The following is a 57671-nucleotide window of genomic DNA, read 5'->3' as shown; positions in this document are numbered from 1 at the left end:
GTGCAGCAAAACGATGGTTCGAGCGAGGTCTTTAAGGGCCATTTGCTCCCACCCATGGTTTGCAAAAGGCCAGGTAGGGATAAGGATGTCCAGGGTTTTGTAGCCCCATGGAGGTTCAAGTCCTCTCGCCCGCACCATTTGAAACGAACGCCCTCTTCGGAGGGCGTTTTACTTTCCGTCACCTCCACTCAGCAGAAAGGGTCAACGAGAAGGATGGGCTATGTCTGCCGATAGCTTCGACGACTTCCCCTATGAGACCGACACCCACGCCTCCGATGCAGAGGCGCGGCGGCACTACTGGGCTGTGGCCATCGGGCTGCAGGCGGTGGACGGGCTGGAAGTATCTCCCTACCTGCACGACCTGGCCCGCAGCTACGAACAGGGCCAGTACACCTTGCAGGAGACAGGCGAGCTCATCCGCGCCTATCACACGGGGGAAGCGGACGGGCGACAGGCCACGGCCGAGGCCGATCTGGTCAGCCAGCGCATCGCCGAGATGCTGGAGGCCGGCAGCTTCGTCTTCGCCCCCGACATGCTCTCCCTTATCCACCGCGCGCTGTTCCAAGATCTCGATGCCGAGACCTATCGACCGGGCCAGTTCAAAACCGAGCGACTCGTAAAGCAGGAGGATATTCTCAACGGCGACAGCGTGCTGTACGCCGACCCGGCCATGATCCAGACGTCGCTGGACTACCTGTTCCGCGAGGAAGGCCGCCAGACTTACGGAACGACGCTCTCCGAGGCCGATGTCGCGCGGCTCGCGCAGTTCATCGCGTTTCTCTGGCAGGTGCACCCCTTCGTCGAGGGCAACACCCGCACCGTGGCTGTGTTCTCGGAACTGTACCTCGGCTCGCTCGGCTTCACCGTGGGCAACGAGCCCTTCCAAAAGCACGCGCGTTACTACCGCGACGCCCTGGTGCGGGCCAACTACCGCAACAACGAGGCCGGTATCTTGCCCGAGCGGAAACCGCTGGAGGCATTTTACGAGAATCTGCTGCTAGGCGCCGAGCACGCCCTTAATCGCGAGGCCCTTCTCTGCCCCGAGCTCTTCGACAATCCCCAGCTTCTCAAGCACATCGACCCCTCAAGGGCGCTGAGAAGATAGCCACAGTCCCGCAAGGTGTTTCTGACCTGCGCGTAACAAACGCGACGGGCGGCCTGCGCCGCGGGGAAACGGACGCACAATGGAACCGATGCGCAGCCCGCGCCGGCTCTTCGGCGCGACTCTGCGCACGACGCGCAATCTTTCGCCGTTGGGAGGTTCCTTATGAGCGGGAAGTCCAAGACCTTGCCCACCATCGTCGCCGCAAGCGCCGGCATTGCCGCCGGTGCCGCCGTGGCCTTCGCGGGATTCCTGCTGAAGCGCCGCGCGGTGCGCACTACGTGCAAGCCGTTCTACGCCGAGGCCACGCGCCGCTTCAAGATTCCCGGCATCAGCGAGGGCTTCGTGCCCCAGGACCTGTTCTACCTGTCCGACGAGCAAACCTGGCTCTTCAGCGGTTACCTGGCGAACCGCCGACCCTCCCCCATCTACCAGGTGGGCGCCGACGGTACGGCGCGCCGCCACGAGGTGCGCCTGCCCGAGGGCTCGCTGTACCGCGGTCACGGCGCCGCCGTGACAGCTGCCGGGCCCTTCGTGTTCCTCACCGTGCGCGACGGGTTCATCGCGCTGGATCGCGCCGAGCTAGCCAAGGCGGCCGACGGCGACGTGCTGCAGGCAACCGGGCACCGCGCCGTGCCGCTTATGCCCGCCTTCATGACCGTGCAGAAGGACATGCTCTACATCGGCGAGTTCTCCCATCGGCTGTTCTACCCCACACCGAAGAGCCACTGGCTGCGCTGCCCCTCCGGCGAGACGAACCCGGCTCTCCTGCTTGCCTACTCCCCGCACGACGGCGGCCCCTTCGGCTTCGGCGAGCATCCCTCGGCGGTGTACTCCATTCCCGGCAACGTGCAGGGCATGTGCGTCACGCCCGAGGGGAACATCGTCCTCAGCCTGGCGTGGGGGTTCGGCGACGCCGAGGTGCGCATCTACGACCCGGCCCAGGCCAAGCGCGGCGGCAGCTATCTCGTGGAGGGGCACAAGGCGCCGCTGTACTTCCTGGACGAGGCCACGCGGGTGGAGACGCTTACCGTGCCGCCCATGGCCGAGGGCATCGACGACGTGAACGGCGAGGTGTACCTGGCCAACGAGGCGGCGAGCAACCTCTACCTGCTCGGCAAGTTCTATGGCGGCCAGTACGTGTACTCGTTCCCGACGAGGGAATAGCTGCGCCGTCCCGCCACCCTTTGCTTTCGGCAGGCCCGGCGAGAGTCAATGTTTCCGCGGGAAAACGGCTTGCGTGAGAAGTGATGACAGCTTGCGAGCACGAGCGGCCGCGCGGAAGACGCCTCCTATACTAAAGTCGATATTTTTGCTCAGAAATAATCGATGGAGCCGAGGATCGGAGACCGTCATGAACGCTTCAACGAAACGAACTGTCCGCGTTGTCGCCCTGTGGATACTGGCGCTGTGCCTCGTTATCCCCCTCGGGGCGTGCGCCTACCAGCAGGGAAGCAGCGCCATCCAGGCCCTGGCCTCGACGGCTTCCGACACGAACGCGGAAGCTGCCGAGACCAGCGATGCCGCAGCGGAAGACAACGCCGCCCCCGCGGCCGATACATCTGATGAAAGCTCAGCGGCCGAGAACACTGAAGGCTCCACCAGCACCGACGCAACAGCGGCCGAGGGGACACCAGCAGAAGGCAACGCCTCTCCCGACGCCCATGAAAGCAACGAGAAGGCTGCTGAGGGGGCACCGACCACGGCGACGATCATGTACTACGAAAACGTCAATTACGACGACGGCGATACCGAGCCCGACGAGAACGGCCGGGTGTTGCTGGGTTCCTACGAGCTCACCGACGTACACGTCGGGCAAACGATCAACGCATGGGATTACGTAGTCGACATCCCCGGGCATTTCTTCTGGGACGGCTGGCCGCAGAATCTCACGTTGACTGAGAACCCTTCCGATAACGTCATCAACCTCTTCTACTTCAAGCTGTGGAACAACGAGTACACCGTGAACTACTACCTCATGGAAAACGCCGACCTGACCGCCGACAACTGGAAGGACGCGCTGGCGCCCGATGACGTGAAGTTCGTCAAAATGGGGTCGGAAACCTTCACCAACCAGCGCTTCGACCAACTCGTCAAGGGCGACGCCTACGAGTACAAGATCGACGGCACCTATGTGGTGGACACCTATCCTTCCGAGATACATGTGGGCGTAAATCCCGACGACAACGTCATCAATGTGCTCTATGTGCCCGATTCCGCGAATCTGCCCGACGATATTGAGATTCCCAGCGGCACGACGCAGCCGGGCGATGGGACGCAGCCGGGCGATGGGGCGCAGCCCGACGATAGCGAAAACGGCGACGATTCCGCCGACCAACCCGCCGATGACTCCGACGCCGACAAGCCAGCGGACGATTCCAGCGCCAGCAAGCCCGCCGATACGCCGAGCGCTGATGGAAGCACCGCACCGAGCATGCCGAGCGACACCACTTTCGATAAGGACGAGATCGAAGACGCCCTGCCTGACGATGTGAAGGACGAGATCGTGAAGGACTTCATCGAATCGGGCGACGCTCAAGACAAGACGGAAATCACCGACGAAATGATCGAGAACCCCGTGAGCAAGTCCGACGCCGACTACGTGAAGAATGTCTACGAGACCGGCTTGAAGGAGGGCGAACGGCTGGCCCAAACGGGAGATCTCGTCCCCTTTGCCATCATCGCAAGCATCGCCCTGGGAGCAGCGGCAGCCGGCGCCATCGCCTTCGCCATGAACCGCCGCGCCCGGCGCTGAGCCCGCCACGCTGCCCGAAACAGGAAATTACCGCGCAACGGGCCCCTCCCCCTTTTTGCGAAACTTGCGAAACTCTGCGAAAGATGCGAAAGGCTTGGGGGCTACACTAGAAGTGTTCGCGTGTCTGGTTACTCCCCCTTTGAGGTGAGGTGCCAGCCGTTGCAGTAGGGGCAGCGGTAGACGTGCAGGGGCGGGGCGCCGTGTTCGGCGCACTCGGCGGCGGTGAGTTCGGCCTCGTAGCGGCTGGCATAGCGGTTCTTGCGCTCGCAGGCCTTGTGGCGAAGGGCCGCGGCGCGCTCCTCGTCATGGCGCTGGCTGCGCGCGTTCTCGCTGGCGAACAGGTCGTCCATGCCGCCGAGAGATGCGGCGAACTCTGCTTTCTGCTTCTGCCACGCCGACCGCTTCTTGCTGCCCACGGACGCCTCCTTTTCCGCAACACCTTCTCACGGCACGGGCACTGCAAACCATGCTATAACCCAACCTAGAACTAGCACAATCGTAGAATATCCTGCCATGCTTATCGCAATGCTAACAGATCATATTTTCCTGTCGATCTGACAGTCGTCTACCGTACCATAAGAGCCAGAAAGAAGAGCATGATCGCAGCCCTCTATCATGAAGGAGAGAACTCATGGAGCGCGCCTTTTCCCTTTCCGTCTCCGTCCCAACACCATTCCGAATCCCGCATAGGGTACTGGCCCTTATCGGCGTCATCACATTCATTCTTGCCTGCTGCTTGGCCGGCTGTACCTCGAATGCCGCCGATAGCGACAGCTCTGCCACCGACGGCAACGCCACCGGCGAAAAGACCCTCCGCGTGGCCATGGAACTGGCCTACCCGCCCTTCGAAACGAAGGACGACGCCGGCAACCCCGAGGGGCTGGCCGTCGACTTCATCCGCGACTTCGGAGCTGCCTACGGCTACGACGTGCAGATAGAGAACACCGCTTGGGACGGGCTTATCCCGTCGCTGCAGTCGGACAAGGCCGATCTCGTCATCAGCTCCATGACCATCACCGACGAGCGCAAGCAGTCCGTGGACTTCTCCGACGCCTACGCCATGGCCCAGCTGGCCATTCTGGCGAACGCGGATTCCGGCGTGGCCTCCATCGACGACTTGAACCAGCCGGGCAAGAAGGTGGCCGTGAAGACCGGCTCCACCGGGGACGTGTACGCCACGAAGAACCTGACCAACGCTGAAATCGCGCGCCTGGCCGACGAGAGCGCGTGCGTGACTGAAGTAGTGCAGGGCAAGGCCGACGGCTTCCTCTACGACCAGCTGACCATCTACCGCAACCACCAGGCGAACCCGGATACCACCGAGGCCGTGTTCATCCCCTTTCAGGATGCCGAGGAATGGGGCATCGCTGTGAAGAAGGGCAACACCGAGCTCTTGGACCAGCTGAACGCCTTCATCGCGCAGTCGAAAACCGACGGCGAGTTCGATCGCCTCACCGAGAAGTACCTCGCGGACGAAAAGAAGGCCTTCGACCAGTACGGTTTCAAATGGTTCTTCGATTTCGAGTAATTTCCAGTACTCTGTAGAAAGCACGCGCAGAAAACCTGAGCGCTCAGCGCAGGCGCTCATCCCGATTCCCGAAGCTTGCGAAGGAGGCGATTAGGGCCGATGCCCGAAACCGCAACAACTGCAACCCCCGATCGCCCGCAGCGTCGGCGCGCAGCGAGCCCCTTCATGGCCCCGACCGGTGCGCCCGTGCGCCCGGCGAAGGCGGCTCTGAACTACCTGGCGGTGTGCGTGGCGGTGATCGCCGTGGTGTGGGCATCGCTGGCCGCAGCGGGCATCTCGCTGAACTTCGATTTCGTGGCTCAGTACCGCGTGCGCATCTGGGACGGCTTCTGCATGACCGTGGGCATTTCAGCGGCATCCCTCGTGCTGAGCCTTGTGCTCGGCGTGCTCGTGGCCGCGGGCCAAGGCGCGCGCTTCCTGCCACTGCGCTACCTGTGCGACTTCTACGTGAAAATCATCCGCGGCACGCCGCTCATCGTGCAGGTGTACTTCTTCTACTACATCATCGGCACAGCCTGGGGCATTGACAACCGCGTGCTCGCCGGCATCATCATCCTGTCGCTGTTCTCCGGCGCCTACATCGCCGAAATCGTGCGCGGCAGCCTGCTGTCGCTGGACGCGGGGCAGATGGAAGCGGCCCGGGCCGTCGGCTTCACCCGCGCCCAAACCTTGCGCTACGTGGTGGCGCCGCAGCTGGTGGCGCGCACGCTGCCGGCACTTACGGGGCAGGTGGCCTCCATTATCAAAGATTCGTCGCTGCTGTCGGTCATCGCCGTCATCGAGCTCACCCAAACCATACGCGAGATCACCGCCACGAACTACAACTTCTTCGGCGGCTTTCTACTGCTCGGCGCGCTGTATTTGGTGCTCACGCTGCCCATCATGGCCGTGAGTCGCCACTTCGAGAAGAGGCTCGACTATGCGCATTAGAACCGACACCGCCGCTCGCCTCTTATCCCATAGATGCTTTCTCGGCACAGCCGCGCACCGCATGTTGAGTGAGAGCACGCGCCCCCTCCCCTTCCCGGAGGTCGACTATGCGCATTAGCTTGGACCACCTGTGCAAATCTTTCGACGGCGTGGAAGTCCTGCGCGACATCACCTTCGACGAAGAGGTGTCGGCGCTCGCCATCATCGGCCCCTCCGGCGGTGGGAAGTCCACCCTGCTGCGCATCATCGGCGGCCTGGAGACACCCACGTCCGGCGCCATGGCGGTGGATGGCTCCCCCGTCTCCCTCGACGAGACTTCCCTGCGTGCCTACCGCGCCACCTTGGGCTTCGTCTTCCAAGACGGTGGCCTGTTCCACCACATGACCGCTTTGGAGAACGTGGCGCTCCCCTTGCAGGTGGTTCATGGCGCGAGCTCCGATGAGGCTGATGACCGCGCTCGCGAACTGCTCGCGCGCCTCGGTTTGGAAGACTCGCTAGCAAAGCGCCCGGCCCAGCTGTCCGGCGGCCAAAAGCAGCGCGTCGCCATCGCCCGCGCCCTCGCAGCCCGTCCGCGCCTCCTTCTGCTGGACGAGCCCACAAGCGCCCTAGACCCAGAGTTCACCACCGAAGTGCTCGACGTCGTGCGCGACCTCGCCGAAGTCGGCACGCGCTTCATCATCGTCACCCACGAGATGGGCTTCGCCCGCCACGCCTGCGACCACGTCGCTTTCCTCTACGGCGGCCGGCTTCTGGAATACGGCGCCGCCGCCCGCCTCTTCGACCACCCCGAAACCCCCGAACTCACCCGCTTCCTCAGCCGCCTTTTGGAATGGAGCATGTGAGGAGGGGGGTTACGCCCTCCACAGCTCGTTGTCGCGCACGGCGTTCATGAACCAGGCTCCGTGTTTAGCCACGTCGCCCACCCATGAGAGAACGCCGGCGCTCCAGCGAGCGAGGGCAACGAACTCGACGGTGTTGTCCAGAATCGTCGCCTCGTCGCATAGGTCGAGAGCGCGCGACAGGTTCCCCAGGGACGCTCGGTAGCGACGTAGCACCGCCCCCTCGTCGATATCATGACCGCCTACGGCCACCCGATGGGCAATGCGGTCGAGGGCCACTGCGGCCGTATCGACGCCGATGTAGTACAGCACCACCCGGTATCCAGCCTCCCGCGCCCGGCTCATATTGCGAAGCACCGCGTGACCCGTCAGCGTCGTTTCCTGGTTGAAGCTGCGCCGGCGAGAAAGGCACTCTTCTATGAGGAGGACCGCCTCACGCCCGGCACGCAGCTGATCGGCGCTGGAGGCCGGATCACCGCCCTGGGCCACGACGATCTCGTCGGAGTTCACACGCGCCATGGTGCGCGGCATGTCCTCCGTGCGCCAAAGACCCGTGCGATAGAACGTCGATTTCCCCGCCCCGTTCACGCCGGCGAAGACCACGTACACGGGCTGCATCAGAACACGCCCTCCTTCACCAGCTCCCGCTGGCGCTGCTGCAGAAAGAAGTCGAACACGGCCATATAGAAGGAAGCCTCTTCCTGGCACCGCGCCGCCTTCATCATCTCAGTTGGGGGGAGGCGCCCAAACGCGTGCCGACATGCGTCGTACAGATCGTGCGCGCAAGCAACGGCTTCTGCGCGAGCCGCGGCCGCCGATCCCTGCGAGTGCTCCCCAAGTGCGTCGGCCACACCCACGCGCGGCCTCCCCGCGCGAGGGGAGGCCATCAGCCTTTGCAGCACGTCCTCTTCCCGAATCATCCACTCGCGGCCGTTCTTCGCTGCAGGAAGACGTCCCTCCTTGATAAGCGCTCGCACCCGGGACGGACTCACCCCTAGCTGTCGAGCACTTTCCCCAACTGACAACATGGCATCCTCCTTCAAACTAATCATTGCGTTAACGCAATGATATCACAAGGAGAAACCATTCTTTTACTCAGGCATCACGGGCACCCGCCGCAGAGGCTGCGCGCCTCCACCTTGCAGGAAACGGCCTACTCCAGGCCCATCTCCTTCTTCAGGCGGGCCAGATCGTCGTCGACGGCGGCTTCGGCGCCAGCGGCAGCGTACTTCTTCGCCAAGTCCTCGGTGGGGTCGGCCGGCTGCTCGGACAGCTCGGCCACGGCATTGGCGCGGTCGAGCATCTCGTCGGCCTTGGCCTCCATGCGGTCAAAGGCACTGCGGGCACCCTCGGCACGGTCGCCGGCAGAGGTCATCTCATTCACCTTGGACTGGGTCTTCGCCACGGCGGCCTTCGCCTTAATAGTGGCCTTCCGCGCGTTCAGCTCCTCGATGTCGGCCACCAGCTTGTCGTGCATCTGGCGCATCTTGTCGGCGTTGGCCTTCGCGCTCTCGTAGGCCACGGTCAGCCCCTCGGCGCGCCCGGCCAGCTCTTGCTTCTTCGCAAGGAACACGCGAGCATCGGCCTCATTGCCAGCGGCGAGCGCCTTGCGGGCCAGTTCCTCGTACTTCTCCGTTTCCTCGCGGTTCTCATCGAGGAGCTTCTTGCAGCGCTTCTCCTCGGCCATAACGCCGGCGGTGGCCTCGCGCACCTCGGCGAGCGACTCGGTCATCTCGCGCAGGTACTGGTCGACCATCTTCTCGGGGTCTTCGGCCTTGTCCAAAAGCTCGTTGATATTCGCCTTCACGATGGAGGTGAAGCGATCGAGGATTCCCATGTCAGTCTCCTATCTGGCCCGAAGGCCGGGTTGAATACCGCAGCGTCGCCTAAGGCCGCGGCTTCATCGGCTGCACCGGCGGCGCGTCCGAAGCGCCTGCCTGCGCGTACTTCTTTTCCAAATCCGCCAGCTCGGCGTCGGCGAGCGACTCCAGCGGCGTGTTCAGAATCTCCTGCATGCGCTCTGCCTCGCGCTGCTGCGCCAGACGGCGGTTGCGCACGATGAGGAACACGACGACGGCCACTATTATCACTGCCGCGCATACCGCGATGATCGGCAGCGGCGAAGGCGTCACCGTCATGACACGGTCGGCCGTGTCGGCAAAGGCGTCGGAGAAGATCTCCTCTTCCGTGAGGCTCATGTCGTCGTAGTTCTGGCTGAGGTAGGCTTTGAAGATGTTGATGGCCTCGTCGTCGAGCACCGAGCCAGTCATCGCGCCGGCCCAGTAGGCGGCGTTGAACCGCCCGTTGCCGTCGTCGCAGAACACGAGCACGAAATGGGCTTGGTCGGTGAACAGCTCGTCGTACTTCTCCTGGGCGATGGACTGCAGCTCCTGGTAGGAGCGCACCGATCCGTTCGGCAGGATGTACACGTAGGGCTGCACGCCCGTTTCCTCGTAGAAGTGGCGCAAGCCGCGTTCGAGCTCGGCCGGGTCGTGGATCCAGTCGCCGTCCTCGTCGGTGAAGTAGCCGGTCTCGTTCACGGATCCAGCAGGAAGGGCCGTGCGCTCCACCGTGGATGCGGGCACATTCGCGCCCGTGCAGCTGCCGCCGCCGAGAGCCACCACCAGCAGCAGCACGAGCAGCACGGCCGCAACGATGACGAACACGGTGCCGCATCCGCTGTTGGAGGACTTGCCCTGAGAGGAGCCGGGTTGCGGGCCATTGCCGCCGGGGCCGTCGCCCGATCCGGGCTGCTGCGGGCCGCTCGGCTGCGGGGACATTTGCGGCGGCACCGAGCCGCCACCGCCACCGCCGCTGCGGCTCGAACCCATCAGGCCGCCGAGGAACCCGCCCCAGAAGCTGCCACCCCCGAAGCCTCCCCCATAGTAGCCGCCGCCGTGATAGCCCCCGCCGAAACCAGAGCCACCATGCCCGGCCGAGCGGCCGCCCGACCCCGAGCCGCCAGAGAATCCGCCGCCGAAGCCGCCGCCGCTACTTCCAAAGCCTCCGCCAAAGCCGCCGCCTCCCGAGAAGCCGCCGCCTCCGCCCGATCGTCCCATGGCCGCAAGCCTATTTCACGATGAGCACGGGCACGTTGGTCTTGTGCAGAACCGAGTAGCACACGCTGCCGAGCATGCCGCGCACGGCGCCAAGGCCGCGGTGGCCCATAACGATGCAGTCGTAGCCGCCCTCGTCGGCGTAAGCGGTGATGGAATCGTGCGGCGAGCCGTTCACCACGGCGATGCCAATGCCCTCGGCGTCGCCCACCAGAGGCGCGATGTTATCGGCAATGGCGTCCATATCGGCCTTGATGGCCTCGTTCTCCACTTCGGAGATCACGTCCATGTCCATGGTGTCGCCCATGACGCCGGACATGCGCGAGGCAATTTTGAACGTCTCGGCGTTGAAGTCGTGCCAGTCGACCACCGACAGCACGGTGATCTGGGCACCGGGCACGCCGGCCGCCAGATCGAGCGCCGCGCCCAGCGCGTTTTTCGCCGGCTCGGACTTGTCGTAGGGGACGAGAATCTTCTTGTACATGGGGGGCCTCCTTACCCTCGCGGCACCACAAGCGACAACGCCCGCGAACTGCAAGCCTATCAGCCGAATGCAGCTTGCGTACTCGAGCATCGCCGGATAATGCTTACCCTGCGGCTCATCCTAATGAGCCACTGCCATTTTACCACGGGCCTTTTCCGTTCCCCCGCCGCCGCCCACCTGTAGACGCGACGTTACGCATCCCTACCGCGGTTCCAACTGCACTCGCCAACTTCAACGGCTATCGGTTAATGCTTTAGCAGCAAAGGACGAAACGGAGGAAGTTGAGTTAATTTCGACTCTCATTTTTAACTCAATTCTCTCTCGCACCTTCCGATTCGGTTAAATTCTGCTAGTATTTCAACTCAATACAGACCGTATCTTCAGAAGAAGGCGCTATGACATATCTCGACCTCCGCAAGGCCTTTCACGACCCCGCGCAAGATGCGGATCAGCTATACGATCGCCGATTCAACGATGAGCGCACCTGGCATCTCAAAACGTCTATCGCCGGTAGTCCCGCCTTTGTCTACATGGCTCCGGAAATCTACGAAGCCCTGCTCGAAGCTGCTCAAATCGACAAAGATATCCTTCGCCTGGAAGCCGCGCTTCCCCAGCGAGCCCTCGATAGCTACCGTGACAGCTGCCTTATCGACGAAATCGTGCTGACCAATGAAATAGAAGGTGTGCACTCAACGCGGCGCGAAATAGGCGAGGTGCTCGAGCGCCTGAAGCAAAATGATCGCCGTGGGCGTTTTTTCGGTATTGTTCAAAAGTATGCTCTCCTCCAGACGCGACCGGACATCGCCCTTCGAACCTGCGCCGATGTGCGTGATGTCTACGACGACCTTGTGCTGGCAGAGGTTCGCATCTCGGATCCCCACAACGTCCCCGATGGCACCTACTTTCGCACTAAAATGATGCATGTGATCAACGAGGCAGGCATCCCCATCCACGACGGAATCGAACCCGAGGCAAGGATCATAGAGGAGATGGATCAGGCTCTTGACGTCCTCAACGACGAGTCACGAGAGCCTCTTCTCCGCATTGCTCTTTTCCACTTCCTTTTTGGTTACATACACCCTTTCTACGATGGCAATGGAAGAACAAATCGCTTCATTAGCAGCTATCTCATCTCCCGCCAATACGAGCCTATCGTGGGATTGGGCATCTCCTACGCCGTAAAGCAGGAGATTGAAAAATACTATAAGGCCTTTTCTCGGTGCGAGCACCCCCTCAATAGAGGCGATATCACGCCTTTTGTCATCGCTTTCTCAGAGATATGCGTGAATGCGATGTGCAATCTTCGCGATGCTCTCACAGAAAAGAAAAGCCAGATGGATATGTATCTCCATCGCTCGGCCGTGCTTGTCCCAGAACCGCTGCGCACCCTTGTCGAATCGCTTATCACCGCCACGCTGTTCACCTTTGACGGCGTAACCGCAAAAGAGCTTTGTGAGGCTGAGCGTCTCTCCCGGCAGACGCTTTATAAGCGTCTGTCCGAGCTGAGAAAACTCGGCCTCTTGCAAGAGGAGAAGATAGGGCGAAAGGTATTCTACAAACTCAACGAGGAGGCCTTCCTTCTGAGAGGATGCTGAAGCGCTCTATCGAGTTAACGCTTTAACAGCAAAGAGTGAAACGGGAGTAATTGAGTTAAATTCGACCCCTGTTTTTAACTCAATGCTCTCTCATTCTTCCGATTCAGTTAAAAAGCGGTGGCTCACGTACTGCCTCGAACCGCGCAACATCACCTACCGCGGCTCCTCGTTGTTCAGAAGGCGATGGCGAGAGACCAGGATATGGAACACCGTGTAGGCGCCCAGCACGAAGGCGCCCACATAGCCGAGCACGCCGAGCAGGGGCACGCCGAGCAGCTGCGGCTGCATGGCCGTGGTGCACAGGATAGACGAGCCCAGAAACAGCCCCGCCGACAGCGTCGCCAGGGAGATGCGCCCCACGGAGGCGTAGGCGGTAGCCAGAATGCGCGAGGACACTTCGATGTCGCCGTTCACCTTGATCTGCCCGCGATCGAGCATCTCCAACGTGTTCGACAGCTGAGTCGGCAACTTCGCCAAGGCCTCGGCCGAGGCGGCGCTCGTCGTGGCAAGATCGATCAGCTGCGTCGCCAGAAACTTCGGGTCGGCCTGCTGGGCGATGACGTGCTTCGACACAATCTCGATGACGCTGATATCGGGCGCCACCTGGGCAATGACCCCCTCGATGGTCACAAACCCGCGAGCGAGCATGGTCACCGACGAGGTCATCATCATGTTCTGGCCGCGCAGCACCTCGATGACCTCGGTGAGCACCGTGCCCACGTTGATCTCCTTCATCTCGGCAGTGCTGTACTCGGCGAGCAGCCGCGAGAGCGCCTCCAGCAGCGCCCCATGGTCCACCGGCCCCAGCACATGCACAAGGCCCATCACCGCTTCCTTCAGCAGATAGGCGTTGTCGGTGGCCACCGCCGTGAACACCTTCCCGACGAGCATTCGCTCCGACACCGTCAGCGTGCCCACCATGCCCAGATCGATCCACACCACGTTCCCATCGCGTATGAGAATGTTGCCCGGATGTGGGTCGGCGTGGAAGAACCCGTCGTCGAGCACCTGGGTCACGTAGCTTTGGCACACGCGGCGCGCGAGCGCGTTCACGTCGATACCCTGCTGGCGCAGCTCTTCGGTGTGGGAGATTTCGGTTCCCTGGACGAACTCCATGACGAGCACCGACTCGCAGGAATATTGCGGATAGGCCACCGGGGACGTGACCCCTTCCTCGTCGGCCAGCTCGTCGTGGAAGCGCATGAGGTTGTGCAGCTCGGAGGTGAAATTCACCTCGCTGGCCGTCGTACGCTCGATTTCCTCGACGAAGCCCTCGAGCGACAGCAAGATGCTGCGATGGGAATTGGAAGCGAACTCGCCCAAGGCCAGCAGGTGCTTCATGAGCATGATGTCCTCGGCCATAGACTCAGCCACGCCCGGGCGGCGCACCTTCACGGCCACCGTCGTGCCGTCGAGCAGCGTCGCCTTGTGCACCTGAGCGATGGAGGCCGCGCCCAAAGGCACCGGGTCGATGGAGGCGAACACCTCGTGCCACGACTTCCCGTACGCGCGGTCAATCTGCTCGATCACCACGTCGAAGGGCATCGGGTTTGCATCGTCGCGCAGTTTCTCGAAGGCATCGCAGTAAGCCTTGGGCAGAAGGTCGGAGCGGTTCGAGGCCAGCTGGCCGATCTTCACGTAGGTGGGGCCAAGGGCCTGCAGCACCTCCACCGCCTGGGCGGGAGTCAGCCCATGCAGCACCTTGTACTGGCGCATGATGCGCACGATTTCGTTCATGCGCGCATGAGAGGTCTTGTCCTTGAGGGAAATCTCGGCGACTTTCATGAACTCTTCGAACGTGGCCATGGGCGTTCCTCCTTTCTGGAAAGCCCATGGTACCGTGCGAAACGAAGAGCGATCTCCTCATCAATTCACCTGGCATCAAGCTGTTGTTTCAACCGCTTTGCCTGCAATAGAGAAGCAGGTAGAAAACCGTCACGCGCCTAATACCGCCAAAGGAACGACGAACACGCCGTCTTCCCGATAGTAGCTATAGTCGCCAACCGCAGTAAGCACCATGAGGAACGACGGCGATCCCGTGGTCGAAACATCTATCTTGTTGCGCAGACTCAAGAGGCTCTTCGCCCCTTCGTCGACAAGCGATTCTCCACCCAGCTTCACTTCCACCAATCCATAGGCTCCGTTATGCAAATGGATGACTGCATCTGCCTCTAAGCCAGAACGATCTCGATAGTGATACACCTCGCCTCCTAGCGCATCGGCATATACGCGCAGATCACGTAAGCACATCGTCTCGAACAAAAGGCCAAATGTGTTCAGATCGGCCATAAGGTCTCCCGGACCAAGCGCCAAAGCAGCTGCGGCAATAGAGGGATCAACGAAGTGTCTCGTAGGAGCAGTCCGGACAGCTGTTTTCGAACGCAAATTAGGATTCCAAGCAAGGAGATCCTCTAGAACAAGAATTTGTTCCAGCGCACGAATGTAGTCGCGCACCGTACTTTCACTTGCCTGCACTCCCTGCGCATTTACATCGGCCAGCATTTCGGTAACTTTCCCTTGCGATGCTGAAAAGCGCGCGTAAGAACGCAGCAATGCACGAGCCACACGAGGATTGCGCTCTTTTTCGTCCACGCGGGACACGTCTGAGTTTATCACGCCGTCCAGGTAATCGGGCGCTTGCAGCAGCGCCGATTCATCGTCCAGACCCACGGCGCGAGGCCATCCCCCTCGGCAAAGTAAAAAGGCCATGTGTTCCAAGCTGCACTCAGATCGCGCAATGGGAACCTGCTCTCCAGCGAACAAAGCGCTCAGAGATACCGCACCTGTTGAATCTCCCGACTCGTAAAGACTCATGGGACGCATTTTCATACGAGCGATGCGCCCAGTACCGGTATGGCTCATTTTCTTAGGATCAGGGGGAACCGCCGAACCCGTCAGAATGAACTGTCCGAACTCTTCTCTATGGTCAACTTTGAACCGAACTGCGTCCCACAGTTGCGGAGCAAGCTGCCACTCGTCGATGAGACGCGGCGTGGCGCCCCTCAGCAATTCAAGAGGAGCGATCTCCGCAAGGCGAATGTTCTGCGCCTTGGTGCTCGGGTCCTGCAGGTATATCGCACTCTCAGCAAGCCTCTCGCATGTAGTGGTCTTGCCGCACCACTTAGCCCCCTCGACCAGAACGGCGCCTTTCGCTCTTACACGTTTTTTAAGCAATGGGTCGTATATTCTAGGTAGATACTCACGCATTCTTGACCCCAATTCACTCCTTATCGAAGGATAACTTGAACAGGTATTTTATCAGTTTTGGTAAGTTTACGTTACTACTTTTGGTAAATTCCTGTTACTAGTTTTGGTAAATTCCTGTTACTAGTTTTGGCAATCGGTCAAGCAGGTCAAGCACAAGGTCCCGGCGAAGGAATTTCGGGGGTGCGCGCGGTACCAAACCCTGTCGTTTTGCCCAAACTCTGGCGCGTTATTTCCGCGGTCGGGCCATCCTGCAAGGCCAATCGAACAAAATTGTCACTGTGGCAATTAAGTAAAATGGTTGGTCGATGAGGTGCGTGCATAGGTTTTATGGCAAAATAAGCTGCTGTGCTACTGAACGCTGCACCGAAAGCGCAGCGCAACCACGCAAGAAGAACGCAGCTTAAACACGCAAGAACAAGGAGAAGCACATGGGACTCCTCTCAAAATTCGAAGGCAAGATGGAAGACACCGTGGAAGGCGCCGCCGATCGCATGGGCGCAGCGCCCCTGTCTCCCGTGCAGATTGCCAAGAAGGCCGAGAAGCAGATGCGCCGCGAGAAGATGGTCGGCGCAGGCAAGCAGTACGCTCCCACGCTTTATACCGTGCTCGTCAACGCCGACGATGACCGCCGCCTTCTGGGCTACTACCCCACCCTGGCTGGCGAAACCGAAACCTACCTTTCCGCCAAAGCCGCCGAGCAGGGCCTCGTCATGGACGGGCAGCCCCTCGTGCGCTTCATCGTCGACGACGATTTGCGCCACGGCAAGTTCGACGTCATTGCCGAAATGGTGGCCTCCCCCTTGGTTGAGCAGCTGCGCCAAGAAGAGTACGCCCGCTACGGCATCCGCCCCGGCGGCGGTCCGGCCCGCGCGGCCGCCCCGCAAGCTGGCTACGGCTACCAGCAGCCGGCACCCACCCCGGCGCCGGCCCCCGCACCCGCCGGCGGCTACGACTACCAAGCCGCGCCCGTCGACGAGTACGTGGAAGACGACTACTACGAGGACGACGAGCCCCGCCAAGCTTATATCTATGACATCACCAACGACCGCGCCTTCACGCTGCCCGGCCAGGCCGAGACCATCGGGCGCGAGTCGAAGAACGACATCGTCATCCCCGACATCAACGTCTCCCGTGTGCACGCGGAAATCCGCCAGGACGAGTCCGGCGCCTGGATTCTCACCGACCTCGGTTCCACCAACGGCACCTTCGTCAACGGCCGCCAGATCAAATCCACCGCGCTGCATGACGCCGACCGCATCATCGTAGGTACCACCAACCTCGAGTTTCAGCTCATCTAGCCCGCCCGCACCTCAGCGAGCCAAAGGAGGCTATCGGTGATCGATCTCGTTCTGCTCATCGCGCGCCTGTTGTTCGTGGCGCTGCTCTATCTGTTTCTGTTCGCCATCATGCGCACCGGCATCGGCATGGTCAAAGGCTCCCGCAAGAAGGAGCGCGGCTGGACGGTGTCGGTGGAGCGCGGCCCCAAAGAGCTGCGCGGCGTCTCCATCGCCGTGCACGGGCCTGTCATCGTGGGCCGCTCGCCGGGCGCCGACATCGTCATCGGCGCCGGCTACGTGTCCGGCCGCCACGCCCGTTTCCAGCTGATGGGCCAGAACCTCTTCGTGGAAGATCTGGGCTCGAAGAACGGCACGGCCGTGAACGGGCGCCCCGTCCATGATCCGGTGGCCCTGCGCAACAAGGATCTCGTCACCATCGGCGACGTCGACATCCGCGTGAGGAACCAATAATGGCCCGGGCAAAGCGCAAGAAGAGCGGCGCAACTTTCGGCAGTCGCACCGACGTCGGCTGCGTGCGCGAGCACAACGAGGACTCGCTGGCCGTTGCCCCGCCACTGTACGTGGTGTGCGACGGCATGGGCGGCCACGCCGCGGGGGAAGTGGCCTCGGAAATCGCCGTGGACGTCATCTGCGACCGCGCGCCGGCGCACCCCGATGCCTCGGCTTTGGGACAGGCCGTGGAAGAGGCGAACCTCGCCATCATCCGCGCCGCCCGCGAGGGCGTCGGCCGCGCCGGCATGGGCTGCACCTGCACCGCCGCTATGCTGGAGAAGGACAAGCTCGTCATCGCCCAGGTGGGCGACTCGCGCGCCTACCTTTTGCATAAGGGGCAGATGCAGCAGCTCACCCGCGACCACTCGCTTGTGGCCGACCTTATTGAGGCCGGGCAAATTACTGAGGCCGAGGCCCGCGTTCATCCCCAGCGCTCGGTCATCACCCGCGCCTTGGGCAGCGACCCGCGCACCCAGCCGGACTTGTTCGAGCTGACCGCGGAAGCCGGCGACCGTCTGCTTCTGTGCTCCGACGGGCTTTCCACGATGTTGGAAGATGACCAGATTGCCAAGATCCTCGCCAGCCACAGCGAGCCCCAGCGCTGCGCGGCCCAGCTGGTGAACGAGGCCGTGGGCCGGGGCGGCTACGACAACGTCACTGTCATCGTCGTGGACGTGACGGGCCTGGCCGAGCAGCACCGCCGCAAGCTGACGCGCAAGAGCCGCGCGACGGCTATCATGCTGGCGCTTTTGCTGGTGGCCATCATCGCCGGTTGCGCCTATGGGTTCAACTACCTGGCGTCCAACGCCGCCTATTTGGTGGCCCAGGATGGGAAGGTCGCCGTGTACCAGGGCGTTCCCGGCGACATTTTCGGATTCTCGTTCAATCACCTCGACCGCGTGACCGACGTGGCTCTGGACGACTTGCAGCCGGGCACTGCCAACCGCCTGCGCGAGGAGGGCATCAAGGTGGATTCCCTGGAAGCCGCCAACAGCCTCGTCGCGGAATACGAGAAGGAGATCGCCGACCGGAAGGCCGCCGAAGAGGAAGCGGCCCGGGCAGCAGCCGAGGCCAACCAGCCTGAGGAACCCGCGAAGGGTACGGAAGGTGCTGGCGGCGGCGCGGCCGGTGGCGAGCAGGGTGGCACGGACTCGCAAGACACTGAACCCCCGGCCGGTGCCGGCTCCGGCACGACCGGCAAGGGCACGGGCAACCCCGACGCTGGCGCAAGCGGCAGCACGGCCGGGAGCACCTCGGGAGGAACCAACCGATGACCCGGCGCAACATAGAGCTGATGCTTCTGCTCATCGCCTCGCCCATCGTCATCGTGCTTTTTGCCATGATGGTGGTCACCGGCGGGCAGGAGCTCTCCTTCAACACCCTGGGCGTGCCCCTCGGCATCTTCGCCGCATTCCTTGTGGCCCACATTGCCGTGCGCTTGCTCGCCCCGGCGGCCGACCCGGCCATCCTGCCTATCTCGTTCGCGCTGTCGGGCGTCGGCATCGCCTTCGTCACCCGTATTGTGCCTGATTTGGCCGTGAATCAGCTGCTGTGGCTGTTCATCGGCATCGCGGCCATGATCGCCACGCTCGCCGTCGTGCGCAACCTGGACAAGCTCGCCAATTACAAGTACACGCTCATGATCGTGGGCATTCTGCTGCTGCTTTCCCCCATGTTGCCGGTCATCGGCTACGAATCCGGCGGCGGCCAGCTGTGGCTGCGCTTCGGCAGCTTCAGCTTCCAGCCCGGCGAGCTGGCGAAGATTCTCATCGTGTTCTTCATCGCCGCCTACCTGGCCGCCAACCGCGAGATGCTCTCGGTGTTCACGTGGAAGGTGGGGCCGCTGTGGCTGCCGAGCCTCGCCACCCTTCTGCCCCTCATCGTCATGTGGGCGCTCGCCTTCATCGTCGTCGTGCTGGAGAAAGACCTCGGCCTCGCCTTGGTGCTGTTTTCCGTGTTCGTCATCATGCTGTATGTGGCCACGGGGAAGAAGCTCTACCTGGTGGTGTCCATTGGGCTTGCGGCCATTGCGGCCGTGGCCCTTTACGGCATGATGGGCCACGTGCAGACCCGCGTCGCCATTTGGCAGGACCCCTTCGCCGAGGCCCAGGGCGGCGGCTTCCAGCTGGTGCAGAGCTTGTATTCCATCGCCGACGGCGACCTGTTCGGCACCGGTATCGGCCGGGGCATGGGCGGTCAGCCCGTAGCCGAGGGCGGCATCCCCGTCGCCGAGAGCGACTTCATCTTCCCGGTCATCGCCGAGGAGACGGGCCTGCTCGGCGCGGCCGGTGTGCTGCTGCTGTATTTGTGCTTCGCCATCCGCGGCATCGTCACAGCGGCCCGGGCGAAATCCGACGTCAGCTCGTTCACCGCCGTGGGCCTCACCTCCATCATCGTGCTGCAGGCCTTCATCATCGTCGGCGGCGTCACGCGCCTCATCCCGCTGACCGGCATCACGCTGCCCTTCATCAGCCAGGGCGGCTCGTCGCTCATCGCCAGCTTCATCATCGTCGGCTGCCTGCTGCGCTGCGGAGACGAGGGCACCGGCGTGAATTCCGAAATGCGCCAGACCGGGGCCATCGGCGCCCACGGATCGGACGCAGTGCTGGGACGCGTGGCCTTGGGCAAGCGGCTCACCGGCACCATGATCGTTTTCTCGGTGCTCTTCGCGGTACTGGTGGCGAACCTCACCTACCTCATGGTCATCAAGGCGCCGGAGTACCAGAGCATGCCGTCGAACAACCACACCATCGCCAAGGAAGCGCGCATGGAACGGGGCACCATCTCTACCGCCGACGGCACGGTGCTCGCTACCTCGGTACGCCAGGAGGACGGCTCCTATAAGCGCGAGTATCCGGCTGGCGAGCTGGCGGCGCACATCGTGGGCTACACTTCCCAGCGCTTCGGCACCGCCGGCATCGAGGCCGCCTACAACGACACCCTGCGCGGCGAGCAGAACTTCGCTAGCTTCACCGACGTAGTGAACTCGCTCGCGGGCATCCAGACCAAGGGCAACGACGTCGTGCTTTCCATCGATTCCCGCATTCAGCAGGCGGCCCAGGACGCCCTGGCCGGGCAGGTGGGCGCCGTGGTGGCCTTGAACCCCGAGACCGGCGCCGTGTACGCCCTGGCCTCCTCCCCCACCTTCGACGCCGCCAATTACGAGGAGCTGCTCACGGCGGCTGCGGACGGCGGCAGCGACTCCTCCGAGCTGTTCAACCGCGCCACCCAGGCGCTGTACGCGCCAGGCTCCACCTTCAAGATGGTGACCCTGGCCGCCGCGCTGCAGAACCACATCGCCACGGCGGACACGGTGTACGACTCCCCCGGCGAGATGGACATCGGCAACGCGCCGGTGACCAACGTGAAGAAACGCTCCTACGGCAAGATCACCCTGGAGCAGGCCCTGTGGTACTCGTCGAACACGGTGTTCGGCCAGGTGGGCGTGCAGCTCGGCAGCGATTTGCTCGTGCAGATGGCCACAAGCTTCGGGTTCAACGAGGCTATCCCCTTCGACCTTCCCCTGGCCACGTCCCTCATGCCCGACCCCGAGGAAATGACCACCTGGGAGACGGCCTGGGCCGCCTGCGGCGAGCCGGTGGGCGAGCATGAGAGCCCCGCCGGCCCCCAGGCCACTGTGCTGCAAATGGCGCTGGTGGGTTCCGCCATCGCCAACGAGGGCGCCATCATGCAGCCCTACCTGGTCGACGGCATCTACAACGCCAACGGCGAGCGCAGCTTCTCGCCCATTCCCGTGAAGCTGAAGCAGGCCATGGACGCCGACACCGCCGCCGCTGAGATCGACATCATGAAGGGCGTCGTCACCGAAGGCACCGGCGGCAAGGCGGCACTGGACGACGTGGCCGTGGCCGGCAAGACCGGCACCCACGAGCGCGGCGATGGCAGCGACGACAGCTGGTTCGTGGGAATGGCCCCCGCTGCCGACCCCAAGGTCGTGGTGGCCGTCGTCATCGAGAAGGGCGAATCGGGGGCTGGCGCCAGTGCCGCCCACGACGTTCTGGAAACGGCTCTCGAAGTGACGGGGGCGCTGTAGTACAATGGCAAGACTCACCAGAGTTCGCATACTTAAACCGCAAACGCACTCGTACATGGAACTTTAAGGAGTATCAAGGTGACCGGACAGGGAACAATGACGGGCAAGGTCTTTGGCGGCCGTTACGAGATAAAGGACCGCATCGGCATCGGCGGCATGGCCGAGGTGTACCGCGCCCAGGACAGCACGCTGGGCCGCGTCGTCGCCGTGAAGGTGATGCTGCCGCAATTCGCCGCCGACCCCTCTTTCACCCAGCGCTTCCGCCAGGAGGCCGCCGCTGCCGCGAATCTGCAGAGCCCCTACATCGTGAACGTGTACGACTGGGGCCAGGACGACGAGACCTACTACATCGTCATGGAATTCGTGCGCGGGTCCGACCTGAAGACCGCCATTCAGCAGCGCGGCGCCATCAACCAGCGCAAGGCCGCTGAAATCGGCTCCCAGGTGTGCCAGGCCCTCACCGTGGCCCACAACCAGGACATCATCCACCGCGACATCAAGCCGCAGAACATCATGGTGCAGCCCGACGGCAACGTGAAGGTGATGGATTTCGGCATCGCCCGAGCGAAGAACTCCGTGAACGACAAAACCTCCGCTGTGCTGGGCACCGCCCATTACATCTCGCCGGAGCAGGCCCAGGGCAAGGACCTCACCGCCGCCAGCGACATTTACTCGCTGGGCATCGTGCTGTACGAGGCCACCACGGGCAAGCTGCCCTTCGACGGTCCAGACGCCGTATCAGTGGCCATGCAGCAGGTGAAGGACGAACCGGCGGCCCCCTCTTCCATCAACCCGAACATCGATCCCGACCTTGAGGACATCATCATGGTGGCCCTTTCGAAGGATCCGGCGCGTCGCTTCGCCACGGCTAACGACATGCGCATCGCGCTGATGGACTACCTGGCCGGACGCCCCGTCACCCTGCCGGCTGGCGCGATGAGCTCGTCGTTCACCGAGGCCCAGACCCGCATGATGGGCGCGGTGCCGGGTGCGGTGCCGGGCATGACGAGCACCCAGGTTATGCCGACGGTTGCCGGCGGCACGGCGGCCATGTCGCCGAGCTCCACGGGCAATTTCCAGGCGACGAACTTCCACGATGCCAACACGAAGAAGAGCAAGAAACCCGTCATCATCGCCCTCTGCGCCATTCTGGCCATCGCGCTGGTGGCCGGCATCGCGTTCGCGGTAACGGGCGGCTTCAAGCCGGCGGCCCCTGCCGACGAGCCCATTGAGGTCCCCAGCGTGGTGGGCAACACCGAGCAGGAGGCCACCTTCACGCTGGAGCAGGCCGGCTTCCAGGTGCAGATTACGACCAAGGAAGACGAATCCGTCGACGAGGGCACGGTGCTGCAGCAAGACCCGGCCGGCGGCACCAAGCAGCAGAAGGGGGCGACCATCACCCTCACCATTGCCGTGGGGCCCGATACCGTGGACGCGCCCAACTTCAAGAACATGACCATGGATGATGCACGCCAAGCGGCCGAGGACGCCGGCCTTAAGGTTGTGGAAGCCGAGAGCAAATACTCGGAAGATGTCGCCGAGGGCAAGATCATTTCGCAAAGCCCCGCCGCCGGCGACCCGGTGAAGCCCGGCACCACCATCGAGGTCGTCACCTCCCGCGGAAGCGAGCTGACCACGGTGCCCAACGTCATTGGCATGACCGAGGAGCAGGCCATCGACAAGCTGCAGTCCGAGGGATTCGGCGCCGATGTGAAGGCCCGCGAGTACAGCGACAAGCAGGGCGAGGGCCGCGTCATGAAGCAGGATCCGCTGAACGATAAGGTGAAGCCCGGCGCCACGGTGCAGATCACCATTTCGAAGGGCCCCGAGCCGGAGCCCGAACCGGAACCGGAACCCGCCCAGCCGTCGAACCCCGGCACCACCGATCCGGGCACCACTAACCCTGGCGGCACCACTGATCCGGGCACGGGCGGCGGCAGCGGCAGCGGCGGCACGACCGACCCCGGCAATCAGGGCGGCGACACCGGCACGACCACGCCTTCCGCCAACTAGGATCGGATAACGAAACCGTGAAGACCGGGCGCCTCCTCCTTCGGGATGGAGGCGCCCTTCTATAATGAGGCCATGCCCAATTTGCTCGACATATTCGATAAGTTCATCCACGCCGACTGGTTCAATACCATGCTCGGCGTCGTGATCATCTGCGCAATCACCTTCGTCGTCGCCCGCATCACCGTGGCCTTTATGCGCCGGGTGCTGAACAAGACCTCGCTTCTGCCCTCCAGCTCCATTTTCATCAACTTGGTGCGCATCGTGGTGTGGGTCATCGGCATCTGCTGCGTGCTTTCCATGTGCTTCAACGTGAACATTTCGGCCATGATCACCGGCCTTGGCGTCGTTGGTATCGCGGTGTCCCTCGGCTTTCAAGACACGCTATCGAACCTCATCGGCGGCCTGACCGTCAGCGTGTCGCGCACGGTGGAGCCCGGCGACAACATCCGCATGGGGCCTTCCGGCGTCACCGGCGTCGTGCAGGACGTCACTTGGCGCTACACCTCCATCAAGGACAGCTCGGGCACCATCACCAATATCCCCAACTCGCTTATGACCTCCACGGCTGTCTGCAAGCTATCCCCCTTGAACGAGATTTCCATTCCCCTGGTGGTCACCACCAACAGCGAGCGGCTCACCGCCACGGCCCACCACATTGAGGACGCCGCCGAGAAGGCCATCGCCCGCGTGAGCAAACTGAAGAAGCGGCCCAGCGTGTCGTTCTCATCCATCAGCGACTACGGATTCAAAGGTTCGCTGAGCTTCACTATCGCGGAGGCGTCCAAGGCCTCCTCTGCCACCGATGCCGCCATCCGCGCCGTGGCCCCCTACGTGCACAACCATCTCATTGAAGAGGCCATGGGCGACCTAACCGGGCAGAAACTTACCGACGCCACCGGCTCGCTCGTGCCCGTGAAAGACGAGGAAGGCGCCTCCAGCAACTGAGTTCGCGTAGCGCAGAACTTCATGGCGCTTTTGGGCACAAAAATAGCCCTGCCCCACGCCAGAGGATGAACCCACCTCAAAAGGTGGGTGCTCGCATCGGGTCTCCCGGCTTTCGCATCAACGGATGCGAATCTCCGTTCCAACCGCTTCTAGAGCTCCCTCGTCACAATACGTCGGTCCATCGCAATATATGGCGGGAACAGGACTTACCTCCAGTATACGCAAAACCCGGTGACAGGAAAGTCTTGACATCCACCGCAACATAAGCTGTTGGGCAAACGTTGCCCACCATCGCAGCTTGAAGAAGCGGTCATGCCAACTTTATGACAGAGACGCAGCCGACGGATGCATGGACCGGAGTGCGCTACAATGGCGGCTATGGAAAACGACTTCGAAAACACCACCATCTCGCTGTACGGCACCGTGCCCGACTCCATCGTGGACGGCCCCGGCCTGCGCTACGCCGTGTTCGTCCAAGGGTGCTCGCACCACTGTCCCGGCTGCCACAACCCCGAAAGCCAGCCGGCCGAGGGCGGCACCGAAACGACGCTGGCGGCCCTTCTGGCCGATATTCGCGCCAACGGCCTCGTGCACGACGTGACCCTCTCCGGTGGCGAGCCCTTCGAGCAGCCGGAGGCCTGCGCGGCTCTGGCGGCCGCGCTGAAGCGCGAGGGTTACGGCATCTGGTGCTACACGGGCTACCTCTACGACGATCTTGCGGGGCGGACGGATCCTGCCATCGCCAACTTGCTCGACCATATCGACGTGCTGGTGGACGGCCCCTTCGTGGAATCGCGCAAGTCCCTCGAGCTGAAGTGGTGCGGCTCCTCCAACCAGCGCCTGATCGACGTGCCGGCCACACGACGTGCCGGCTCTGTCGTGGAATGGCAACCCGCCTCGTTCTCGCTGGAAAAACCTTCTAACTGGTAAGGCAAGAGCCTCTAAAGGCTCAGCCTTGCAAGCACTTTTACTATTTCTGGAAATCTTTGTCAGCCGATGGGTAGACGCACCGTAAAGCGAGTACCGACATCTTCCTCGCTTTCCACGAACACCTCGCCGCCGTGGTAGAGGGCGGCGTGTTTGACGATGGCCAAGCCCAGCCCCGTGCCGCCCAGCTCCTTGGAACGGCTCTTCTCCAGGCGGTAGAAGCGCTCGAAGATTTTCTCCAGCTTATCGGCGGGAATACCCGCGCCGGTGTCGTTCACGCGGATGATGCCGATGCGGACTCCCCCCTCGCCGCTCGGCCCTTCGCCGGCGGGGACGTCCTCCTCGCACACCTCCACGAGCACGTGGCCGCCTTCGCGGTTGTAGCGGATGGCGTTTTCCACCAGGTTGTAGATCATCTGCTTGAGCAGGGTCTCGTTGCCCTGGACAGTAACTGGTTCCGCCTTGAGGTGCACCTCCACATCGGCATCGGCGGCCAGCTTGGTCAAACGTCCCACGACGCGTTCGGCCACGGCGCGCAGGTCCACCGCCTCGGCTTCGTCGGCGCCGGGAGCCATCTCGTCAAGACGCGACAAAATGAGCACGTCGTCGATCAACGCGCGCATGGCCTGGGATTCCTCATAAATGAGCTGGGCGAACCGGGGCACATCCTCGGGGGGCACCAGACCGTTGGCCATCAGCTCGGCATAGCCGGAAATCACTTGCAGGGGCGTCTTCATTTCATGGGAGACATTGGCCGTGAACTCGCGGCGCATCTTCTCGGCCCGGGCCAGCTCCTCGTTGCGCGCGAGAGCCGAGGCCGATCGCGCCGGCTTGTCAGCGCCCGGCGTAGGCGCTGACGCAGGTGCCGCAGCCGCCCGAGCATCGCCGCAACGGGACTTATCAGCGGCACTCACGAGGCACTCTTCTTCAATCGATAGCCCACGCCGCGCACGGTGGCGACGGCTTCTTCGGAGCCGGGGGCCGCTTCGGCCAGCTTGCGACGAAGCGTCTTCACGTGCATGTCCACCGTGCGCGTCTCGCCGACGAAGCTTACGCCCCACACCTGCTCGAGCAGCTGCTCGCGGGTGAGCACACGGCCCTTATTCTCCATAAGCGTGCGCAGAAGGTCGAACTCCTTGCGCGTGAGGTTGACTTCACGGCCGTCCGCCATCACCGTACGGGCGGACGGCGACAGCTTGATCGCGCCGACGACCATAAGGTCACTGGGTTCCGCTATCTCTTCTGCGGCGCCTTGGGCCGGACGATTCGCACGGCGCAACAGCGCGTTCACCCGCGAGATGAGTTCCATCATGCCGAAGGGCTTTGCCAGATAGTCATCGGCGCCGGCGTCGAGTCCCACCACTTTGTCGAACTCGGTGCCTTTGGCCGTGAGCATCATGATGGGCATATTCTCCGTCGCCGTATTGCCGCGCAGGGCCTGCAGCAGCACGAGGCCGTCGTCTCCGGGCAGCATGATGTCCAGCAGCACCGCATCGGGCGGCTCGGCCGCACACCGCTCAACGAGACCGTCGCCGTCATGGAACGCACGCACTTCCATGCCCGCCTGATGCAGCGCGTAAGCCGTCAGGTCGCGAATGTGCTCGTCGTCCTCCACGTAATAGATGAGCGGGGCTTTGCTCATGGGGATCCTTTCTGGAACAGGTGCGCGGCCATTGTAGCGCAACAGCCGCGTAGCGCGGAGGTGGGCGGTGAGACGTCAGAGAGCCGTGGGGCGAACCGAACAGCCCACACGGCCTCGGCGCAACCGGAAACCTACGCGAAAGCGACCGACGGCGCGGGGCGGTGTCATCGATCGCGAGGTGCGGGGTTAGGCGGCCGCCGCGTCGGGGGCCAGCGGCGTCTCCAGCGTGTCCGCCAAAGAATCGCGGGGACGGCGCGGCTTCTCGGGGAGAATCGCCATAACGATCTTCACCATCACCGACACAAGCGGCAGCCACAGCACCGTCATGGTCACGTTGAACAGCGTGTGCGCGTTGGCAATCTGCCGGGCGATGACCTCCACTTCGGGGCCGGCCGGCGAGATGGCGGCCACCACCGCGGCGGCAGGGCCGATGAGCCACACGAACAGCAGGCAGCCCGACAGGTTGAAGATGCAGTGGGACAGGGCCACGCGCTTGGCGTCGCGGGACTGGCCGATGGCGGCGAGAAGCGCCGTGATGGTGGTGCCCAAATTGTCGCCGAGCAGGATGGGAATGGCGCCCTCCAGGCCGATGATGCTGGCTCCATCGACGCCCGGCGTGGCGGCGAAGTTCTGCAGCACGGCGATGGTGGCGCTGGAGCTTTGCACCACGAGCGTCATGAGGGTGCCCACCAGAACGCCGAGCACCGGCACGCCCGTCACCTGGGCAATCATGTCGGTGAACACGGGGTTCTCGGCCAAGGGCTTCATGACAGCGCCCATGGTGTCGATGCCGAGGAACAAAAGCCCGAAGCCGAAGACGGCGGTGCCGACGTACTTCATCTGCCCCTGCTTGGCAAGCTGCATGACGAGGAAGCCCACAAGCACGATACCGAGCACGTAATCGGACAGCTTGAAGGCGATGATCTGCGCCGTGATGGTGGTGCCGATGTTCGCGCCCATGATAATGGGAATGGCTTGGCGCAGCCCCATGAGGCCCGCAGCCACAAAACCGATGGTCATGACCGTGGTGGCGCTGGAGCTTTGCAGCACCGCCGTGGCCAGCGCACCGGCCAGAACGCCGAAGAAGGGGTTCTTCGTCACGGCGGCCAGAATGGCGCGCATGCGCTCGCCAGCTGCCTCCTGCAAGTTGTTGCTCATGAGGTTCATGCCGTACAGGAACAGGGCCAAACCGCCGAACAGTCCCAGCCCGATTTGCAGCAGTTCTTCCACCTATGCGTCTCCTTCACGCGGCCCGCTCCTCCGCGGGACAGACATGGCGGCGCACCTCGCGCACGCCGGTTTTCCGTAGGCTGCAGTATGGAGCCCCCATGAGCGCCCCGAGTAAGCCACACGTAAAGGGAAAGTAAAACTTTGCTGATGAAGCACGAGCGGGGCACCGACCTTAATCGGCGCCCCGCTCGGGGGAGGGCTCGTCTACATCCGGCAGCCTTAAGCTTCCAAGGCTGATCGGTCAAGAGAGGGCTCGCCTAGCCTAGAACACCCTTTGCAATAACATCTCCGTACCCCAGAACCTGGAGGCAGGGCTGACCACACACCTCCCCGACGGCAAAAAGACCCGCAATCGGCTGGCCACCGTCGTCGAGCACACGGAAGCGCTCGTCCACCGTAAGACCGTCAACAGTGATAAGCACGGCCCACGTCCCTGGCGAAGCGTAGAAGGGGCCCTCAACGATGGGAGCTGTTTCCTCAAAATATGTCCGTCCGAATTCATCCGGTACGCCAGCGACGCAGGCGGCGTTGTACTCCTCCACAGTCTTCTTTAGGGCACTGGCAGGAATATCGATCTGATCTGCGAGTTCGTCAAGCGTATCTGCTCGATAGGCAAGCCCGTTCTCGAACAGCCCCTCAGCAGGCTCGCCATCGAAGTTCCTTCCATCGGGCATGATGTTGGAGTTCTGATCGCACGCGATGATGTAGCACAACTGGTCGGGCTGATCCATAACGGCAAGAGCCAAGTCGGTGCGTTTCCCCGTCTCATTGACGAAGCGTTTCCCCTCCTTGTTCACCACGAGAGGGTTTCCCGTGTCGCCAATAATGTGGCCGACAATGTGGTACTGGGGATGAGCATAGGGGTTGAGCATCACCTCGCCGCAGCTGACAACAGCCGCACCGACCTCCTCCGCCATATCAAGGCCGTCTCCCGAATGTCCAGCGGGAGCTACCGAGTGAATGCTCTCACCCTCATTGAATCCGTACTGGGGCTGAAGCCGGGCAAGCCATTTCGGGCTATCGGTATAGCCTCCCGTAGCCAGAACGACCGCCTTGCTCGCATGGATCTCGTAAGTGGTTCCGTCGTCGCATTGGCCCCTTACACCCGTGACCTTGCCATCTTCCACCAGAAGCTCTTGCGCTGAAGTGCTGAAGAGGATATCGAGCGCCGGGAATCCCGCACTCTGAATGTATGCCTCGAGAGCGTCGACATAGCCTTCGCCTGCGGGCCTGCCCACAGGGTGAGTCGAACGGGGCCAGGAGAAACCCATGATGCCGAGAAGCGGCTTCTCGAGTTCCACGCCATGCGCAGTCACCCATTCGCACGCGCGGCGCGCCGATTCAGCGTCCAACGTCGTCTCCGCAGCGAGAGGGTTGCCGAAACCGACGGCGCCGAGCACGGCGTAAAACTCGTCGCTGTCGAAGGTCTTGGTGTTTCCCTCCGCATACCACTGCTCGTACTGCTGCTCAACTTGTGAGACTCTTTCCTCGGACACACCCAAATCGCGAGCGCGCTCCATGACCTCGGCGAAAAGCCGTCTCATCGGCTCCGTTGTCTCCTGGCGATACTCAAGCGGCGCCTCGGGGTACTGAAGGCGGCCTCCCGAGACGAGCATACTGCCGCCTATGAACCCGCACTTTTCCATAACGAGCACCTCAGTGCCCGACTCTGCCAGAGCAATGGCCGACGTGAGGCCAGCCGCACCGGCGCCGATGATGGCCACCTCCGTCTCAATTACCTCGACGGCGTCCGATTTTTCGCGCCCCGGGACCTTCTCCAAATCGGAAACGCTGCCGCCAGCTTGCCCGACGCAGTCTCTGACCGCAGAGAGGATGGCCATGCTCGTCAGCGTCGCGCCCGTTACCGCATCCACATCGAGGGACTGAAGCTCGACGATGTCGGATGTTATGGCGGAAATCGCCGTATTGGCGATGCGCTCTGACTCGCAGTGGCCAAGCACCTCTACCGCCTCGATAGCATTCTCCCCAAACGTCACCTCAACGGTCACAAGGCTCTGCTTTCCCTGAGCCTGTGCGGTATACGCCCCGGGGACGTAACTGCTCTTTGCGGACGAGGTGGCCGGCAGGGGGCTGCACCCCGTCACACCCAGGGCGAACATGGTCATTCCCGCTGCTGCACCCAGCTGAATAAACCTACGACGTCCGATCAGTCTTCCCCCATGTGCTTCTTGCATGATGCTCCTCCGATCCTCAGAATGCGGCCGTCCTTTTCGGCCCCGCAGGATCATGCAACCATGACGGAAAGACGGAAGGAATCGGGTGTTTCATGCGAATTTTTCATCCTCGGGCGTTTTACCCGATAAGCTGACCTGGCCTTATTCGTTCACAAGATCGAGAAGCTCTTGTCGGGAATGCACGCTGCACTTCTGGTAGATATGGCTCACATGGGTCGACACCGTGCTTTTCGAGAGAACGAGGTAGTCGCAAATATATGGTTGCGAGCGGCCTGCGGCCAAAAGGAGGAGCACATCGAGCTCCCGAGCCGTCAGCCCATGCTGCTCGGAGATCGCCTTGCAGCGCACGGACATATTCGACGCTGCCGCCCCATCCTCATTGCGCCAATCAGCAGCCACCCGAAGCGCCGGCCGCCCGACGACGACCATGGTCGTAGCAACCAGCAGACACACCAGCACAAGAGAGATGCTTTGAGGCATCGCTTCTTGCTGGGCGAGGTCTGCCAAAACGGCAACAGCGAGTATATTGCCAACTGTCGCCCCTCCGTGAGAAACCGCCAGCAGGACGGCGATCCTGGTGAGACTCGTTCCATAGTCGCGCCTCGCCATTCGAGAGGAATATAAGTAGGTCACGATCCAGATGGTAATGTCCAGAACGCTCGATATCGAACATACCGCCATTGCGGAAGCGGGGCTTTTCCAGAAATTGAGAATCAGTGCCAGTGTGGCCAAAGGGCAAAGCCACCGAAACAAAGCGGCAAAATCGATCTTGAGCGAGAAGAGCACGAACACGACGATGCAGAGCACGCCCGCCAAGGAGCCTATTATCTCGGGAAGGGAACGCTCTCCCGTCATTTCGAATTGCGAGAGAAGACCGTTCCAACTTACCACCAGGTAGAAGACGGCCAGAGGAACGGCTATGCGCGCCAGCTCCTTTACCATCGAATGCGGCCGCGATCCCTCTATGGCGACTGCCTTCTCGCATGCCTGTGCCACCGGCAGCCTCTGAAAGGAAAGGTAGAGGGTCGCCCCCGACGCCAATGGAGCCACAAGCATCGGAATGCCGTTGAGACTTGCCGGCAGCAGAGGGACAACAACGGCATAGGCGAGAACGACAAGCGAGGAAAGGGGCAGCGCAATCTCCGCCTCTTCGATTTTGGCTCGATTGAACACGTCGGCCCACAGAAGAAACATGATGGCCTGACCCATTCCCAGAGCAATTGCTCCCAGCAAAGCCACAGGATCGTCATTCGCCGTGACCCCTGTCGGCCATACAGAGAGCAGAAACCCTACGATGTTGAGAATGATCGACGGAGCCAGCAGCCTTTTCAAACGATCTAGGCGCGGACCGCGGAACACGGCGCCGCACGCGAGAAGCACCAAGATGTTCGCCCCCATCCCCACAAACCAGGCAACGTCGGTGCTGACCGGAAGACCGGCCATCCCATGGAAAAGGCCTGACCCCGCATACTGCGAGAGAATCTGCACATGAGTAAAGCCGATACCGAGAAGCCACCAAGGAGGCATTTTCAATCCTCTCACTATGGCAACCCCCTTATCCCAAGAACTCTGCGAGGTCTATTTTCTGCGGGCCTCGCTCTTTTTCGATAAACATAACGGCATACCAGGGAAGGTACAGCACTTTGCCTTCCTCGCGCACGTTTCCACGGCAAAAGACGATGGCGCTGTCGATGCCCCATTCTCGCACGGCCATCACGTTGTCGAGGGCTTTGTGCTTCTCGTAATCCTTTCCCGATTTAGCCTCGATAGGAAGCGCCTTCGATCCCTTCTCGATGACGAAGTCAACTTCGCCGTACTTGGCCTTGTCGAAGTAGCGCAGATCGAAGCCGTGGGCCGTCAGCTCCTGGGCGATGGCGTTCTCCAGCATGCTGCCCCAGCTCACCGCAAGGTTCCCTTGCAGAAGGTCGAATCGTGCATCGCCCGACGTTTGCGCGGACAGAAGCCCCACGTCACAGAGAAAGAGTTTGAACAGATTGTGCTGGGTGTTCAGCGACAAAGGCAGCTCCGGCGCTTTAACGTTGTAGCAGGTCAGCCCCACGCCGGCGTCAGCAACCCACATGAAATCACTCGCATAGCGCTCCATGCGGGCGCTCTTCGCCAGATCACTGAGCTTGAAGCGCTTGTTCTTCTTGTCGAGTTCCTCGGGAATAGCATCGAAGATCATCTTGATGTGGGGCCTATCGTCCCCGTATTTGGCGATATCTTGCCGATACAGGTCGACGATATCCTGCTGCACAGCCAGCACGTGTGACAGATCGGAGGTCTCATTGAACCGTTCGACGGCCGCCGGCATGCCCCCGACGACCATATACAGGGAAAATGCCCGGAGTAGCCGCTCGTGAATAGCGGTCGGAATGGGCTCGCGATTCCGCATTCGTTCCCGCACCAGCTCCAGCGTCTGATCGTTTTGGCCCATAGCGTCGAAGAACTCTCTCAACGTGAGCGGGTACATGCGCAGATGCTGCTCGTAGCCCACCGGGTACGACGGCACCTCCTTATAGGAGACGCCCAGAAGCGAGCCCGATTCAATGTAGTCGAACCGACCATCCTCCACGAGGAATTTCATGGCGGTACGGGCGCGCGGGCATTCCTGGATTTCATCGAAGAAGACGAGCGTCTGACCGGGAACGAGCGGCACCTTCGTGAAGGCCGTGAGGTTCGCTACGAGCGTATCGGCATCGAGATCGCCTTCGAAGATCTCCCTCGCCTTGGGCGTCTCGATGAAGTTGATCTCCAGGAAGACCTCGTACTCGTTTCGGCCGAACTCACGGATGAGATACGTTTTCCCCACCTGCCGCGCGCCGGTCACGAGGAGGGCGCGCCTGTCGGGCGCACTCTTCCATTTCAGGAAGTCGTCATAGGCTTTCCTTTGAAGGGCCATACTGCTAATCCTTTCGTCTTGCGACGAGTTTTCGCTCATTATAACCTCTTCTTGCGACGAGTTTTTTGGTTTTAGTTACTGTTTTGCGACGAGTTTTCGCGTTTTCTGAACTTGATTTGCGACGTTTTTCAACTCTGGGACATCTTCGGTAGTCTCACTATGTACTAGTCACTAAAACAAAAAGGGCGGTCCCGGAGGACCGCCCGTGGGGTGCGGGGAGGCGAGGGGTGCGCTACTCGGCTGCCGGCACGTCGTGCTTTACGCGGTCGTGCTCTTCGGCGCGCTTGGCGTCGTTGAAGCGATCCAGCGTGCCTACCAGGTAGCCAGTGATGCGGCGGAGTTGTTGCTCATGAGGTTCATGCCGTACAGGAACAGGGCCAAACCGCCGAACAGTCCCAGCCCGATTTGCAGCAGTTCTTCCACCTATGCGTCTCCTTCTTACAGCGGCTCGCCCCTTGCGAGCCGCGCTCATCGGCGGGTCGCACCCTTGCGGCCCGCGCTCGTCTCAGCCGGGAAGGAGTATGAAGCCTCATTGAGCAGCCGCCGTAAGAGCCACGTAAAATGAAAGTAAAATCGCGCGGCGTTGCAATTACCCGAAGCGCCCGGCGACGTAGTCGGCGGTACGAGGGTCGATGGGGGCAGAGAAGATGGTGTCGGTGTCGCCGGCTTCCACCACCTCGCCCAACAGGAAGAACGCCGTCTTGTCGGAAATGCGCAGGGCCTGCAGCATGTTGTGGGTCACCATGATCACCGTGTAGCGCTCCTTCAGCTGGCCGATGAGCTCCTCGATCTTCGCCGTGGAAATGGGATCGAGGGCGCTTGTGGACTCATCGAGCAGCAGCACCTCGGGCTGCACGGCCAGGGCACGAGCGATGCACAGGCGCTGCTGCTGGCCGCCGGACAGGCCGAGCGCGTTCTTCTTCAGGCGATCCTTCAGCTCGTCCCAGATGGCGGCCGCGCGCAGCGATTCCTCTACGATGACGTCCAGGTCGGCCTTGGCACGCACCCCATGGCTGCGGGGGCCGAAGGCGACGTTGTCGTAGATGCTCATTGGAAACGGGTTGGGCTGCTGGAACACCATACCCACGCGACGGCGCAGGTCGGTGGCATCCAGGGTGCGGTAGGCGTCGGCGCCATCGAGGAGCACCGAGCCTTCCACGCGGCAACCTTCCACCAAATCGTTCATGCGGTTCAGCGTCTTCAGCAGCGTGGATTTGCCGCAACCGGAGGGGCCGATGAGCGCCGTCACCTGGTTCTCCGGGAAGGTGAGGTTAACATCGCGCAGACCTTGGAAATCGCCGTAGAACAGGTTCAGATGCTCGACGGCCATCTTCGCAGGAGCGGGTGCGGCTCCTGGAACCTCAGCCACCGCGGTAACGCTCATCTCATTCGCGAGTTCCTTCAAAAAGCTCGTCATTTCTTGCTCACTTCCATCTTTGTCGCCACCAACCTCATGGCGGCGTTCAGTAAAAGAACGAGGACCAGCAGCACCACCGAGGTGGCGTAGGCCTCGTTCACATGCAGGCCCTCGCAGGCCAGGGTGTACATGTGCACGGCCAGGGTGCGGCAGGAGTCGAAGAGGGCGAAAATGCCCTGGCCGGCGAAGTCGGGGATTTGGGCCACGGTGCCGGCGGTGAACAACAGGGCCGCCACCTCGCCCACGCAGCGGCCGAGAGCCAAAATGACGCCGCCCAAAATGCCGGGCACCGCCGAGGGCAGCACGCAGCGGGCCACCGTGCGCAGCCGCCCGGCGCCGAGTCCGAAGCCGCCCTCGCGGTAGGAATCGGGCACCGCCATGAGTGCCTCCTCGGTGGTGCGCATGATGACCGGCAGCACCATGATGGCCAGGGTGCAGGCACCGGACAGAAGCGAGAGGCCCCAGCCGCAGGCCGTCACGAAGAACAGCATGCCGAACAAGCCGTAGATGATGGAGGGAATGCCCTGCAGCGTCTCGGCGGTCACGCGCACCAGGCGCACGAAGCGGCTGCCGCGGCGGGCGTACTCCACCAGATAGATAGCCGCACCAACGCCCACGGGCACCGCCAGCGCCAAAGCCAGCAGCGCCATGATGACCGTCGAGGCGAGCGCCGGCAGAAGTGACACGTTCTCGGAGGTGTATTCCCATTGGAACAGGTCGGGAGAAAGCGCGGGCACGCCGCGCACCAGGATGTAGCCCACCACGAACAGCAGCACGGCGGCGGTTACCGCTGCGGCGGCATAGGTGAGCCAGCGCAGCAAGGCCGACACCGCCCGCCGGTGCCGCGCCGTGCGGGCGATGCGCACCTCAAGGGCATCCTCTTCGGCGAACCAGGAGGGCGCAAGATCGACGGCGCCCAGGGCGCCCAGCACCGGCGAGCAGGCGACCGGCGAGAACCGCGGACGGCGGGGGCGCGGGTTGAAGGCGATGCTCATCGCGCTTCACCTCTCTTCCGAATAACGCTGAGCAGCATCGTGGTCAGCAGGACGAACACGAACAGGACGACGCCGGTGGCGATAAGGGCCTCGCGATGCAAGTCGGCGGCATAGCCCATCTCCAGCACGATGTTGGCCGTCATGGTGCGCACGCCGGACAGCAGCGAGTCGGGGATGATGGGCATGTTCCCGGCCACCATGACCACGGCCATGGTCTCGCCGATGGCGCGGCCCAGCCCCAGCACGATGGCGGCCATGATGCCGGAGGCGGCCGCCGGGGCCACCACCTTAAACACGGCGTGCTCGTGGTCGACGCCGAGGGCCAGGGCGCCCTCGTAGTAGCGGGCAGGTACGGCATCAAGAGCGCTTTGGGCCACGGTGATGATGGTGGGCAAGATCATAATCCCTAAGATAAGGCTGGCTGCCAGCACCGAGAGCCCCGTGCCCGGCCCGAGCAGACGCACGAAGGGCACGATGACGACCAGACCGAAGAAGCCGTAGACCACCGACGGAATGCCGGCCAGCAGCTCCACGCCGCTGCGCAGGAAGGAGCCCACACGGCCCCGGGCGAACCGCGAGAGGTACACCGCCGTGAGCAGGCCGCCCGGCACGCCTACGACGATGGCGCCGGCCGTGACGTACAGGCTGCCCACAATCATGGGGAAGATGCCGAACAGGTCGTTGGCCGGGCGCCAGGTCATTCCGAAGAGGAATTCCGGCAGACCGATTTTCGCCATGGCCGGCACACCGTTGACCAGCAGGAACAGGCAGATCAGCGCCACGGCGGCGATGGAGAGGGCCGCCGCTGTGGCGAACAGGACCCGGGCGACGCCCTCGCGAAGGGCATGCGGGCGCTTGGGGGCGCGGACAGGTGCGGGGGTGCCGGAGGCCGCGCCGCCGGGGGCTCCGGCCGCAGGGGCGCCGGGGGCGCCGGGACCGCCAGCGGCACCCGCCGACAGCTCGCTCAACAGAGAGAACAACATGGTCAGACTCGCTTGGGCGCTAAGCGACGTCGGCCCAGTTGGTGACCGCGCCGGTGTAGATGTCGCACACCTGCTGAGATGTCAGCTTGTCGACGCTCGACTGCGGGGCCACAATGACCGCGATGCCGTCCAGGGCGATGGCCGTGCTTTGAACGCCCGCGCCCGTCTCGGAATCCTTCAGCTCACGGGAGGCCATGCCGATGTCGCAGGTGCCATCGACGGCCATGTTCACGCCCGTGGTGGAGTCGGACTGCTGCACCTCTACCGTCACCTGAGGGTTAGCCGCCTGGAAGGCCTCGGCCAGCTTCTCCATGACCGGCGTGACCGACGAAGATCCAGCCACGACCACTTTCCCACTGGCGCCGTTGGAAGCGAAGGGGGCGGCCGCATCGTCGATGGCGATGTAGTTGTTGTCGCTCACCACGGCCTGACCGTCGGCGCTCATGATGAACGCGAAGAAATCGGCGGCCGGGGCGGACAGATCCCCCTTGGTCACCACGTTGAAGGGCCGGGCGATGGCGTAGGAACCGTCCTTCACAGCCGCAGCCGAAGGCGCAACGCCGTCGATGGACACCGCCTTCACCGTATCGTCCAGCGAGCCAAGCGAGATGTAGCCGATGGCATTGGGGTCGCCGGCCACCGACGTCATCATGACGGCCGTGGAGTTGGTGATGGCGGCCGTGGATGTGGTCATGTCCACCTTGTCGCCGTTGGCGTCTGCCTGCTCGATGCCGAGCAGCTCCACGAAGGCGCCGCGGGTGCCGGAGCCGTCCTCGCGGGAGTACACCGAGATGGGGCCGCTGGCAGATGCGCCGCTGTCGCCAGCGTCGGTGCCGCCCAAGCCGCCCGCCCCCGTCGCGCCGCCGGCCGAGCCGCCCGCGCAACCCGCAAGCGCCAGCGCCAGCGCGCCGCACAGGGCCGCTACTCCAACAAGCGCCGCCATCCGCCGCAACCGCCGCGGCAAACGAGAAGATACCGAAGATGCTTTCATGACGTCGTTCCTTTCACGTGCGCGGGCCGGTGCCGAACCTTCGCGCATCCACTCCCCGTAGGGGTGACCTCAGTCGCCCCTGGATTCCGACAAAACCGGCACCGGGGTTCGAATGGGCTACAGGTTCACAAACCACCGCCCGCAAGGGCCATTCAACTCGCGGAAGCGACCCACAAGGGAACAGCCGCTTCCGTGCATCCATGATGGCCCTGTTCCGTAAAAGAACCGAGCAACGCCCGTAAAGAGTCCTTGTCGGTTCCGAAAAGCTTTGGTAAAGCACCAACGTTAAGCTCGCCCCGCGCGGCCGAAGCGCTTACTTGACTGTCATTTGACTGAGAAACCGTTTTTCACCGTATTTCCTGGTGCTTCAAGAAGTTTTACCAGATCACTAGTTTGCGGCTTTACTTGACTCTTACATGACTGTCATCTGACTCAGACGCTGACCGAAACGGCAGTTCGCGTTAACCACGTCTAATGCAAGCTCGGCATCAACGCGCGGGAGGATCTGCGCACCCCCCCCCCCCGGCATCACCTCGGTCTCTCTGCGGCGCCGGCCTTTCGGCTTCCCCATTCCCCCGCTGAGCTGCCGGAAACGATCCGGATAGAATCCTATGCCCACAACATTTCTTTTTCCGTCCAGCAAAGAAAGGTTATTACAGCAACCTTTCTTTTCCAAGCTTCAAGCAAACTGGAAAACCCTTAAAAGCTTCAAGTGTCAAACCCATTCGGAAGCACGGGGCAAGCGAGTCATCGGGGTCGCCCTGCCATACGGAGCGCACGGAACATCAGAAGTGTTCTGCCATGTGGATTGCGCAGTGCGACGCTTTCGGAAAATCGCCGATGAGCCAGACCGCATGGGGCCCATTTTCGAAAATGCCAGCGAATCGCTCCTCCGCGGGGCCTCCGTTTTCGGAAAATCGCGAGTGAATGCCAGTTGAGGGTCGAAATGGTCGACTTCCGATTTCCCCAATCGGCCATTTCGGGGTCGAAGTGGCAGAAAAATGCCAGTTGAGGGCAGAAATGCGCACTAGGCGAAAAGCGGATCGACCATTTCGGGGTGGAAGTGGCATTCACTCACGATTTTTCGACAACGGGCGACGCGGATGCGGTCGGCGCGGGGAACAAAACGGGGCTTTCTCGCGTCATTTTTGCGGTTCGGAGAGAGTAGGCTTTTCTCGCCAGATGTCGCCTTTGAGGTTCATCGGGTTTTATAATACAATTTAGTATTACATAAGGAAGACGCCTATGGACGAGATACGCATCCACCCCCATGCCCTCAGGCACGGCTTGTCGAGGGAAGAAGTCACGTACGCTTGGCTCAACTTCGCTCGAAAGCGGCCAAGAGGCGACGATTGCTGGGTTGCAATCGGCTTTACCGGCGCTGGACGCGAGATCGAGATGGTTGGCATGGTCCTAGCTGACGGGGCAACGTTGGTCATCCATGCGCTCTCGCCGGCAACAAAACGAATGAAGCGCGAGCTCAGGCTGGAAAGGAAGTAAACGATGGAGTACACCCTCAGAAGCGGCAAGGTAGTCACCGACGAGCAGATAGAGGCCATGGCCGAGGCCATCGAGGCGGGCTCGCTGCCCGGGCAATGGTCGGGCGAGGTGGTGGTCGGCCGGCCGCGGCTGGCCGATGAGCCCCTGGACGTAATCAGCTTCAAAGTGCCTCACTCGGCTGCCCTCGCCATCAAGCGTGCGGCCGAGCAGGAGGGCGAGTCGCGCTCGGCCTTCTTGCGCAAGGCGGCGCTGGACAGAGCCGAAAGCGTCCTGGCCGCCAGCTAGAGCTGGGGGGAGCACGCAGGCGGCGCCGACCGGATTGCCGCGATTGCCGCCGATCCAGTTCTGCTCGGCACGAACGACGCCTCCCCTATCTGCGAGGCGCGTTCCAACTAAAAGCACGCGGTTGAGCTCGCACACATGCTCGTAACCTTTCTTTTTTAAGAGAGGCCAGAAGATAGTGCAGCTTCCTACCTTTTCTCCGAAAGGACGGCGAGCAGGGCGGCGGGGACTTCGGGAGCGAGGCAGTGCAGGAAGGTCTCTACGGGGTAGGCGAAACCCGTTTCGGCGCGGTAGGCCATAAGGGCCAGAAGGCCGCCCGTCGCATATTCGAAGACGATACGGGATGTCGGGTCATCGGTATTTGAGGAAAGGCTTACGCCCAGATCGGGCAGCACGTCTTCCAAAAGACGGCGCTTCACCCGCTTTTGCGCGAGCGCCGCATTGGGGCCGTTCAGCACCGCGCACAGCGTATCGATGCCCTGATCGTTGCGTTGCACCAGATCGGGAATGTTTGGAGTGGCGGGACTAAGGGAGAAAGCACCCTGTCGGATGAGCGAGAGCAGCGCCCGGGGAATCTCCACGGGCACCACCGCATCAAGGGCCGCCTCGGCCAACTGCTCGGTATCGGCAAAATAGTAGTAGAACGTGCTGCGATTGCACCCCACCTCCTTGATGAGGGACGTAACCGTCACGGCGCTCGCAGGCTCGCGGATCAGTCGATCGGCCATGGCGACAATCAAGCGTTCGCGCACATCTTGGGTTGTTGCGTCTTTCCGAGGGCGTCCCATCACGGCCTCCTTCTTGCGAGCGGTAATCCGACAGAGCGCCGCTCTTTACTGGTTTTTCCCGACAGACTGTTGGATTACTATCATAGCTGAAATCTCATGCGCGAAAGGAGTTCAGCAGTGAACGCATGCACCCCAGCCATCGCCATCGACCGCGTCCAATTCTGCTACGGGCGCCCCGGGCCGCGACGACGCGATACTCTCCTCGCGCTGAAAGACATCTCGCTTTCCGTGGCGGCGGGCGATATCCTCTGCCTTTTAGGGCCTTCGGGCTGCGGCAAGACGACGCTCGTGAACCTCATCATGGGCGTGGATGTACCCACCTCCGGCACCGTGCGCGTACTAGGCGAAGGGGCCCCCTTCCGCACGGCGCGAGCACGCATCGGGTTTATGCCCCAGGACGACGCGCTCTACGAGGACGTGACCGCCGAGGAGAACCTGCGTTTCTTCGCGGCGCTCTACGGCGTGAAGGGCGAGCGCCTCACACGCCGCATGGACGAGCTTTTCGCCTTCGTGCGCCTGGACGAACATCGCAAGAAGCTCGTGCACGACTACTCCGGCGGCATGAAGCGGCGTCTCTCGCTGGCGGTGGCCCTGGTTCACGAGCCTGCCGTACTCGTGCTGGACGAGCCCACCGTGGGGCTCGATCCGGAGCATCGCCGCTACATTTGGAATCATCTGGAAGCGCTGGCCGCCCAAGGGTGCGCCATCGTGGTGACCACTCATGTCATGGACGAAGCCGAGCGCTGCGCCCGCATTGCCATGATTCGCGAGGGACGGCTGATCGCCGATGCCTCGCCGGCGGATATCCTGGCCCGCACGGGCACGAACACCTTGGAAGACGCCTTCCTGGCATTAGAAGAGTCGGAGTCGCCGGATACGGCAGCGGAGCCGAACGTCTCGCCGTCTCTTGGCGAAAAGGAGGCGTACCATGACTAGCGTGTTCGCCATTGTTCGCCGCATCCTCACGCAGTTCGCACTGGATAAACGCACGCTGGCGCTGCTGTTTGTAGCACCTCTCGTGGTGTTGTGGTTGCTGTCGGTTATTCTCGGCGCCGACACGGTAGGCCCTAAAATCGCCACCGTGGACTTACCTGCTGAGTTTCAAACGCAGTTCGAGCAGACCGATGCGCGCATAACCGAGGCCAATGCCGACGAGGCAAGCGCGCTGCTCGCCGCCAACGACGTGGCAGCCGTGCTTTCCATGGAAGGCGAGCACATGCTGAAGGTAGAGCTGGAAGGCACCGATTCCACGAAGTCGGCGGCCGTGCTCGCCGCGTGCGCCGAAGCCTTGGGCGAGTTGCGCGGCAAGGCGGCTGAGGAAATGGAAGCAGCCGTTGCCGACAAACGAGCAGAAGTAGAAGACACCATTGAAGAGGCGAGCCAGCAACGCAAAGAGGCCCGAACGGCACTCACGGGCGTGATGGTCTCGATGCCTCCCGAAGCCCGCTCCAGCCTAGCCGAGGCGTTGGGAGGCCTCTTCGACGACGATGCGGCGCTTTCCGCCGAAGACTTCTCGATGAATGTGAGCAACTACCTGCCCATAGAGGACATGGAAACCGTTTATCTCCACGGCAATGAGGACTGGCGGATGTTCGACTTCTACGGACCGGTGTTCATCGGCATCTTCCTGTTCGTGTTCACGTTCATTACCAGCGGCATGTCGCTTGTCACCGAGCGCATGGGCGGCACCATGACGCGATTTCTCGCCACGCCGGTGAATGCGGGGCAGATTCTCGGTGGCTACACGTTAGCCTTCGGGCTTCTGGCTTACCTGCAATCGGCCATTATCCTGTGGGTGGCGCTTACATTCATCGGCTTCCCCAACGAAGGCAATCTGGGACTCGTGGTATTCACCTGCGTCTCCATGGCTATGGTATCGGTAGCGCTCGGTCTTCTGGTATCGGGGCTGGCCGCTACGCCGTTCCAGGTTATCCAGCTCATTTTGCTGTTCGTCGTGCCGCAAATTCTGCTGTGCGGGCTATTCGACCTTTCCGGCGCGCCCGACTGGCTCGCAGCCTTGAGCGCCTTCATGCCCGTGACCTATGGCGTGGATGCCCTGCGAGCCGTCATGCTGCGCGGCGCCGACCTTGCCGCCGTAGGGTTCGACCTTGCCGTGCTGTGGGGATTCCTCGCCCTGTTCTTCGCCCTAGCCGCCGCCAGCTTCCGCAAGAAACGTGTCCGAACAACATGCTGAAGATCCTTCCGTTGTGCCATCTTCGCAAATGCCATTTTCCGATTTTCCCGAGACAATGCCAGTTGAGGGCAGAAATGGTCGACAGGCGCGGGACGCCTCTGCCATTGCGGGCCTGAAGTGGCAGAAAAATGCCAGTTGAGGGCAGAAATGCGCAGTGACCCCCAAACGGGTCGACCATTTCGGGGTGGAAGTGGCATTTACTATGCGAAAAGACAAAAAGAGGGCCGTCGTTGGGACGGCCCTCAGGGCGTTCGAATACTTAGAGGCTCGGGCGCTTGAGTGCTCGGGTGCTTGGGACGCGACGCTCTACTCGGACGGCGTTCTACTCGGCTGCCGGCACGTCGTGCTTTACGCGGTCGTGCTCTTCGGCGCGCTTGGCGTCGTTGAAGCGATCGAGCGTGCCTACCAGGTAGCCGGTGATGCGGCGGATGCGCTCGAAGGGCTGGTTGTGAGCGTCCTCGGTGCGACCGCACTTGGGGCAGACGTCCTCGATAATGCCGTTGTAGCCGCACACCGGGTCGCGGTCGACCGGGTGGTTCACCGAGCCGTAGCCCATGCCGCAGTCCTTCATGTAGCGGATGACGCTTTCGAAGGCCTCCAGGTTGTCGGACGGGTCGCCGTCGAGCTCGATGTAGCTGATGTGGCCGCCGTTGGTGAGCGCGTGGTAGGGCGCTTCCAGGGCAATCTTGTCGAAGGCGGAGATGTCGAAGTACACCGGCACGTGGAAGCCGTTGGTGTAGTAGTCGCGATCGGTCACGCCGGGGATGACGCCGTAGCGCTCGCGGTCGATGCGCACGAAGCGGCCGGACAGGCCCTCGGCCGGCGTGGCGATGAGCGTGTAGTTCATGCCGCGCTCCTTCGAGATGCGGTCGCAGTAGCTGCGCATGTGGCCCACGATCTCCAGGCCCAGGCGCTGGGCCTCGGCGGACTGGCCGTGATGCTGGCCGGTGAGGGCCACCAGGCACTCGGCCAGACCGATGAAGCCGGTGGTCAGCGTGCCGTGCTTGAGCACCTCGCGCTGCTCGTCGGTGGGCGAGAGCTTTTCGGAATCGATCCACACGCCCTGGCCCATGAGGAACGGCGCGTTGTACACGTGCTTGCGAGCCTGAATCTCGAAGCGCTCGTCCAGCTGACCGGTCACGAGCTGCAGCTTGGAGTCGAGCAGATCGAAGAACAGGTCGATGTCGCCCTTGGCGCGGATGGCCAGACGGGGCAGGTTGATGGACGTGAACGACAGGTTGCCGCGGCCGGGCGTCACCTCGCGATCGGGGTCGTACACGTTGCCCATGACGCGGGTGCGGCAGCCCATGTAGGCGATCTCGGTTTCCGGCGTGCCCTTGTAGTACTGGGCGTTGAACGGGGCATCCAGGAAGGAGAAGTTCGGGAACAGGCGCTTGGCCGAGCAGTGCATGGCCAGCTTGAACAGATCGTAGTTCGGATCCTCCGGATTGTAGTTCACGCCTTCCTTCACGCGGAAGATCTGCACGGGGAAGATGGGCGTCTCGCCGGAGCCCAGGCCCTCTTCCGTGGCCAGCAGCATGTTCTTGATGACCATGCGGCCCTCGGGAGACGTGTCCATGCCGTAGTTCACCGAGCTGAACGGCGTCTGCGCGCCGGCGCGGGAATGCATGGTGTTCAAGTTGTGCACCAGCGCCTCCATGGCCTGGAAGGTCTGACGGTCGGTGTCGCGGGAGGCATTCTTCTCGGCGTAGGCCACCACACGCTCGGCCGTAGCGGCATCCACGCCGCCCTCAACGAGCCCGGCCACCACGGCGGCGCGGAACTCCGGGGCCATCTCGAGGCTGGCAACCGTGCCGGTCTCGCTTTCCACACGGGCAAGCAGGCTCTCGGCAAAGGTGCGGTCGTCGGCGATGTCGGTCAGCAGGTCGACGGCCTCGGCCACGTGCTTCTTGAACAGGCGGCGGTACGTCTTGCCCACACCCACGGCCAGGCCGTAATCGAAGTCGCACACCGACTGACCGCCATGCTGATCGTTCTGGTTCGACTGGATGGCGATGCAGGCAAGCGCGGCGTAGCTGGAGATGTCGTTGGGCTCGCGCAGCACGCCGTGACCGGTGGAGAAGCCGCCCTTGAAGAGCTTCCGCAGCTCAATCTGGCAGCAGGTGGTGGTCAGGGTGTAGAAGTCCATGTCGTGAATGTGGATATCGCCCTCGCGGTGTGCCTTGGCGTAGCGCGGGTCGATGACGCACATCTCGTAGAACTGCTTGGCCGATTCGGAGCCGTACTTCAGCATGGTACCCATGGCGGTATCGGCGTCGATGTTAGCGTTCTCACGCTTCATGTCGGAATCGGCGGCCTTGGAGAAGGTGATGTCCTTCAGCGTTTGGATGAGGCGGGAGTTCACGTCGCGCACGCGGCTGCGCTCGGCACGGTAGAGGATGTAGGCCTTGGCGGTCTGCACGAAGCCGGACTCGATGAGGGTCTCCTCCACCAAGTCCTGCACGCCTTCCACGGTGGGCGTGCCCTCGATGGCGCCGCTCTCAAGCTTCTCGACGACGGTGGCGGCGATCTTCTCGGCGGTGTCGCGCCCCTGCATGGCCGCACAGGCCTGGAACGATTTCTCCACCGCATCAGCGATCTTTTCCGGATGGAATTCCGCCGTGCGCCCGTCGCGCTTGATGATGGTCTTGACCATAACTTCCTACATCCTTTCTTCGACGCGGCTGTCGCGTCGTATTCGCACCGCTTCTCGCGGCCTTGCCAACCACAACATGCAGAAGCGCGGCAATGTTTTCCCTACCGCTGCCCTTCGCGATTACCAAGGGGGTAGACCCTCTTTTCGCTTTTGTTTTCCAACAGGCTTTCCACAGGTTATTCACCATCGGAACCACAATATATTGTGTTTTGCAGTTCCAAGGGCGGATACATATAGTACTCGCGAAAGTGTTCGGGTGCAATCGAACAAGATGTGTTTTTCGTCACCAGAAAAGAACAGAATTAATTTCGACGTGTGGTCGATGAGCCGCTTGAAAGTTGTCAACGATGTAGGCTCGCGCGAGAACCGACTACGGCTGAAACGCGACTTATAGGCGGTTGGGGCGCGACTTATGGGCAGTTGGGGCGCGACCGATCGAGTAAACCGTACTTCACGCGGACGCGGGCGAGTTGGTCGAGCAGGGGGTTCGCCACGACCAGCAGCGTGAGGGCTGTGGCCGCCCCATGAATGGCGTTCACCGGCAGGCCGGCGAGGTACACCACCGCGGCCAGCTCCGGCGTGGGGGCTGTGGAAAGATAGAAGAACGTGGACGTATCCAGAATGGGACCCACGAGCCCCACAATAAGCACGAACCCCACGGTTGCCAGCGCAATACGGCGCGGCCAGGAAAGGTTCGCTCGCGGGAACACGCGGACGTCGGCAAGCAGCCCTGCCACGAGCCCCGCCACTCCAAAGGCGAGCATCTGCCAGGGCGTCCAGGGCCCCTGGCCGAAGATGAAGTTGCTGGCAAGCGCCGCCACCGAACCCACGAGGAACCCGGTTTGGGGGCCGGCGGCGAGCCCTGCGATCATAATGACGGCGGCCATGGGCTTGAAATGCGGCACCCAGATGAACGCCGCGCGGGCCGCCACGGCGAGCGCCGTCAGCACGGCCACCACGGCAATTTCGCGCGCCGTGGGACGTCGCCCTTCGAAGGAAACGAAGAAGGGCACGATAGCGTACAGCACGATGAGCGTACCGGAGAGGTAGTAGCCGTTGCCGGGCACAGCCATACCCACGACTGCGGTCAGCGGCGCGAGCACCAACGCCGCAAGAATCGTCAGGATCGTCTTGACTCGGGCGCGACGGCGCGCGAGAGAGAGCTCGGCAGGGCGCCCGTCTTCGATCAGCTTCGGCACAGCCCCACCACCTCTTCCACCGTAACGGCGTTTTCGAAGAGCCCACGGCTTATGCGATTGGCTGCCGTGGTGTAGAAGCTGTTCGACACGAAGAACTGCCGTGGTGGGTTGGTCGTCACCACGTCTCCATCGAAAAACAGGGCGCACCGATCGGCATAGCTGGCGCAGAATTCCACGTCATGGGACACCATGAGCACGGTCGTTCCCCGGCCGGTCAGGCTTCTCAGCAACGCAGCGAGCTTATCTTTGAAGAAAGCGTCGAGCCCCTTGGTCGGCTCATCGAGCAGCAGCAACCGCGGCTCGCAGAGCAGCACCTTGGCCAACGCCGCCCGCTGCACCTCGCCACCGGACAAGTCGAAGGGATGGGCATCGAGCAGCGGCACAATGTCCGTCAGTGTCGCCACTTCCCCCACCGCGGCCACGCGCTGCTCCGCCGTGAGGCCGCGACCATCCAGCATCTCTTCCAAATCTCCCCGAACAGTCTTCTTCACCATAAGATTCAGCGGATCTTGCGGAAGCAGAGCCACTCCGCCGCGGAACAGCTCGGCCTTCTTCCACTCCTTCAGCCGTCGCCCGAGCACGGTGATCTTCCCGCGATAGGGCCGCGCAACGCCGCAGATAGCGCGCAGCATCGTCGACTTCCCCGTGCCGTTGCCGCCCACTACCGCGAACAACGACCCTCCTGGCACAGTCAACGTCGTTCCCCGCAGCACATCGGCGCCATCGCGCTCGTAGCGAAACCAAACATCCCGCAGCTCCACCGCCACCCGCGCAGACGCCGAGTCGCAAGCCTCCCCCGCCGGAAGCGCCCACCGACGCGGCGGATGAACGGCTACCTCACGAGCCAACCAAGCCCGCCCCTCCCGCACCGTAAGAGGAACTTCAACCTGCAAAGCCACTCCCTCTTCAACTATGGAAGAGTAGGGCCGCCGCAGTGGGGAGGGGGTCCGCGCGCAGTTCATTGAAGTGCATGCAGAAACGTCAGTGGCCCTCGAAGAGCCCTGCACTTCAATGCTGTCTGAGCACGGCGCCCCCCTCCCGACAGCGCGGGCCGGAGGAGCGCACGGCGCCCCCTCCCCACTGCGGCGGCCCGGCCGATCGCACGGCGCCCCTTCCACGTCGGCACAACCCGGTCGACCTTCCACACCCCAAGCGATCCGCGCCGCCGCCGGCAGCGCCAATGCCATGGGGCTGACCGCACAATGCAGCTGGCCCGCAACAGCCCGCGGCTCCCCGTCGGCGACGACGCGCCCCTCCTCCAGCACCACCACGCGGTCGGCCAGCCCATACACCTCTTCCAGCCGATGCTCGCTCATAACCACCGTCGTCCCTAGCTCGCGATTGATCCGGTGTACCGTAGCCAGAAAGTCGCTGGCGGCAATGGGATCCAGCTGACTCGTAGGCTCGTCCAGCACCAGTACATCGGGCCGGGCCGCCATGACCGACGCTAGGTTCAGCAGCTGCTTCTGGCCGCCCGAAAGCTCGCCCACGTTCTTATGGAACCAGTGCTGGATGCCGAAGTAGCTGGCCATCTCCGCCACGCGCAAGCGCATGGTGCGCTCGTCGCAGCCGAGGCTTTCCAAGACGAAGGCCAGCTCGTGCCACACTTTGTCAGTCACGATCTGCGCATCGGGGTCTTGCATGACGAATCCGATGCGGGCCACTTGCTCGCGCTCGGGCACGTCGGCGAGAGGCACGCCATCGAACAGCACCTGTCCGCTTTGGTGCCCATGGGGAGCGAGCGCCGACTTGAACTGGCGCAAGAGCGTTGTCTTCCCGCAGCCGCTCTGACCGCATACCAGCACAAACTGGCCCGGCTCGATGGCCACAGAAACATCGCGAAGGGCATCGCGGGGCGCCTCCGGGTAGCGAAACGTCAGCTCTTCGAAAGCGAATAACGCCACAACGCCCTCCCTCCGCAATTGATAACCGCAGGAATAGCCAGAAAAGCGCCATAGCAAACGGCCCCCATAAGCACGGCCGCTCCCGCAGAGGGCCACACGATCGTCGGAAAGTAGGTGATCGCGAACCCTCCCTGGGCGAACGCGGCCACTGCGCCAACCACCAGCGCGCCCATCGCCACGACCAGCACCGTATCGCGCGCCTCCCAGCGGAAGAGCGCGAAATGAGTGCGCCCCGACAGCCCGAAGCCACGAGCCGTCATGGAATCGGCGGCCACCACGGCACTTTCTAAAGCGTCGGCCGACAGCGACAAGAGGACACTGCCCCCGTCGCGCACGCGCGCCGCCACGGAGGCGCCTTCCGCCGGGCCTTTCCCAATGCAAGCCCGTGCCGTCATGAGGGCGTCGGCTTTGCGGCGGTAACTTGGCACGAGGCGCAGCACCATGGTGAGCACCAGCGACAGCGCCGGAATAGCGCGGCCGAACAGGTAAGTAAACTTGTCCGAAGTCATGACCAGGTGAAAGGAGGCGAACCACAGCATCATGGCCACGAGCATAAGCCCCGTGGAGGCGCCCAAAGCCAGCGCTTCTAACGTGTAAGGACGGCCACCCCACCAGCGGAGGAGCACCGTGGCGCCCTGCGTGTTGAACAGCGGCGCCGACAGCGTCACCACAAGCAGCACCGCCGTGAGTCCCGCGATGAAGCGCCAAGCCTCACGGCCACGAAACGTCAGATAACAGGCCGCCGCAAGAAGAACGGACATCACCTGACAAATGGGGTTCGCAAGCACCATGGAAAGCACGATAGCCCCCGCGAAGAAGCCGAATGTCACCGCGGGATGCAGAGACGCAAAGGCGCAACGGCCTTGGTATGGCAGGGTGCTCATGGGCAACGCGGCTTCTCGGCGAGAACGTTACAGGACCGGCGCCACATCGAGGCCCGCAACGGTGGCGGCCAGCACCCCGGTGTAAGCCGGGGTCGCCTGACCGGCGGCGCGCAGGAACTGGACGCCAGCCGCGCGCAGCTCAAGGGCCGCGGGCATCATGGTGTCGGGGCTGTAGTAGGGGTTCTCGGTCGTGGGGCCCTGTTGCTTGGCGTCGCGCTGGAACACCTGCAGCGTGGCCATGAGACATAAATCCGCTCCGCGCGCCTCCAGTGTCTCGCGGGCCGCATCGGCCAAACCGCGCGCCTGATCAGGGGTGGCCAGCGTGGAGAAGCCGGCCACCGCCGCGCCGTATTCCGCCATCACTTCCACGGCCTCGCGCCAGGTGCCCCGGCCGCTCGCCAAGCCGCCGTCACCCTGCACATCCACCGAAGCAATGATGGGGGCATCAGTCACCTTGCGCAGGCCCATGAGCGCACACTTCAGATCATCGGCCGTCGTGAACCCGTTCAAAAAGAACGCATCAAAGGTGCGGCCATCGAAGAATTGCGCCGCACGAGCGTACTGGTCGCGATTTTCCACAAGCGACGCCTTGGAGTCGGGATCCAGCGGCAAACCGCAGGGGGCGATTTCCACAAGCGTGTGCTGAGGCTTGAACTCCGCCATGACCGCAAGGGCCGCCTCGGCCAGCGCTTCGCCTTTGCCCTCGGCGCCAACGGCCACCAAGCGCGCCGGCGTGAAATCAGCCACGGGGGTGACCATACACTGCGGGCCGGCCACCGTTTCCATGCGGTAAGCTTCTTCGATGGTTTCCGGCTCCACCAAAAGCGCGAGCGCCTGATCGCACACCGACTCGATGCCGGCCCGACGCAGGGCCTCCTGAATCGGCGACGAAACGACGAGCATGTCCTTGCCAAAACGCAGCGCGAGATCGGCCATGAGGAGTTCCTTTCCACGAATTTGCTGCCTTCCATGATACAAGATTGCTTGAGGGATAAACCTTTTTCGACATGAACCCCTTCCAAATGATCTTTTGCGACCGCCGTGCATCCTGCGTCCTAGAGGGTGGCAAAATCAAACAACCAGGGGGTGACATTCTTATTCGTCCATAACACCGCCGTGCATCCTGCGCATCGTTTCGTGCATCCAGAAGGCGCTTTCCGATGCCGAGGGCCCTGCATCAACGAAGGAAGATAAAAGGTTCGGAAAGGAGGGAGACAGGCAATCTGAAACTTTCTTATTGAATGTGAAGAAAATTCTCAGAGGGCGAACGGGCTTCTGACGCAGGTAAACGGGCTCTGACAAGGGGTTATATGCTACTCACCGCCGAAATGATGCCGTTCTTCGTGGAAAATGAAGCACATTATGGTGACCAAAACAAGTCTTGACCTATAATTCGTTTCAGCGATTTGGAAGTTCCCCTGCTTCCATCGCTCTGCTTCAATCCCCTTGAAAGCAGAATGCGGCACTCGATGCCGCTACCCCCTCCTCCGAGGCGGCGAGGCACCCCTCCTTGCCGCCTCACTTCTTTTTTGGCGCTGCCCTTGAAACAAGCGCCGTGCTCGCGACGATGAGCAACCTGCCAACCCTGTTGGCACAAGCCGGTGGAACTGGATCGGAGTTCCGCCGGCTTTTTTGTAGGCATCAGTTTTCTGCGTCTGCTGAATTCTGGAAATAGTTGCGAGTTTCGAGCAGCCGAACCGGGCAAATCTCACAGTGACCGCCCAAATCCGGAAGTAGATGAGAGTTTCGAGCATCATTTCGCACCGCACGCGCTGATTTTGTCCAAATCGCGCCCGAAACTCGCATCTATTTCCGAAGCTTCCCTCGTTATGCCCGAAACTCGCATCTATTTCCGAAATTCTCCTTCGCTATGCTCGAAACTCACATCTATTTCTATCGAGAGGCAAAATCCGGCAAACATATCCTAAGCCGCAAACAAAATACGCCAGCTCTGCCACAAAGACATGAGCTGGCGCTCGGTTCAAACCTATCGACTCAGGCAGAGCCGCGGTCAAACTATTCCGTAGCATCCTCCGCATCAACCACGGCCACAGCCTCTTCAGCAGCCTCGGCGAGGTCGGCGGCCTCGGCAACTTCGGCAGCCTCTTCGGCGTCATCTTCGTCGCGGTAGCGCTCGTCGATCTCGTCGTCGGTGTAGGCGACCGGCTCTTTCAGGGCCGCCATGAAGTTCGGGGCCTCGCCGATGTAGGCGGCCTCGGATTCGAAGGTATAAGCGCCCTCGTCATCGACCTCATACAGGTAGGCGATGGCGTAACCCTCATCGGCACCCGGCACGCCGCCCTCAGCAATGAGCGCATCCTTCACGCCATCGTCGGTTTCAATGTAGCCGTCGTAGCAGAAGGCGTAGCAGTCGGCCCCGCGGGCGCCGCGCACGTTCTTCTCGGCCGCCTCGAAGCACTCCTCGGCGGAATCGCCCGGGTGCGACTCGATGAACAGATTGTCCTTCACGACGAGCGTGGTGAAGGGGATGACGTCCTCCCCGCCCTCGATCTTCTCTTTGGCCTCGTCCAGGGCGAAGACGAGCACGCGCTCCAGCTCGTCGGGAATCTCCGGCACCTCGGTACTCGCGTTCTCAATGTTGCGATCGGCCACGGAGGGCCTCCTTTCCTTCAGGTTCACAGGCGGCGCAACCTCCTGCGCGTCGGCCTGCATCACGGGGCGCCTTCTTCGGCGCTTCGTTGCTTGCCCGTAGTGTAAAGCAACGACCTCGCAACTCAAGCCACAACACGGCGACAAACGGGCAGCGCGGGCAACCGCTTCGGTGAGGCTTCGCCCCTTGCCGCAGAGCAAGAACGAAGTTCGGCGGGGACAAACGGCGACCGGAGCGCGTCACTTTATCGTCAGACGCAGCACCCGTTTCAGCATAGCGACAATCCCCCGCTGTCCGTGGCGCAGAGAACTTGATGTGGGAAACTTTTCTCATTACAAGCAAGGTCAGCAAACGGGCAGGGAAAGGCGCAAGCGGGCGCATATGCTGAAGCGGATGCGGACATATCTGGGAGTGATCTTCGCCATTTTCGCGCGGGATGTGAAACGGGTGCTGCGCAACCCTGTCGCGCTCGTCATCGCCTTGGGCATGATCGTCATGCCGTCGGCTTACGCCTGGTACGTGGTAGCGGCCAACTGGGACCCCTACAGCAACACGGCCGATATGCTGGTGGCCGTGGCCAACGAGGATGCTGGGGCCGACAGCCCTGAGACGGGGCATTTGGACGTGGGCGCACAGGTGGTGGCCCAGTTGCACGACAACCACGAGATGGGCTGGGAATTCACCGACGCCGAGGCGGCCATAAACGGCGTCTACGAGGGACGCTACTGGGCGGCACTCGTCATCCCGAAGGATTTCAGCGAAGACTTCGCCAGCGTGTTCACCGGCGACTTCACCCAGCCGACCATCGACTACTACGTGAACGAGAAGCCCTCCTCCATCGCGCCCAAGGTGACCGACGCGGCGGCCAACGCCGTTGAGGCGGCCGTCAACGAGAACTTCGTGAAGACGGTGTCGGAGAAGGTGGTGGAAACGACCCAGAAGGTGGGGGCCGAGGCGGAAGAGAAGGCCGACGCCGCCGAGGGCAGCCTCACCGCCGGCGTTCGCAGCGCCAAGGAGACCGTGGGCGAAACCCACGCGACCCTGGAAGGACTCGTCGGCACCGTGGACGACACGCGGACGTCCGTCGCTCGCGCCGACGATACTCTGGCGGGGCTTCAAGACGATGTGCCACATCTGCTGGAGGCCATCGGGCAATCGAAGGAACTGCTCGCGAAGGCGCGGAGCACCGTGAACGAGTACGGAACGGCGCTTTCCAAGAACGCCACCGACGGAGCGTTGCAATTGTCGAGCGCCGCTGCGCAGGCCCAGCGCGCCTTGGGCACTGTGAGCAGCGATGTCGCAGCGGCCGAAGCGGCCACCAATACGGCCCTCGCCACGGCCGAGGGGCTGCTGGCCGACAACAAGACGCTCGTGAGCGACCTCACCGCCCAGGCCGGAGCGGCCGGCGCTGATCCGGCCATCGCGCAAGCTCTCTCCGAAGCCCGGGCCGCCAACGAGCGGCTGACGACCACCACCGACGCCCTGCGCACGGCCTCAGACGACCTGGCTTCCACGGCCGACTCCCTGGAAACCGAGGCGAGCGCGCTGGATACGGCGGCGCAATCAGCCTCTGAAACTATTCGCGCCACCGCGGCCACCTTCCAGGACAGCGTGCTGCCAGACATCACGACCAGCCTGGATTCCCTGGTGGAAGCCTGCGGCACCTTGGAAGGGGCCCTGCGCGGGCTCACTCCCTCGCTCGCCGAGGCGCGGGCCATTTTGGGGCAGCTCGGCGACACGCTGACCTCTTCCGAGACCTCGCTTTCCACCACGTCCGATTCCCTGGGCACCATGGAGACGAACCTGGAGCAGTCGCTCACCGACCTGACCGCGCTGCAGAACTCCGCCACCGTGAAGGACTTGGCGGAATACCTGAAGGCCGACCCGGAGAAGATCGGCGCCTTCATGGCCGCGCCCGTGGCCCTGGACACGCAACTGGTGTATCCCGTGAAGAACTACGGCAGCGGTGTTGCCCCCTTCTTCACGAACCTGGCCCTGTGGGTGGCCGGCTTCATCCTCATGGCCATGGTGAAGCTGCGCGTCGATCCGGAGGGGCTGCCGAAGTTCACCGCCGTGCAGGCCTACTTCGGACGCTGGCTGTTCTACGTGGTGTGCGGGCTGGCCATGGGGCTCGTCTGCTGCGTGGGCGATTTGGCCCTCGGGATTCAGTGCGAAAGTCCGGCGGCCTTCATCGGCGCGGGGCTGCTCACGGTGTTCGTGGACGTGAACCTCATGTTCGCGCTGGCCTACGCATTTAGGCACATCGGGAAGGCCATCGCGGTCATTCTGCTCATCGTGCAGATTCCCGGCTCCTCGGGCATGTTCCCCATCGAGATGATGCCGGACTTTTTCCAGGTCATTCACCCGCTTCTGCCCTTCACCTATTCCATCGACGCCATGCGCGAGGCCATCGGCGGCTTTTACGCGATGGATTACCTGCACGACATGTTGCTGCTGGGACTTTTGTTCGTGCCCCTGGGGTTCGCCATCGGGCTGGGCATCGGGCGCTGCGATTTCAATTTGAACCTCATGTTCGACGAGAAGCTGGGAGCAACCGACCTGCTTCTGGCCGAGCCGGTCACGGCCAGCGCCAAAGCCGCGGGGCAGACGCCCGCCCGATACCGCACGCGCACGCTCGTCCGCGCGCTGCTGAACATCGACGCCTTCCGCCAGGCTCTCATCGCCCGAGCCGAGCGTTTCCACCGCGCCTACCCGGTGCTGCGGCGCATCGGCTGGGTGGCGCTCGTCGCGCAGCCGCTTGTCACCTTCGCCATTATGGTGCTGGTGCATGCCGATGTGGACACGCGGGTCATGATGCTCATGGCCATGGTGGTGGGGGTCATCGTGGTGGACACGTATCTCATCGTGATTTCATACCTGGACACCAACCTCGCGCACCAGCTTGCCCTGGCGAACCTGAGCACCGAGGAACTGCAGAAGCGCGCCAGCGGGCAAATCGGTGGTGATTCGGCGTGAGGGTGATTTGGGACATTTTCATCGGTGACGTGCGGAACCTGTTCCGGAACGTCATTGCCGCCATTGTGGTGATGGGGCTCGCGCTCGTGCCGCCCATGTACGCCTGGTTCACGACGCTCGGCTTCTGGGATCCCTACAGCAACACCGGCAACATCAAAGTGGCCGTGGCCTCGGAAGACGCCGGCTACACCTCCGACCTTATCCCGACGCCCATTAACGCCGGCGAGCAGATCATCGGCAAGCTGCGGGCCAACGACCAGTTCGCCTGGCAGTTCGTCAGCGCCGATGAGGCCGTGCACGGCGTGCGCTCGGGAGAGTATTACGCGGCGCTCGTCATCCCGAAGGAGTTCTCGCGCGACCTCATGACCGTGTTTACCGACGACATCACCGAACCGAGGATCATCTACTACGACAACGAGAAGGAGAACGCCATCGCCCAGCGTGTGACGGGCACCGGGGCGAGCACCCTGCAGGAGACCATCGACGAGACGTTCACGGAAACCGTGGCATCGGTGGCCCTGGGCACCACGAGCAGCCTCACTTCGTTCATGAGCGGGGACGGCATCCTCACCTACGCGCAAACCCTGGGGTCGCGCCTTGGCGAGGCCGTGGGCGAAGTAGGAGCGGCGGCCGATCAGGCTCAGGCCTACGCCGATCTCATGAGCTCCACCACCTCACTCGTGGATGCGACGGCAAGCATTCTAAAGGAGGCAGGGAAGGCACCGGATGCCACGGCACCTCTGGTGAGCGAAGCGCGCAACGGGCTGACGAGCGCTCAAGACGGCCTTTCCGCCGCAAGCACCGCAGCCGAGAAGACGCTCGCAGCCGCCGACGCCAGCTACGATGCTGTGGCCCGCGCCGCTGATGAGGCCTTCGCCACCATGAAGGACGATCCGGCGGCGGCCCAGGGCGTGCTAGCCGCTTGCCGTTCGGACGTGCAGGGCCTTGCGCAGGCCTACCAGACCATGCGCGACGCCCTGGCCGGCGCCGATCCGTCAAGCCCCGCCATTGGCGCCCTTGACCGCATCATCGCCCAGCTGGATACCCTGGAGGCGAACCTCGACACCGCCGAGAACGCCATTGGCGCGGACGCGGCATCCATCGACGAGAAGCACGCCAAGGTGACCGACAGCATCAACCAAGCGCGGGCAGCTCTGCGTGATTCGATGAGCACCTACAACGATCAGCTGAAGGGCGAGCTGGCCTCGCTGGCCGACAGCCTGCAGAAGGTGGGCACCGACACCCAAACTCTGGCCGGCTCGCTGAAGGACACGGCGGAAAGCCTGGGCGACAGCACCGATTCTCTGGCCGCAAACCTCGCCACCGCCGAGGCGTCGCTGCGCAAGACCGCCGAAACGCTGCGCACGGCAGAAAGCCAGCTCGCCCAGGCCCGCGACGACCTGCGGCACGCCCTGGACACCGGCGACATCGACGAGGTGCGCCGCATCATCGGCGACAACCCGGCCGCCATCGCCCAGTTCCTCGCCGCGCCGACGCACCTGGAGCGTCACGCGGTGTACCCCATGGCCGACAACGGCAGCGCCATGAGCCCCTTCTATACCTCCCTTGCCCTGTGGATCGGCGCCATCTTCATGGTAGCCCTTATGAGCGTGTCCGTCTCCCCCGCGCGCCAGGCCGCCCTAACGCGGAAGTTCGGGCGCGCGCCGCGGACGGCTGAGTTGTACCTCGGACGCTACGGAGTGTTCTGCCTGATAGGCCTCGCCCAAGCGCTCATCGTGGGGCTCGGCAACGTGTTCTTCCTCGGCGTGGAATGCGAGCACTTCTGGCTGTATCTGGCGGCGTGCTGTTTGGCATCGGTGGTGTTCACGAACCTGGTGTACACGCTGACGGTGTCCTTCGGCAACATCGGGAAGGCGCTGGCCATCATCGGGCTCGTGCTGCAGCTGGCCGGCGCCGGCGGCCTCATGCCGGTGCAGATGCTGTCGGCCCCGCTGTTCCAGGAGATTTACCCGTGGCTGCCCTTCGCCCATTCCATGCCGGCGCTGGAAGGGGCCATGGCCGGCATCTACGGCGACCAGTACCTCGTGCAGATGGGCCTGCTCGCGGCCATCCTGGTGCCGAGCCTCATTCTCGGCCTCGTCCTGCGGCGCCCCGTCATCCGGCTGAACCGGTGGGTGCTCGCCAAGCTGGACGGGACGAAGTTCCTCTAGCGCCTCGCCGCGTACAGGCACCTGTCGATGGTCTTAAGCTCGCCAAGCTAGATGAGACGAGCCTCGCCGCGCTTTCGTCAAATGGCCAAAAAATACGCGCTGACTGCTTTTCGGAGGGCTCTTTTTCTCCTTTCGCTTTCCTCCGCGCTCGCACGTTCGCTACAACGGGATTCTGACCTGGTAAAACTTGACACGCGGGAAGCGACGCCTTCAAAATCGCGGGCCAATACTGCAGCTGTCGCGGGTTTTTTGGCCAAAAAGCGTCAGGCACGCCCCTTTATATACAGTTCACGCATGGTTTTTGGCCAACAGCGGCTTAATCATGAGACGCTTGTGCAGTTTGCAGACGCTTGTGCAGTTTGCGCGCCGTTTTTGGCCAGTAACGACCTAGCGAGGGGCACCCGTGCAGTCTGCACACGGTTTTTGACCGCTTTTCCTCTCGCGTAGCAGCTTCATTCCAGCGGGGCGAGGGCGCGGGGGAGGATGTTGTGGGCGCGGGCGATGGTCATGCCGTAGTTGGTGAAGGGGGCCTGCTGGGCGCGGGCGCGCTGGAGGCGCGAGGCCATGTCGCGGGCGTTCAAGGTGCAGCCGCCGCAGTGGACGATGGCGGCATAGGGGGAAAGATCGTCGGGGAAGTCGCGGCCGGAGGTGAAGGCGAACTGGGGCTCGGCACCGCTGATAGCGCAAATGAGCCGGGGCAGCTTCACCGTGCCGATGTCCTCGCAGGTACGGTGGTGGGTGCAGCCCTCGGCGATGAGCACCGTGTCGTCGTCGGTAAGGTTTTCCAAAGCGCGCACCGCTTCCAGCTGGGCGGCCAGGTCACCCTTGTAGCGAGCCATAAGGATGGAAAACGACGTAAGCGGCACATCCGCCGGCAAAAGGGCGTCCACCTCGCCGAAGGCCTGGGAGTCGGTCACCACCAGGCG

General features: G+C 62.6%; 47 protein-coding genes (1 of these 47 only partly in view). 20 read left to right on the top strand and 27 right to left on the bottom strand.

Going from position 1 to position 57671, the window contains the following annotated elements; all coding sequences use genetic code 11:
* Positions 1-220 precede the first annotated feature (220 nt).
* The 3 genes from NE591_RS03660 to NE591_RS03650 all read left to right on the top strand — a co-directional run bounded on the left by NE591_RS03660 (position 221) and on the right by NE591_RS03650 (position 3857).
* A complete protein-coding gene (locus NE591_RS03660; protein ID WP_136435993.1) occupies positions 221-1105 on the top strand; it encodes a Fic family protein in 885 nt (294 codons plus the stop codon).
* A 162-nt stretch (positions 1106-1267) separates the two neighbouring features.
* Positions 1268-2269, top strand: a complete 1002-nt coding sequence (locus NE591_RS03655) for a hypothetical protein (protein WP_173111045.1) — start codon at positions 1268-1270, stop codon at positions 2267-2269.
* A 187-nt stretch (positions 2270-2456) separates the two neighbouring features.
* A complete protein-coding gene (locus NE591_RS03650) occupies positions 2457-3857 on the top strand; it encodes a hypothetical protein (RefSeq protein ID WP_173111048.1) in 1401 nt (466 codons plus the stop codon).
* 128 nt (positions 3858-3985) lie between these two features.
* On the opposite strand, the gene NE591_RS03645 is transcribed toward NE591_RS03650, so the two are convergent.
* Positions 3986-4273, bottom strand: coding sequence for a hypothetical protein (locus tag NE591_RS03645; RefSeq protein ID WP_114548480.1), 288 nt, complete (start codon positions 4271-4273; stop codon positions 3986-3988).
* Positions 4274-4488: 215 nt separating this feature from the next.
* On the opposite strand from NE591_RS03645, the gene NE591_RS03640 reads away from it, so the two are divergent.
* From NE591_RS03640 to NE591_RS03630, 3 genes are all read left to right on the top strand, one after another.
* Positions 4489-5385 carry a transporter substrate-binding domain-containing protein gene (locus tag NE591_RS03640; RefSeq protein ID WP_173111051.1) on the top strand — a complete coding sequence of 299 codons (897 nt, stop codon included), beginning with the start codon at positions 4489-4491 and terminating at the stop codon, positions 5383-5385.
* 99 nt (positions 5386-5484) lie between these two features.
* The gene (locus NE591_RS03635) at positions 5485-6315 is read left to right on the top strand and encodes an amino acid ABC transporter permease (RefSeq protein WP_197745961.1); all 831 of its coding nucleotides are present in this window, start codon (positions 5485-5487) and stop codon (positions 6313-6315) included.
* Between the two features lie 107 nt (positions 6316-6422).
* Positions 6423-7157, top strand: coding sequence for an amino acid ABC transporter ATP-binding protein (locus tag NE591_RS03630; protein WP_173111053.1), 735 nt, complete (start codon positions 6423-6425; stop codon positions 7155-7157).
* A gap of 9 nt (positions 7158-7166) precedes the next feature.
* Here the strand turns inward: NE591_RS03630 and NE591_RS03625 are convergent, their stop codons facing one another.
* The 5 genes from NE591_RS03625 to NE591_RS03605 all read right to left on the bottom strand — a co-directional run bounded on the left by NE591_RS03625 (position 7167) and on the right by NE591_RS03605 (position 10694).
* Positions 7167-7772 carry an AAA family ATPase gene (locus tag NE591_RS03625; RefSeq protein ID WP_173111056.1) on the bottom strand — a complete coding sequence of 202 codons (606 nt, stop codon included), beginning with the start codon at positions 7770-7772 and terminating at the stop codon, positions 7167-7169.
* On the bottom strand, positions 7772-8182 hold the full coding sequence (locus tag NE591_RS03620) for a helix-turn-helix domain-containing protein (protein WP_173111060.1): 411 nt from the start codon (positions 8180-8182) through the stop codon (positions 7772-7774). The genes NE591_RS03625 and NE591_RS03620 overlap by 1 nt, the downstream gene beginning before the upstream one ends.
* Before the next feature lie 125 nt (positions 8183-8307).
* A complete protein-coding gene (locus tag NE591_RS03615; RefSeq protein ID WP_173111063.1) occupies positions 8308-8991 on the bottom strand; it encodes a PspA/IM30 family protein in 684 nt (227 codons plus the stop codon).
* A gap of 49 nt (positions 8992-9040) precedes the next feature.
* Positions 9041-10213 carry a hypothetical protein gene (locus tag NE591_RS03610; RefSeq protein WP_173111066.1) on the bottom strand — a complete coding sequence of 391 codons (1173 nt, stop codon included), beginning with the start codon at positions 10211-10213 and terminating at the stop codon, positions 9041-9043.
* A gap of 10 nt (positions 10214-10223) precedes the next feature.
* Positions 10224-10694, bottom strand: a complete 471-nt coding sequence (locus NE591_RS03605) for a universal stress protein (RefSeq protein ID WP_173111070.1) — start codon at positions 10692-10694, stop codon at positions 10224-10226.
* A 395-nt stretch (positions 10695-11089) separates the two neighbouring features.
* Between NE591_RS03605 and NE591_RS03600 the strand changes: the two genes are divergently transcribed.
* Entirely contained in the window at positions 11090-12289 is a 1200-nt protein-coding gene (locus NE591_RS03600) for a Fic family protein (protein WP_173111073.1), read from the top strand.
* 153 nt (positions 12290-12442) lie between these two features.
* Here NE591_RS03600 and NE591_RS03595 read toward each other — a convergent pair whose 3' ends face one another.
* Together NE591_RS03595 and NE591_RS03590 are read right to left on the bottom strand one after the other, a co-directional pair.
* Positions 12443-14095, bottom strand: a complete 1653-nt coding sequence (locus NE591_RS03595) for an AarF/ABC1/UbiB kinase family protein (protein ID WP_173111076.1) — start codon at positions 14093-14095, stop codon at positions 12443-12445.
* Between the two features lie 129 nt (positions 14096-14224).
* Positions 14225-15496, bottom strand: a complete 1272-nt coding sequence (locus NE591_RS03590; protein ID WP_256156332.1) for an ATP-binding protein — start codon at positions 15494-15496, stop codon at positions 14225-14227.
* Positions 15497-15924: 428 nt separating this feature from the next.
* On the opposite strand from NE591_RS03590, the gene NE591_RS03585 reads away from it, so the two are divergent.
* The 7 genes from NE591_RS03585 (at position 15925) to nrdG (ending at position 25228) form a co-directional block, all read left to right on the top strand.
* Positions 15925-16794, top strand: a complete 870-nt coding sequence (locus NE591_RS03585) for a DUF3662 and FHA domain-containing protein (protein ID WP_114538919.1) — start codon at positions 15925-15927, stop codon at positions 16792-16794.
* Between the two features lie 36 nt (positions 16795-16830).
* Positions 16831-17244, top strand: a complete 414-nt coding sequence (locus tag NE591_RS03580; protein WP_022741684.1) for an FHA domain-containing protein — start codon at positions 16831-16833, stop codon at positions 17242-17244.
* Entirely contained in the window at positions 17244-18560 is a 1317-nt protein-coding gene (locus NE591_RS03575) for a Stp1/IreP family PP2C-type Ser/Thr phosphatase (protein ID WP_198160981.1), read from the top strand. The genes NE591_RS03580 and NE591_RS03575 overlap by 1 nt, the downstream gene beginning before the upstream one ends.
* Positions 18557-21340: an FtsW/RodA/SpoVE family cell cycle protein gene (locus NE591_RS03570; RefSeq protein ID WP_114538918.1), complete on the top strand. Its 2784-nt coding sequence runs from the start codon at positions 18557-18559 to the stop codon at positions 21338-21340. Before NE591_RS03575 ends, NE591_RS03570 begins: the two co-directional genes overlap by 4 nt.
* A 78-nt stretch (positions 21341-21418) precedes the next feature.
* The gene (gene pknB / locus NE591_RS03565) at positions 21419-23353 is read left to right on the top strand and encodes a Stk1 family PASTA domain-containing Ser/Thr kinase (protein WP_227069393.1); all 1935 of its coding nucleotides are present in this window, start codon (positions 21419-21421) and stop codon (positions 23351-23353) included.
* A gap of 72 nt (positions 23354-23425) precedes the next feature.
* Positions 23426-24298, top strand: coding sequence for a mechanosensitive ion channel family protein (locus NE591_RS03560; RefSeq protein ID WP_157011863.1), 873 nt, complete (start codon positions 23426-23428; stop codon positions 24296-24298).
* 378 nt (positions 24299-24676) lie between these two features.
* Positions 24677-25228, top strand: coding sequence for an anaerobic ribonucleoside-triphosphate reductase activating protein (nrdG, locus tag NE591_RS03555; RefSeq protein ID WP_157011928.1), 552 nt, complete (start codon positions 24677-24679; stop codon positions 25226-25228).
* Between the two features lie 59 nt (positions 25229-25287).
* Here nrdG and NE591_RS03550 read toward each other — a convergent pair whose 3' ends face one another.
* The 11 genes from NE591_RS03550 to NE591_RS03500 form a co-directional block, all read right to left on the bottom strand.
* A complete protein-coding gene (locus NE591_RS03550) occupies positions 25288-26139 on the bottom strand; it encodes a cell wall metabolism sensor histidine kinase WalK (protein WP_227069392.1) in 852 nt (283 codons plus the stop codon).
* On the bottom strand, positions 26136-26867 hold the full coding sequence (locus NE591_RS03545) for a response regulator transcription factor (RefSeq protein WP_114538915.1): 732 nt from the start codon (positions 26865-26867) through the stop codon (positions 26136-26138). The genes NE591_RS03550 and NE591_RS03545 overlap by 4 nt, the downstream gene beginning before the upstream one ends.
* A gap of 186 nt (positions 26868-27053) precedes the next feature.
* A complete protein-coding gene (locus tag NE591_RS03540) occupies positions 27054-28097 on the bottom strand; it encodes a Na/Pi cotransporter family protein (protein ID WP_256156331.1) in 1044 nt (347 codons plus the stop codon).
* A 257-nt stretch (positions 28098-28354) separates the two neighbouring features.
* A complete protein-coding gene (locus NE591_RS03535) occupies positions 28355-30223 on the bottom strand; it encodes an FAD-dependent oxidoreductase (protein WP_198160980.1) in 1869 nt (622 codons plus the stop codon).
* 210 nt (positions 30224-30433) lie between these two features.
* Positions 30434-31834 carry a LuxR C-terminal-related transcriptional regulator gene (locus NE591_RS03530; protein ID WP_157011859.1) on the bottom strand — a complete coding sequence of 467 codons (1401 nt, stop codon included), beginning with the start codon at positions 31832-31834 and terminating at the stop codon, positions 30434-30436.
* Between the two features lie 13 nt (positions 31835-31847).
* On the bottom strand, positions 31848-33194 hold the full coding sequence (locus NE591_RS03525; protein WP_227069390.1) for an ATP-binding protein: 1347 nt from the start codon (positions 33192-33194) through the stop codon (positions 31848-31850).
* A gap of 232 nt (positions 33195-33426) precedes the next feature.
* Positions 33427-33501 (bottom strand): hypothetical protein, encoded by a 75-nt coding sequence (locus NE591_RS03520; protein WP_227069492.1) that lies wholly within the window; start codon positions 33499-33501, stop codon positions 33427-33429.
* Positions 33502-33783: 282 nt separating this feature from the next.
* Positions 33784-34578: a phosphate ABC transporter ATP-binding protein PstB gene (pstB, locus tag NE591_RS03515; RefSeq protein WP_114548497.1), complete on the bottom strand. Its 795-nt coding sequence runs from the start codon at positions 34576-34578 to the stop codon at positions 33784-33786.
* Positions 34579-34607: 29 nt separating this feature from the next.
* Positions 34608-35606: a phosphate ABC transporter permease PstA gene (pstA, locus tag NE591_RS03510; protein WP_256156330.1), complete on the bottom strand. Its 999-nt coding sequence runs from the start codon at positions 35604-35606 to the stop codon at positions 34608-34610.
* Positions 35603-36589, bottom strand: coding sequence for a phosphate ABC transporter permease subunit PstC (pstC, locus tag NE591_RS03505; protein WP_173111095.1), 987 nt, complete (start codon positions 36587-36589; stop codon positions 35603-35605). The genes pstA and pstC overlap by 4 nt, the downstream gene beginning before the upstream one ends.
* A gap of 19 nt (positions 36590-36608) precedes the next feature.
* On the bottom strand, positions 36609-37580 hold the full coding sequence (locus NE591_RS03500) for a substrate-binding domain-containing protein (protein ID WP_231699545.1): 972 nt from the start codon (positions 37578-37580) through the stop codon (positions 36609-36611).
* 1245 nt (positions 37581-38825) lie between these two features.
* Between NE591_RS03500 and NE591_RS03495 the strand changes: the two genes are divergently transcribed.
* Both NE591_RS03495 and NE591_RS03490 read left to right on the top strand, forming a co-directional pair.
* Positions 38826-39080 carry a hypothetical protein gene (locus NE591_RS03495; protein WP_114538907.1) on the top strand — a complete coding sequence of 85 codons (255 nt, stop codon included), beginning with the start codon at positions 38826-38828 and terminating at the stop codon, positions 39078-39080.
* 3 nt (positions 39081-39083) lie between these two features.
* Complete coding sequence (locus tag NE591_RS03490) at positions 39084-39365, top strand: DUF1778 domain-containing protein (protein ID WP_114538906.1); 282 nt, start codon at positions 39084-39086, stop codon at positions 39363-39365.
* 185 nt (positions 39366-39550) lie between these two features.
* Here NE591_RS03490 and NE591_RS03485 read toward each other — a convergent pair whose 3' ends face one another.
* Complete coding sequence (locus NE591_RS03485; protein ID WP_256156328.1) at positions 39551-40150, bottom strand: TetR/AcrR family transcriptional regulator; 600 nt, start codon at positions 40148-40150, stop codon at positions 39551-39553.
* Positions 40151-40267: 117 nt separating this feature from the next.
* Between NE591_RS03485 and NE591_RS03480 the strand changes: the two genes are divergently transcribed.
* Both NE591_RS03480 and NE591_RS03475 read left to right on the top strand, forming a co-directional pair.
* Entirely contained in the window at positions 40268-41086 is an 819-nt protein-coding gene (locus NE591_RS03480; protein ID WP_231699546.1) for an ABC transporter ATP-binding protein, read from the top strand.
* Positions 41079-42344 (top strand): ABC transporter permease, encoded by a 1266-nt coding sequence (locus tag NE591_RS03475; RefSeq protein WP_173111104.1) that lies wholly within the window; start codon positions 41079-41081, stop codon positions 42342-42344. The genes NE591_RS03480 and NE591_RS03475 overlap by 8 nt, the downstream gene beginning before the upstream one ends.
* Positions 42345-42666: 322 nt before the next feature.
* Here NE591_RS03475 and NE591_RS03470 read toward each other — a convergent pair whose 3' ends face one another.
* From NE591_RS03470 to NE591_RS03445, 6 genes are all read right to left on the bottom strand, one after another.
* Positions 42667-45000, bottom strand: coding sequence for an anaerobic ribonucleoside triphosphate reductase (locus NE591_RS03470; protein ID WP_173111108.1), 2334 nt, complete (start codon positions 44998-45000; stop codon positions 42667-42669).
* A 410-nt stretch (positions 45001-45410) separates the two neighbouring features.
* Entirely contained in the window at positions 45411-46199 is a 789-nt protein-coding gene (locus NE591_RS03465) for an ECF transporter S component (protein ID WP_173111111.1), read from the bottom strand.
* Positions 46187-48103: an ABC transporter ATP-binding protein gene (locus tag NE591_RS03460; RefSeq protein ID WP_173111114.1), complete on the bottom strand. Its 1917-nt coding sequence runs from the start codon at positions 48101-48103 to the stop codon at positions 46187-46189. The genes NE591_RS03465 and NE591_RS03460 overlap by 13 nt, the downstream gene beginning before the upstream one ends.
* Complete coding sequence (locus NE591_RS03455; RefSeq protein WP_173111117.1) at positions 48076-48987, bottom strand: energy-coupling factor transporter transmembrane component T; 912 nt, start codon at positions 48985-48987, stop codon at positions 48076-48078. The genes NE591_RS03460 and NE591_RS03455 overlap by 28 nt, the downstream gene beginning before the upstream one ends.
* 27 nt (positions 48988-49014) lie before the next feature.
* Positions 49015-49923 carry a homocysteine S-methyltransferase family protein gene (locus tag NE591_RS03450; RefSeq protein ID WP_173111120.1) on the bottom strand — a complete coding sequence of 303 codons (909 nt, stop codon included), beginning with the start codon at positions 49921-49923 and terminating at the stop codon, positions 49015-49017.
* A 1080-nt stretch (positions 49924-51003) separates the two neighbouring features.
* On the bottom strand, positions 51004-51600 hold the full coding sequence (locus NE591_RS03445; RefSeq protein WP_114548524.1) for a hypothetical protein: 597 nt from the start codon (positions 51598-51600) through the stop codon (positions 51004-51006).
* 379 nt (positions 51601-51979) lie between these two features.
* Here NE591_RS03445 and NE591_RS03440 point away from each other — a divergent pair, with 379 nt between their 5' ends.
* The gene (locus tag NE591_RS03440; protein ID WP_173111123.1) at positions 51980-54574 is read left to right on the top strand and encodes a YhgE/Pip domain-containing protein; all 2595 of its coding nucleotides are present in this window, start codon (positions 51980-51982) and stop codon (positions 54572-54574) included.
* The gene (locus NE591_RS03435) at positions 54571-56745 is read left to right on the top strand and encodes a YhgE/Pip domain-containing protein (protein WP_173111126.1); all 2175 of its coding nucleotides are present in this window, start codon (positions 54571-54573) and stop codon (positions 56743-56745) included. Before NE591_RS03440 ends, NE591_RS03435 begins: the two co-directional genes overlap by 4 nt.
* Before the next feature lie 452 nt (positions 56746-57197).
* Here NE591_RS03435 and hydF read toward each other — a convergent pair whose 3' ends face one another.
* Positions 57198-57671 carry the 3' end of a [FeFe] hydrogenase H-cluster maturation GTPase HydF gene (hydF, locus tag NE591_RS03430; RefSeq protein WP_173111129.1) on the bottom strand. The gene runs 831 nt beyond the window's last position, so the window shows 474 of its 1305 coding nt (coding positions 832-1305); the start codon falls outside the window, past its right edge — the gene reads right to left on this strand; the stop codon is at positions 57198-57200.

Source organism: Adlercreutzia sp. DFI.6.23 (genome assembly GCF_024462535.1).
Taxonomy (GTDB): domain Bacteria; phylum Actinomycetota; class Coriobacteriia; order Coriobacteriales; family Eggerthellaceae; genus Adlercreutzia; species Adlercreutzia rubneri.
Note: the sequence above shows the minus strand (reverse complement) of the source record. Positions and strands in the feature narration are given on the sequence as shown.

Excerpts from the sequence above, each read along its gene's own strand:
- NE591_RS03660 (WP_136435993.1), top strand. The coding sequence starts at position 221 with ATGTCTGCCGATAGCTTCGACGACTTCCCCTATGAGACCGACACCCAC.
- NE591_RS03655 (WP_173111045.1), top strand. The coding sequence starts at position 1,268 with ATGAGCGGGAAGTCCAAGACCTTGCCCACCATCGTCGCCGCAAGCGCC.
- NE591_RS03650 (WP_173111048.1), top strand. The coding sequence starts at position 2,457 with ATGAACGCTTCAACGAAACGAACTGTCCGCGTTGTCGCCCTGTGGATA.
- NE591_RS03640 (WP_173111051.1), top strand. The coding sequence starts at position 4,489 with ATGGAGCGCGCCTTTTCCCTTTCCGTCTCCGTCCCAACACCATTCCGA.
- NE591_RS03635 (WP_197745961.1), top strand. The coding sequence starts at position 5,485 with ATGCCCGAAACCGCAACAACTGCAACCCCCGATCGCCCGCAGCGTCGG.
- NE591_RS03630 (WP_173111053.1), top strand. The coding sequence starts at position 6,423 with ATGCGCATTAGCTTGGACCACCTGTGCAAATCTTTCGACGGCGTGGAA.
- NE591_RS03625 (WP_173111056.1), bottom strand. The coding sequence starts at position 7,772 with ATGCAGCCCGTGTACGTGGTCTTCGCCGGCGTGAACGGGGCGGGGAAA.
- NE591_RS03620 (WP_173111060.1), bottom strand. The coding sequence starts at position 8,182 with ATGTTGTCAGTTGGGGAAAGTGCTCGACAGCTAGGGGTGAGTCCGTCC.
- NE591_RS03615 (WP_173111063.1), bottom strand. The coding sequence starts at position 8,991 with ATGGGAATCCTCGATCGCTTCACCTCCATCGTGAAGGCGAATATCAAC.
- NE591_RS03610 (WP_173111066.1), bottom strand. The coding sequence starts at position 10,213 with ATGGGACGATCGGGCGGAGGCGGCGGCTTCTCGGGAGGCGGCGGCTTT.
- NE591_RS03605 (WP_173111070.1), bottom strand. The coding sequence starts at position 10,694 with ATGTACAAGAAGATTCTCGTCCCCTACGACAAGTCCGAGCCGGCGAAA.
- NE591_RS03600 (WP_173111073.1), top strand. The coding sequence starts at position 11,090 with ATGACATATCTCGACCTCCGCAAGGCCTTTCACGACCCCGCGCAAGAT.
- NE591_RS03595 (WP_173111076.1), bottom strand. The coding sequence starts at position 14,095 with ATGGCCACGTTCGAAGAGTTCATGAAAGTCGCCGAGATTTCCCTCAAG.
- NE591_RS03590 (WP_256156332.1), bottom strand. The coding sequence starts at position 15,496 with ATGCGTGAGTATCTACCTAGAATATACGACCCATTGCTTAAAAAACGT.
- NE591_RS03585 (WP_114538919.1), top strand. The coding sequence starts at position 15,925 with ATGGGACTCCTCTCAAAATTCGAAGGCAAGATGGAAGACACCGTGGAA.
- NE591_RS03575 (WP_198160981.1), top strand. The coding sequence starts at position 17,244 with ATGGCCCGGGCAAAGCGCAAGAAGAGCGGCGCAACTTTCGGCAGTCGC.
- NE591_RS03570 (WP_114538918.1), top strand. The coding sequence starts at position 18,557 with ATGACCCGGCGCAACATAGAGCTGATGCTTCTGCTCATCGCCTCGCCC.
- NE591_RS03560 (WP_157011863.1), top strand. The coding sequence starts at position 23,426 with ATGCCCAATTTGCTCGACATATTCGATAAGTTCATCCACGCCGACTGG.
- nrdG (WP_157011928.1), top strand. The coding sequence starts at position 24,677 with ATGGAAAACGACTTCGAAAACACCACCATCTCGCTGTACGGCACCGTG.
- NE591_RS03545 (WP_114538915.1), bottom strand. The coding sequence starts at position 26,867 with ATGAGCAAAGCCCCGCTCATCTATTACGTGGAGGACGACGAGCACATT.
- NE591_RS03535 (WP_198160980.1), bottom strand. The coding sequence starts at position 30,223 with ATGACCATGTTCGCCCTGGGTGTGACGGGGTGCAGCCCCCTGCCGGCC.
- NE591_RS03525 (WP_227069390.1), bottom strand. The coding sequence starts at position 33,194 with ATGGCCCTTCAAAGGAAAGCCTATGACGACTTCCTGAAATGGAAGAGT.
- pstB (WP_114548497.1), bottom strand. The coding sequence starts at position 34,578 with ATGAGCGTTACCGCGGTGGCTGAGGTTCCAGGAGCCGCACCCGCTCCT.
- pstA (WP_256156330.1), bottom strand. The coding sequence starts at position 35,606 with ATGAGCATCGCCTTCAACCCGCGCCCCCGCCGTCCGCGGTTCTCGCCG.
- pstC (WP_173111095.1), bottom strand. The coding sequence starts at position 36,589 with ATGTTGTTCTCTCTGTTGAGCGAGCTGTCGGCGGGTGCCGCTGGCGGT.
- NE591_RS03500 (WP_231699545.1), bottom strand. The coding sequence starts at position 37,580 with ATGAAAGCATCTTCGGTATCTTCTCGTTTGCCGCGGCGGTTGCGGCGG.
- NE591_RS03495 (WP_114538907.1), top strand. The coding sequence starts at position 38,826 with ATGGACGAGATACGCATCCACCCCCATGCCCTCAGGCACGGCTTGTCG.
- NE591_RS03490 (WP_114538906.1), top strand. The coding sequence starts at position 39,084 with ATGGAGTACACCCTCAGAAGCGGCAAGGTAGTCACCGACGAGCAGATA.
- NE591_RS03485 (WP_256156328.1), bottom strand. The coding sequence starts at position 40,150 with ATGGGACGCCCTCGGAAAGACGCAACAACCCAAGATGTGCGCGAACGC.
- NE591_RS03475 (WP_173111104.1), top strand. The coding sequence starts at position 41,079 with ATGACTAGCGTGTTCGCCATTGTTCGCCGCATCCTCACGCAGTTCGCA.
- NE591_RS03470 (WP_173111108.1), bottom strand. The coding sequence starts at position 45,000 with ATGGTCAAGACCATCATCAAGCGCGACGGGCGCACGGCGGAATTCCAT.
- NE591_RS03455 (WP_173111117.1), bottom strand. The coding sequence starts at position 48,987 with ATGAGCACCCTGCCATACCAAGGCCGTTGCGCCTTTGCGTCTCTGCAT.
- NE591_RS03450 (WP_173111120.1), bottom strand. The coding sequence starts at position 49,923 with ATGGCCGATCTCGCGCTGCGTTTTGGCAAGGACATGCTCGTCGTTTCG.
- NE591_RS03440 (WP_173111123.1), top strand. The coding sequence starts at position 51,980 with ATGCTGAAGCGGATGCGGACATATCTGGGAGTGATCTTCGCCATTTTC.